At 66.9% G+C, this 57671-nt stretch carries 55 protein-coding genes, 1 tRNA gene and 1 rRNA gene (1 of these 57 running past the window's edge); 24 read left to right on the top strand and 33 right to left on the bottom strand.

Features of this window, described 5'->3' with window-relative positions:
* Window positions 1–3: 3 nt before the first annotated feature.
* Window positions 4–120: ribosomal RNA gene (gene rrf / locus IDF66_RS18200) — 5S ribosomal RNA — on the top strand.
* A 98-nt stretch (window positions 121–218) separates the two neighbouring features.
* Here rrf and IDF66_RS18205 read toward each other — a convergent pair.
* The 6 genes from IDF66_RS18205 to IDF66_RS18230 all read right to left on the bottom strand — a co-directional run bounded on the left by IDF66_RS18205 (window position 219) and on the right by IDF66_RS18230 (window position 6292).
* The gene (locus IDF66_RS18205; RefSeq protein ID WP_190268078.1) at window positions 219–1052 is read right to left on the bottom strand and encodes an alpha/beta fold hydrolase; all 834 of its coding nucleotides are present in this window, start codon (window positions 1050–1052) and stop codon (window positions 219–221) included.
* Window positions 1053–1111: 59 nt separating this feature from the next.
* Entirely contained in the window at window positions 1112–2671 is a 1560-nt protein-coding gene (locus IDF66_RS18210) for an APC family permease (RefSeq protein ID WP_190268079.1), read from the bottom strand.
* Entirely contained in the window at window positions 2668–3540 is an 873-nt protein-coding gene (locus tag IDF66_RS18215) for a universal stress protein (RefSeq protein ID WP_190268080.1), read from the bottom strand. The genes IDF66_RS18210 and IDF66_RS18215 overlap by 4 nt, the downstream gene beginning before the upstream one ends.
* Before the next feature lie 146 nt (window positions 3541–3686).
* Window positions 3687–4742, bottom strand: a complete 1056-nt coding sequence (locus tag IDF66_RS18220) for a substrate-binding domain-containing protein (RefSeq protein ID WP_190268081.1) — start codon at window positions 4740–4742, stop codon at window positions 3687–3689.
* A 67-nt stretch (window positions 4743–4809) separates the two neighbouring features.
* On the bottom strand, window positions 4810–5229 hold the full coding sequence (locus tag IDF66_RS18225; RefSeq protein ID WP_190268082.1) for a MarR family winged helix-turn-helix transcriptional regulator: 420 nt from the start codon (window positions 5227–5229) through the stop codon (window positions 4810–4812).
* Complete coding sequence (locus IDF66_RS18230; RefSeq protein WP_190268083.1) at window positions 5219–6292, bottom strand: AAA family ATPase; 1074 nt, start codon at window positions 6290–6292, stop codon at window positions 5219–5221. The genes IDF66_RS18225 and IDF66_RS18230 overlap by 11 nt, the downstream gene beginning before the upstream one ends.
* Before the next feature lie 176 nt (window positions 6293–6468).
* On the opposite strand from IDF66_RS18230, the gene IDF66_RS18235 reads away from it, so the two are divergent.
* Complete coding sequence (locus IDF66_RS18235; protein WP_190268084.1) at window positions 6469–7506, top strand: aliphatic amidase; 1038 nt, start codon at window positions 6469–6471, stop codon at window positions 7504–7506.
* 74 nt (window positions 7507–7580) lie between these two features.
* On the opposite strand, the gene IDF66_RS18240 is transcribed toward IDF66_RS18235, so the two are convergent.
* Window positions 7581–9425 carry an NAD(P)/FAD-dependent oxidoreductase gene (locus IDF66_RS18240; RefSeq protein WP_190268085.1) on the bottom strand — a complete coding sequence of 615 codons (1845 nt, stop codon included), beginning with the start codon at window positions 9423–9425 and terminating at the stop codon, window positions 7581–7583.
* Window positions 9426–9650: 225 nt separating this feature from the next.
* Here IDF66_RS18240 and IDF66_RS18245 point away from each other — a divergent pair, with 225 nt between their 5' ends.
* The gene (locus IDF66_RS18245; RefSeq protein WP_190268360.1) at window positions 9651–10847 is read left to right on the top strand and encodes a helix-turn-helix domain-containing protein; all 1197 of its coding nucleotides are present in this window, start codon (window positions 9651–9653) and stop codon (window positions 10845–10847) included.
* A 146-nt stretch (window positions 10848–10993) separates the two neighbouring features.
* Here IDF66_RS18245 and IDF66_RS18250 read toward each other — a convergent pair whose 3' ends face one another.
* The 7 genes from IDF66_RS18250 to IDF66_RS18280 all read right to left on the bottom strand — a co-directional run bounded on the left by IDF66_RS18250 (window position 10994) and on the right by IDF66_RS18280 (window position 19940).
* A complete protein-coding gene (locus tag IDF66_RS18250; RefSeq protein WP_190268086.1) occupies window positions 10994–12376 on the bottom strand; it encodes a flavin monoamine oxidase family protein in 1383 nt (460 codons plus the stop codon).
* Between the two features lie 83 nt (window positions 12377–12459).
* On the bottom strand, window positions 12460–13509 hold the full coding sequence (locus IDF66_RS18255; protein WP_190268087.1) for an agmatine deiminase family protein: 1050 nt from the start codon (window positions 13507–13509) through the stop codon (window positions 12460–12462).
* Window positions 13506–14489, bottom strand: coding sequence for a nitrilase-related carbon-nitrogen hydrolase (locus IDF66_RS18260; protein WP_190268088.1), 984 nt, complete (start codon window positions 14487–14489; stop codon window positions 13506–13508). Before IDF66_RS18260 ends, IDF66_RS18255 begins: the two co-directional genes overlap by 4 nt.
* Window positions 14490–14515: 26 nt before the next feature.
* A complete protein-coding gene (locus tag IDF66_RS18265) occupies window positions 14516–16099 on the bottom strand; it encodes an APC family permease (RefSeq protein ID WP_190268089.1) in 1584 nt (527 codons plus the stop codon).
* A gap of 11 nt (window positions 16100–16110) precedes the next feature.
* Window positions 16111–17568, bottom strand: a complete 1458-nt coding sequence (locus tag IDF66_RS18270; RefSeq protein WP_190268090.1) for an NAD-dependent succinate-semialdehyde dehydrogenase — start codon at window positions 17566–17568, stop codon at window positions 16111–16113.
* Between the two features lie 41 nt (window positions 17569–17609).
* Complete coding sequence (gene gabT, locus IDF66_RS18275) at window positions 17610–18956, bottom strand: 4-aminobutyrate--2-oxoglutarate transaminase (protein ID WP_190268091.1); 1347 nt, start codon at window positions 18954–18956, stop codon at window positions 17610–17612.
* A 135-nt stretch (window positions 18957–19091) separates the two neighbouring features.
* The gene (locus IDF66_RS18280; protein WP_190268092.1) at window positions 19092–19940 is read right to left on the bottom strand and encodes a universal stress protein; all 849 of its coding nucleotides are present in this window, start codon (window positions 19938–19940) and stop codon (window positions 19092–19094) included.
* Between the two features lie 149 nt (window positions 19941–20089).
* Here IDF66_RS18280 and IDF66_RS18285 point away from each other — a divergent pair, with 149 nt between their 5' ends.
* On the top strand, window positions 20090–21613 hold the full coding sequence (locus IDF66_RS18285; RefSeq protein WP_223309851.1) for a PucR family transcriptional regulator: 1524 nt from the start codon (window positions 20090–20092) through the stop codon (window positions 21611–21613).
* Here the strand turns inward: IDF66_RS18285 and IDF66_RS18290 are convergent.
* Complete coding sequence (locus IDF66_RS18290) at window positions 21610–24786, bottom strand: NAD-glutamate dehydrogenase domain-containing protein (protein ID WP_190268093.1); 3177 nt, start codon at window positions 24784–24786, stop codon at window positions 21610–21612. The two genes, IDF66_RS18285 and IDF66_RS18290, sit on opposite strands and share 4 nt — an antisense overlap.
* A gap of 178 nt (window positions 24787–24964) precedes the next feature.
* Here IDF66_RS18290 and glsA point away from each other — a divergent pair, with 178 nt between their 5' ends.
* Window positions 24965–26398 carry a glutaminase A gene (glsA, locus tag IDF66_RS18295; protein WP_190268094.1) on the top strand — a complete coding sequence of 478 codons (1434 nt, stop codon included), beginning with the start codon at window positions 24965–24967 and terminating at the stop codon, window positions 26396–26398.
* A 57-nt stretch (window positions 26399–26455) separates the two neighbouring features.
* Window positions 26456–27139, top strand: a complete 684-nt coding sequence (nucS, locus tag IDF66_RS18300; protein ID WP_190268095.1) for an endonuclease NucS — start codon at window positions 26456–26458, stop codon at window positions 27137–27139.
* Between the two features lie 15 nt (window positions 27140–27154).
* On the opposite strand, the gene IDF66_RS18305 is transcribed toward nucS, so the two are convergent.
* The 3 genes from IDF66_RS18305 to mce are packed head-to-tail and all read right to left on the bottom strand — an operon-like array spanning window position 27155 to window position 29240.
* Complete coding sequence (locus IDF66_RS18305; protein WP_190268096.1) at window positions 27155–27568, bottom strand: nitroreductase/quinone reductase family protein; 414 nt, start codon at window positions 27566–27568, stop codon at window positions 27155–27157.
* Between the two features lie 54 nt (window positions 27569–27622).
* Window positions 27623–28717: a coiled-coil domain-containing protein gene (locus IDF66_RS18310; RefSeq protein ID WP_190268097.1), complete on the bottom strand. Its 1095-nt coding sequence runs from the start codon at window positions 28715–28717 to the stop codon at window positions 27623–27625.
* Between the two features lie 28 nt (window positions 28718–28745).
* The gene (gene mce, locus IDF66_RS18315) at window positions 28746–29240 is read right to left on the bottom strand and encodes a methylmalonyl-CoA epimerase (RefSeq protein WP_190268098.1); all 495 of its coding nucleotides are present in this window, start codon (window positions 29238–29240) and stop codon (window positions 28746–28748) included.
* A gap of 82 nt (window positions 29241–29322) precedes the next feature.
* Here mce and IDF66_RS18320 point away from each other — a divergent pair, with 82 nt between their 5' ends.
* The 5 genes from IDF66_RS18320 to IDF66_RS18340 all read left to right on the top strand — a co-directional run bounded on the left by IDF66_RS18320 (window position 29323) and on the right by IDF66_RS18340 (window position 33564).
* A complete protein-coding gene (locus IDF66_RS18320) occupies window positions 29323–30555 on the top strand; it encodes an acetyl-CoA C-acetyltransferase (protein WP_164306557.1) in 1233 nt (410 codons plus the stop codon).
* 62 nt (window positions 30556–30617) lie between these two features.
* Window positions 30618–30977 (top strand): DUF3817 domain-containing protein, encoded by a 360-nt coding sequence (locus tag IDF66_RS18325; protein ID WP_190268099.1) that lies wholly within the window; start codon window positions 30618–30620, stop codon window positions 30975–30977.
* A gap of 13 nt (window positions 30978–30990) precedes the next feature.
* Window positions 30991–31296, top strand: coding sequence for a thiamine-binding protein (locus tag IDF66_RS18330; protein WP_190268100.1), 306 nt, complete (start codon window positions 30991–30993; stop codon window positions 31294–31296).
* A gap of 107 nt (window positions 31297–31403) precedes the next feature.
* The gene (locus tag IDF66_RS18335; RefSeq protein ID WP_190268362.1) at window positions 31404–32549 is read left to right on the top strand and encodes an MFS transporter; all 1146 of its coding nucleotides are present in this window, start codon (window positions 31404–31406) and stop codon (window positions 32547–32549) included.
* 4 nt (window positions 32550–32553) lie between these two features.
* Window positions 32554–33564 (top strand): tetratricopeptide repeat protein, encoded by a 1011-nt coding sequence (locus tag IDF66_RS18340; RefSeq protein WP_387999307.1) that lies wholly within the window; start codon window positions 32554–32556, stop codon window positions 33562–33564.
* A 54-nt stretch (window positions 33565–33618) separates the two neighbouring features.
* Here the strand turns inward: IDF66_RS18340 and glgB are convergent, their stop codons facing one another.
* The 5 genes from glgB to IDF66_RS18365 all read right to left on the bottom strand — a co-directional run bounded on the left by glgB (window position 33619) and on the right by IDF66_RS18365 (window position 41960).
* Window positions 33619–35829 carry a 1,4-alpha-glucan branching protein GlgB gene (gene glgB / locus IDF66_RS18345; RefSeq protein ID WP_190268101.1) on the bottom strand — a complete coding sequence of 737 codons (2211 nt, stop codon included), beginning with the start codon at window positions 35827–35829 and terminating at the stop codon, window positions 33619–33621.
* Window positions 35830–35836: 7 nt separating this feature from the next.
* Complete coding sequence (locus IDF66_RS18350) at window positions 35837–37837, bottom strand: maltotransferase domain-containing protein (protein ID WP_317628761.1); 2001 nt, start codon at window positions 37835–37837, stop codon at window positions 35837–35839.
* A 76-nt stretch (window positions 37838–37913) separates the two neighbouring features.
* Window positions 37914–39992 carry an ATP-dependent DNA helicase gene (locus IDF66_RS18355; protein WP_164306562.1) on the bottom strand — a complete coding sequence of 693 codons (2079 nt, stop codon included), beginning with the start codon at window positions 39990–39992 and terminating at the stop codon, window positions 37914–37916.
* Window positions 39993–40047: 55 nt separating this feature from the next.
* A complete protein-coding gene (locus IDF66_RS18360) occupies window positions 40048–40647 on the bottom strand; it encodes an isochorismatase family protein (RefSeq protein ID WP_164306563.1) in 600 nt (199 codons plus the stop codon).
* Window positions 40648–40655: 8 nt separating this feature from the next.
* Entirely contained in the window at window positions 40656–41960 is a 1305-nt protein-coding gene (locus IDF66_RS18365; protein ID WP_190268102.1) for a nicotinate phosphoribosyltransferase, read from the bottom strand.
* A gap of 134 nt (window positions 41961–42094) precedes the next feature.
* Between IDF66_RS18365 and clpS the strand changes: the two genes are divergently transcribed.
* The 11 genes from clpS (at window position 42095) to rdgB (ending at window position 49798) form a co-directional block, all read left to right on the top strand.
* Complete coding sequence (gene clpS, locus IDF66_RS18370; RefSeq protein ID WP_223309877.1) at window positions 42095–42442, top strand: ATP-dependent Clp protease adapter ClpS; 348 nt, start codon at window positions 42095–42097, stop codon at window positions 42440–42442.
* A gap of 18 nt (window positions 42443–42460) precedes the next feature.
* On the top strand, window positions 42461–43036 hold the full coding sequence (gene aosR, locus IDF66_RS18375) for an oxidative stress transcriptional regulator AosR (protein ID WP_164306565.1): 576 nt from the start codon (window positions 42461–42463) through the stop codon (window positions 43034–43036).
* On the top strand, window positions 43033–44124 hold the full coding sequence (locus IDF66_RS18380; protein ID WP_317628762.1) for a P1 family peptidase: 1092 nt from the start codon (window positions 43033–43035) through the stop codon (window positions 44122–44124). Before aosR ends, IDF66_RS18380 begins: the two co-directional genes overlap by 4 nt.
* 130 nt (window positions 44125–44254) lie before the next feature.
* Window positions 44255–44662: a M67 family metallopeptidase gene (locus IDF66_RS18385; protein WP_317628789.1), complete on the top strand. Its 408-nt coding sequence runs from the start codon at window positions 44255–44257 to the stop codon at window positions 44660–44662.
* 4 nt (window positions 44663–44666) lie between these two features.
* The gene (locus IDF66_RS18390; RefSeq protein ID WP_164306567.1) at window positions 44667–44939 is read left to right on the top strand and encodes a MoaD/ThiS family protein; all 273 of its coding nucleotides are present in this window, start codon (window positions 44667–44669) and stop codon (window positions 44937–44939) included.
* A gap of 6 nt (window positions 44940–44945) precedes the next feature.
* Window positions 44946–45917 carry a PLP-dependent cysteine synthase family protein gene (locus tag IDF66_RS18395; RefSeq protein ID WP_190268104.1) on the top strand — a complete coding sequence of 324 codons (972 nt, stop codon included), beginning with the start codon at window positions 44946–44948 and terminating at the stop codon, window positions 45915–45917.
* A 116-nt stretch (window positions 45918–46033) separates the two neighbouring features.
* Window positions 46034–46663, top strand: a complete 630-nt coding sequence (locus IDF66_RS18400; RefSeq protein WP_190268105.1) for a rhomboid family intramembrane serine protease — start codon at window positions 46034–46036, stop codon at window positions 46661–46663.
* Window positions 46660–47508: a glutamate racemase gene (gene murI, locus IDF66_RS18405; RefSeq protein ID WP_387999724.1), complete on the top strand. Its 849-nt coding sequence runs from the start codon at window positions 46660–46662 to the stop codon at window positions 47506–47508. The genes IDF66_RS18400 and murI overlap by 4 nt, the downstream gene beginning before the upstream one ends.
* Before the next feature lie 87 nt (window positions 47509–47595).
* Window positions 47596–48363: a cyclic nucleotide-degrading phosphodiesterase gene (locus tag IDF66_RS18410; RefSeq protein WP_164306570.1), complete on the top strand. Its 768-nt coding sequence runs from the start codon at window positions 47596–47598 to the stop codon at window positions 48361–48363.
* Window positions 48364–48425: 62 nt separating this feature from the next.
* Window positions 48426–49184: a ribonuclease PH gene (gene rph / locus IDF66_RS18415; protein ID WP_190268106.1), complete on the top strand. Its 759-nt coding sequence runs from the start codon at window positions 48426–48428 to the stop codon at window positions 49182–49184.
* Window positions 49181–49798, top strand: coding sequence for an RdgB/HAM1 family non-canonical purine NTP pyrophosphatase (rdgB, locus tag IDF66_RS18420; RefSeq protein ID WP_190268107.1), 618 nt, complete (start codon window positions 49181–49183; stop codon window positions 49796–49798). The genes rph and rdgB overlap by 4 nt, the downstream gene beginning before the upstream one ends.
* Before the next feature lie 14 nt (window positions 49799–49812).
* Here the strand turns inward: rdgB and IDF66_RS18425 are convergent, their stop codons facing one another.
* From IDF66_RS18425 to IDF66_RS18435, 3 genes are all read right to left on the bottom strand, one after another.
* Window positions 49813–50916, bottom strand: a complete 1104-nt coding sequence (locus tag IDF66_RS18425) for a glycosyltransferase (RefSeq protein ID WP_190268108.1) — start codon at window positions 50914–50916, stop codon at window positions 49813–49815.
* Window positions 50917–51026: 110 nt separating this feature from the next.
* On the bottom strand, window positions 51027–51371 hold the full coding sequence (locus IDF66_RS18430; RefSeq protein ID WP_164306574.1) for a DUF3817 domain-containing protein: 345 nt from the start codon (window positions 51369–51371) through the stop codon (window positions 51027–51029).
* Window positions 51368–51805 (bottom strand): transcriptional regulator, encoded by a 438-nt coding sequence (locus IDF66_RS18435; protein ID WP_164306575.1) that lies wholly within the window; start codon window positions 51803–51805, stop codon window positions 51368–51370. Before IDF66_RS18435 ends, IDF66_RS18430 begins: the two co-directional genes overlap by 4 nt.
* Before the next feature lie 78 nt (window positions 51806–51883).
* Here IDF66_RS18435 and IDF66_RS18440 point away from each other — a divergent pair.
* Window positions 51884–51968 (top strand) — tRNA-Leu (locus tag IDF66_RS18440).
* On the opposite strand, the gene IDF66_RS24150 is transcribed toward IDF66_RS18440, so the two are convergent.
* The 7 genes from IDF66_RS24150 to IDF66_RS18470 form a co-directional block, all read right to left on the bottom strand.
* Entirely contained in the window at window positions 51947–52234 is a 288-nt protein-coding gene (locus IDF66_RS24150) for an ankyrin repeat domain-containing protein (RefSeq protein WP_223309882.1), read from the bottom strand. The genes IDF66_RS18440 and IDF66_RS24150 overlap by 22 nt on opposite strands.
* Window positions 52156–52359 carry an ankyrin repeat domain-containing protein gene (locus IDF66_RS23875; RefSeq protein ID WP_223309854.1) on the bottom strand — a complete coding sequence of 68 codons (204 nt, stop codon included), beginning with the start codon at window positions 52357–52359 and terminating at the stop codon, window positions 52156–52158. The genes IDF66_RS24150 and IDF66_RS23875 overlap by 79 nt, the downstream gene beginning before the upstream one ends.
* Before the next feature lie 114 nt (window positions 52360–52473).
* The gene (locus IDF66_RS18450) at window positions 52474–52641 is read right to left on the bottom strand and encodes a hypothetical protein (protein ID WP_190268109.1); all 168 of its coding nucleotides are present in this window, start codon (window positions 52639–52641) and stop codon (window positions 52474–52476) included.
* A gap of 154 nt (window positions 52642–52795) precedes the next feature.
* A complete protein-coding gene (locus IDF66_RS18455) occupies window positions 52796–53821 on the bottom strand; it encodes a Gfo/Idh/MocA family protein (protein WP_190268110.1) in 1026 nt (341 codons plus the stop codon).
* A gap of 1 nt (window position 53822) precedes the next feature.
* Entirely contained in the window at window positions 53823–54698 is an 876-nt protein-coding gene (locus IDF66_RS18460; protein WP_190268111.1) for a sugar phosphate isomerase/epimerase family protein, read from the bottom strand.
* 31 nt (window positions 54699–54729) lie between these two features.
* Entirely contained in the window at window positions 54730–55635 is a 906-nt protein-coding gene (locus tag IDF66_RS18465) for a sugar phosphate isomerase/epimerase family protein (RefSeq protein WP_164306579.1), read from the bottom strand.
* Between the two features lie 22 nt (window positions 55636–55657).
* Window positions 55658–56665 carry a Gfo/Idh/MocA family protein gene (locus tag IDF66_RS18470; protein WP_223309855.1) on the bottom strand — a complete coding sequence of 336 codons (1008 nt, stop codon included), beginning with the start codon at window positions 56663–56665 and terminating at the stop codon, window positions 55658–55660.
* A gap of 136 nt (window positions 56666–56801) precedes the next feature.
* Here IDF66_RS18470 and IDF66_RS18475 point away from each other — a divergent pair, with 136 nt between their 5' ends.
* Window positions 56802–57671: the 5' portion of a LacI family DNA-binding transcriptional regulator gene (locus IDF66_RS18475; RefSeq protein WP_317628763.1), read on the top strand. Its footprint extends 183 nt past the window's final position; 870 of the gene's 1053 nt are visible here — the first part of the coding sequence; its start codon is at window positions 56802–56804; its stop codon lies off the right edge, out of view.

Here is a 57671-nt window from a genome sequence, read left to right on the forward strand (position 1 = left end):
AGTTACGGCGGCCATAGCGGAGGGGAAACGCCCGGTCCCATTCCGAACCCGGAAGCTAAGCCCTCCAGCGCCAATGGTACTGCACCCTAACCAGTGTGGGAGAGTAGGACACCGCCGAACACAACTCAGAACTGTGGCCCCCGGAAGCAATTCGGGGGCCACAGTCATTTCTGCATTCTTTTCATCCATCTCGGCATCTGGTCTGTCACCGACTCCCGTCATCCGGTGTTCTGCGACGACGTCCAACGGATCAGTTCGGCGGACAGTTGAGTCGGGGCATCGAGTTGGATCAGGTGGCCGGCATCGCGGATCAGTGCTGTCGAAGCATGCGGGATCAATCTGCCCAATCGTTCGGCACGGTCCTTCGGAATCCAGGTGTCCTCTGCGCCCCAGACTATATGTGTCGGTTCGTCGATGGTTCCGTACAGTGGCTGCACTTCGTCGGTGTGGTGCTCGTCCGCCTGGGCGATCTGTCGGTAGAAGGCAGGTTGTCCGTCCGAATCGATCCACGGACGGACCAGCATCTCGAGCTCGTCGTCGCGGAGTCCCCGGTGACTTGCTCCGCGGATGTAGGCCTCGATCGCGCCCCGATGGACGGCGGCCGGGAGCTGTTCGAAGATGTCGGCGTGCCGCCCGACGAGTGTGAAGAACGGCGAACCCCATGGGCTCAGAGCGACGACGTCGACCAGACACAACGATGAGTACCGTCGTCCATGCAGCAGGCGGGCCCGAAGGGCGACGGCGCCGCCGAAGTCGTGGGCGATGACATGCGGACGTTCGAGCCCCCAGACGTCGAGGAGATGGGCGAAGAGCTCACCTTGTGTGCCGAGATCGACACGATGATCGGCCAGCTTCGACGACAATCCGTACCCGGGCATGTCCCAGAGGTGGACGGTGAAGTCCGCTGAGAGGGCCTCCGCGTACGGGCGCCACAGCGCCGACGACCATGGTGTGCCGTGGAGGAACACCAGGTCGGGGCCCTCGCCGAAACGATCCCAGTGGACGGTGCGGCCGGCCCATTCGATGGTGCGTCCCAGGTGATGCGTGATCATGTGGCCAGTGTCCCAGCGGGGTCGATCGGAAATGGATCGGCATCCTGGTTGTCGGTCGGTCACTTCTGGATGAGTGAGCTCTCGTCGACCAGTGCCGGGGTATCACGGCGGAGGGTGCGCCCGGCGAAGAAGTCGGGTGAGAGCGCCCGCATGACGAACATCAGGACCAGCCCCAACGCCAGCAGGCCGAATCCCATGTAGAAGACGAGTCCGATTCCGAAGATCGAGGCTCCGCTGCCGTTGTCGGGGTCCATGCTCTCGCGGACGGAGATCACGAACACCGCGGTGAGCATGATGCCCCCCAGGAGCGGGAACAAGAACTTGAACACCACGTTGCGGGCGCTGCTGAACAACTCCTTACGGAAGAACCAGACGCATGCGAAGGCAGTGATCCCGTAATACCAGCAGATCATGATGCCGAGCGCAGCGATGGTGTCGAGAAGTGTGTGTTCGGAGAGCAGACTCACGGCTGTGTAGAAGATTCCGGTGATGGCCCCGGCGACGACGGTGCTGTAGGTCGGCACCAGGAACCGGGGATGTACGGAGGCGAGCTTCTTGGGGAAGGCGCCGTAGGCGCCCATCGCGAGCATGGTTCGAGCCGCGGGCAGGAACGTGGTCTGCAGACTCGCCGCCGATGACGCGAGGATGGCGAGAAACAGCAGGGGTCCGGCCCAGCTGCCGAGGACCGGGTAGGCGAGTGCGCCGAAGACGTTCTCGGAGATCTCCTCGTTGCCCAGGCCGATGCCCGTGGTCCCGACGCCCGCGTACATCATCACGGCTACCGCGACGAGCAGGTAGGTGAGGAGGATCGAGATCACACACAGCAGACCTGCCCGTCCCGGTACCTTCGTCGGGTCCTTCGACTCCTCGCCGAGGGTCAGGCAGGTGTCCCAGCCCCAGAACGCGAAGATCGAACCGGTGACCCCGATGACGAACGCGCCGATCGCCATGCCGGTGAACGGGTTGAACCACTCCAGGCTGAAATGCAGGCCTGCGGGCGCGTTGCCGTTCACCGACTCGACGATGGCGGCGATGGCGAAGGCGACGAGGACGATCATCTGGAACCCGACGAGAATGTATTGGACACGTTCGCTTGTGGTGATTCCCCGACCGGATATGAAGGTGGCCAGAGCGATGAACGCAAGGGTGGTCAGGATGTTGACGGCTTTGTTGTCCGCGAGGTCTGCGACGTCGGGAGCATTGAAGACGCGGGCGATGAACAAATAGAAGAATTCGACCGCGATCGCAGCCAGGTTCGACAACACGATGATGGTGGCGAGGACCATTCCCCAGCCGCACATCCAGCCGACGTAGGGACCGAATGCCTTGGTGGACCAGGTGAAGGAGGCCCCGCAGTCCGGTGCGCGTGAGTTGAGTTCTCGATACGCGTACGCGGTCAGGAACATCGGTATGAAGCCGGCGATGAAGATCGCCGGCATCTTGAGGCCCACTGCGGCGACGATCAGGCCGATACTTGCCGTGAGCGTGTACCCGGGGGCCACGCAGGAAATGCCGAGTACGGCACCGGCGAAGGTGCCGACCTTGCCGGCGGCGAGGCCTTTGTCCACCAGATCGGTCGAACCCTGTGGAGGAGTGGACGGTTCGGACGGACCGGTCATTGCGGTGCCTGTCGGGGGACGACGATCATCGGCACCGCGAGTACCCGCAGCATCTTGGCCGCCGTGGAACCCAGGAAGAGCTTCCGCGGCGCGGCGAGTCTGCTCGACCCGACCATGATCACGTCCCCGTCGTGCCAGTCGACGGTGGCGACCGCATCTTCGACACTGCGCCCCTCGGCGATGGCCGAACTCAACGGCGTGCTCTCGGGCAGGCGCTGCTGAGCCGTGTCGAGTGCTCGCTGCGCGAGTTCGACGGCATGGGCGGTGGCCTTCTCCTCGTCCTGCGGCGATCGGCGCGGCGGCATGTCGTCACGTGACACCAACGAGAGCAGTCGCAGTGGCAGATCCCCTTGCGCGCTCAGTTCGAGTGCGGTGTCCAACAGGATCTCCGCCCCCGGGCGTCGCCCGATGGCGGCGGTGATCGCCCGGACGCGGGTCGACCCGGTATGGCTGAAGCCTCTGGGAGCCAGCGCCACCGGGATCGAAGAACTGTGCAACAGATCGTTGACGACCGACCCGAGGGAATGCCTGCCGATGAGTCCGCCTCCGGAGGCGCCGACGACGAGCAGCGTCGAGTTCAGCCGGTCGACCTCCTTGAGGATTCCGTCGGCGGAGTTCTCGTCGAATGCAACGTGAGTCGCGACGGTCACGTCGTCGGGTACCAGGGCCTCGGCCCCCGCCAGCCATTCCTTCGCCGCATCGTCGAGGACGCCGGCATAGCTGCCCGTGCTCGCGAACGCCTCCGGCCGGTCGGGCGGGATCACCAGGGAGATGTCGAGTGATGCGTTGAGGGTGCGGGCCAGGCACACGCCGAGCGCGACGGCGTCTTCGCCTCCCGGCGTTGCCAGAAACGCGACGAGCAACTTCATCGTGCACTCCGATCGTGAGCTCGGGAACGACGCAGGTGAACTCACTGTGCTCCGGTGATGATGTGGATGCATCTGACAAGATGTCGCGCCATGTGCTCCGGCGATGGACACCGTGGAGCGGTGATGTCGACGTCGCGCCCAAGGGGTCAGGCCGTGGTCACCTGCGTGACGACGTCGAACTCCAGTCCCTCGGCGCGCGCCACGTAGACGTCCTGGTGGAGGTGCCTGCCGGAGAATCTCACCTCGCCACGAGGACTCGCATAGGTGAACGGCTTGTCGGCTGCACATTCCAGTACTGCCGGATTCAGCGAGCCCGCGCGGTGCACGAGCTCGCCGAGCAGCGCGAGGCCCTCGTAGCAGGATTCACCCGGAGAGGTGAGCGGTGGCGCGCAGGAGCCGAAACGCCGCACGTAGCGTCCCTCGAACTCGAGACTGTCGGAGGTCGCGAGCGACTCGAAGTAACCCGACGCGGAAAAGAGTTGCTGGGCACCATCATCGCCGCTTCCCAGGAGCATGTTCTCGTCCATGAGTGGGCTGAGGCGCACACATCTCTCATGCAAACGGCGCCGACCGAACGAGCGATTGAAAGCGACCGCGTCGCCGCCGAGTAGCAGGACGAGGATGCCGGTGGCGTCGGACCGCTCGATGTTGTCGAGGGTGCTGCTGAAGTCGGTGGTGCCCAACGGGAGGAACTCTGTGGCCACGATCCGCGCGGGCGAATCATGCGCGGTGAGGTCGTCGACGACCATCGTGACCGTGGTGCGTGGCCACACGTAGTCGCTGCCGACGATGTACCAGCGACGCACTCCGAGTTCGTCCGACATCCACGTCATCGCCGGTATCAACTGTGTCTCGGGCACCTCGCCGGTCATGAACGTGGCCGGGGCCGACTCTCCACCCTCGTATACGGCGGTGTAGATATACGGAACCCGTCCGCCGATGGTACCGACGAGGTGTCGCCGCACGGCTGAGGTGTGCCAACCGAGTACCGCGTCGATGGCACCGGCATCGATGTGTCGGGCCACCGTGGCCGCGACCCGGTCGGCACGCCCACCTCCGTCGATGGTCGTCACCCGCACCTCGTCACCGAGGACGCCGCCGGCCTCGTTCATCTCCTCGACGGCCAGTTGCGCACTCGCGGCACACGACGGCCCGAAGATCCCGGATGGGCCACTCTGCGGGATGACGAGCCCCAGATGCATGAATCAATCCCCTGCGTGCCGCGGTCTGTCGCGCCAAGTGTGCCACCGGCTGATTACCGCCCGGTTTCTACTGGGTGAGGTGGGTGAGGCCGTCGTTGAGGGCGAGAAAACGACGGACGCCGACGATTGCTGCGAGCTCGCGCTCGATCCCTTCCTGCCGGTCGCTGACCGCTGCGAGCGCACGCGCGCCGTGCGGACTGAGGAACACCATCACCCGGCGTCGATCCAGCGGATCCACGCGTCGGTAGACGAGAGCGGAGGCGATCAGCTTGTCGATCGTTCGGGTGGTGGTGGCCGGTGGCAGCACCGACAGCCGGGCCAGATCGGTCATCGTATGACCCTCGCCGTGTGCCAGCACGGCCAGTACCCGCCACTGTTCGGCGGATACTCCGAGCTCGCCGAACAGCGGTGTCATTCGTTCCTCGATGATCTGTACCGCGCGGAGCAGCTGCAGCAACAGTGGCTCTGGTCCTGGCTCATCGGTCATCGGTGAACCCTCCGCTCGGCCGGGCCTCGACCGACACGCGTCCAGCTGTGTGGTCGACCTGGATGACCAAGGGCGAATCAGGATGCGGTGGTCGACGGACCAGGTGGTCGGCCACCGGCGCCAGTACGGCCTGCCGGAGCACGCGGTGTACCTGCCTCGCCCCGTAGCGGTCGTCGAAACCGGTCTCCACGAGTGAGGATCGCGCGGCCTCAGTGACCTCGCAGATGACATCGCGGGCCGCGAGAGTCGCGACGAGCCGCTCGATCTCGAGATCGACGATCCGGCGCGCCGTGCCGGGGCCGAGGGAGGCGAAGGTGACGACCTCGTCGAACCGATTGAACAACTCGGGGTCGAAGAATCCGCGGACCGCGTCGAGCACGACGTCGTGCTCATTGCGAGGCCGCCCGCTCAGGCGAGCCAAGGCGGCGTGCGCAAGGTCCGCTGGTGTGCGGATCGGCCGTCGCATGTCGTGGATCTCGCGCGAACCCAGATTGGAGGTGAGCAGGACGATCGAATTGCGGAAGTCGATCGATGCGGTCCCGGCCGCCAGTCGGAGGCGCCCGGTGTCCATGATCTGAAGCAGCGAGCGCAGGACCGTGGTGTGCGCCTTCTCGATCTCATCGAACAGGACGATGCCCGGCCGGGAGACGCTACCCTCGATCTTGTCGCGTTCGAACAGGGTGAATTGCTCCTTGGAGCCTGCGTAGCCCGGCGGCGATCCCGACAAGGACGCCGCATAGTGTTCGAGCGCAAGCGAATTCATGTCGATCCGACACAGGTTGTCGGCATCACCGCGGATCTGACGCGCCACTTGTCTCGCGAGCTCGGTCTTTCCGACACCGGTGGGCCCGACGAGTAACAGGGATGCAATGGGACGGTGGGGATTCCGTATTCCCGCGGCGGCGATCGTCAGTGCTCGCACCACGGCGTCCACGGCGTGGTCCTGACCGACGATCGCGGCGCGGAGTTCGAGTGCGAACGCATCCGGTGACCGGAGATCGCCGAGGCGAAACCCGTTCACCGTATCGAGATCGTTGACCTTGGCGGCGAGGTAGCCGGACACGATGTACCTCCTTCGCTTCCGTGTGAAAGTAGATCATGTCACGGTCTGCAGCGCGGAGCAGCAGAGTATGGCAGGTCGCTTGGCCCGATCGTCGAACTGCGCTGGGGCGTCTCCCGACGTATGCTTCCATTCGGTAGTAATTCGATGGGTCGCAGTTCAGTAGAGAGGGAGCCGACATGCGTCACGGCGATATCGCATCCAGCCCGGACACGGTGGGCGTCGCGGTGGTGAACTACAAGATGCCCCGCCTGCACACACGCGAACAGGTCATCGACAACGCCAAGGCCATCGCGGACATGGTTGTCGGGATGAAGAGCGGTCTGCCCGGTATGGACCTCGTGGTGTTTCCCGAGTACTCCACGCAGGGGATCATGTATGACAACGAGGAGATGTATGCCACCGCCGCGACGGTGCCGGGTGACGAGACCGACATCTTCTCCGCGGCCTGCCGTGAGGCGAAGACCTGGGGCGTCTTCTCGATCACCGGGGAACGTCACGAGGATCATCCGCACAAGCCGCCGTACAACACCCTGGTCCTCATCGACGACCAGGGTGAGATCGTGCAGAAGTATCGAAAGATCTTGCCATGGACGCCGATCGAGGGCTGGTATCCAGGTGGGCAGACGTACGTGACCGACGGGCCGAAGGGTCTGAAGATCTCTCTGATCATCTGCGACGACGGCAACTATCCCGAGATCTGGCGTGACTGCGCGATGAAGGGCGCCGAACTCATCGTGCGTCCGCAGGGATACATGTACCCGGCCAAGGAGCAGCAGGTGTTGATGGCCAAGGCGATGGCCTGGGCGAACAATTGCTATGTCGCCGTGGCGAATGCCACCGGATGGGATGGCGTGTACTCATATTTCGGCCACAGCGCGATCATCGGCTTCGACGGTCGAACACTCGGCGAGTGCGGGGAGGAAGAATACGGCGTTCAGTACGCGCAACTCTCGATCTCGACGATCCGAGACGCCCGACGGTATGACCAGTCGCAGAACCACCTGTTCAAGTTGCTTCACCGGGGCTATACGGGAGTTCTCGCCGGCGGTGACGGAGACAAGGGACTGGCCGAGTGCCCCTTCGACTTCTACCGCAACTGGGTGAACGACGCCGAGGCCACCCGCAAGCAGGTCGAGGCGATCACCCGGGAGACGATCGGTGTCGCGGAATGTCCGGTCGGAGATCTGCCCGCGGAGAAGGTCATGGAGGCCTGACCGCGGTTCCCGCTGACCGGACGACGTTGCCGGCCAGGGGTTTTCCTGACCGGCCGCGCGCGTACACAGCTGGCTCAGCTGAGGTGATGGACGTCCTGCAATCCGTACACCGGGGTCGGGATGCCTTCGTACCGGGCCTTGAGTTGGAGTGCGAGATAGAGCGAATAGTGGCGGGACTGATGGAGATTCCCGCCGTGGAACCACAGCCCGGGTTGCTGGGTGGGCTTCCACATGTTGCGTTGCTCGCCTTCCCAAGGGCCGGGATCCTTGGTGGTCTCCGAGCCGAGCCCCCACACCTTGCCGACCCGGTCGGCCACGTCCTGACCCATCAGGTCGGCCGCCCAACCGTTCATCGAACCGTATCCGGTCGCATAGACCACGACGTCCGCGTCGAGTTCCGTGCCGTCGGCCAGGACCACGGAGTGTTCGGTGAGGTGATCGATGTCGCCGTGGGCGAGTTTGATGGTGCCGTCGGCGACGAGATCACATGCACCGACGTCGATGTAGTAGCCGGAACCGCGTCGTAGGTACTTCATGAAGAGCCCGGAGTCATCGTCGCCGAAGTCGAGATCGAATCCGGCCGCCTCGAGGCGATCGTAGAAGTCCTTGTCGCGCTCGCGGATCTGGTCATACAGCGGGATCTGGAACTCGTGCATGATCCGGTAGGGCAACGAGGCGAAGGTGAGATCGGCCTTCTTGGTGGTCATCCCCGACTCGACGGCCTGCTCACTGTAGAGGGCGCCGAGCCCGATCTCCATGAGTGAGTCGGACCGCACGATGTGGGTGGACGACCGCTGCACCATCGTCGTGTCGATCCCATTCTCCACCAATGCCTTACAGATGTCGTGCGCGGAGTTGTTGGCGCCGATCACGACGACCCTCTGGCCGGCGTAGCCATCCGGACCCGGATGCTGACTCGAATGATGCTGGTCGCCGGTGAACACATCCTGGCCGGGGAAGGACGGCACGTTCGCCTTGCCCGACATCCCGGTCGCCAGCACCAGTTGCGTGGGATGGAGGGTCATCGGATCACCGTCGCGCTCGATCTCGACGGTCCACTGCTGTGCCTGCTCGTCGTAGTCGGCCGACAGGCACGTCGTCTTGCTCCAGTACGGCACCTCCATGACCTTGGTGTAGAACTCCAGCCAGTCGCCGATCTTGTCCTTGGGGGCGAACACCGGCCAGTTGGCCGGGAAGGGCAGGTACGGCAGGTGGTCGTACCAGACCGGATCGTGCAGACAGAGCGACTTGTAGCGTTGACGCCACTGGTCGCCCGGTCGGTCATGACGGTCGACGACGATCGACGGCACGCCGAGCTGTCGTAGCCGGGCGCCGAGCGCGATCCCGCCCTGACCGCCGCCGATCACCAGCACGTACGGCGCTCGCGTGCTGCTCAGAGCAGCGTCCTCGTCCTCGCGCTTCTCCGCCCACGAACGCCGGTCGGGGTCGGACCCGTGTACGGCGCCCCTCACGCGGGTGGCGCCGCTCGGCTCTTCGTGTCCCGTGAGTTCCTGCAACGTGGTGAGCAGCGTCCAGGCGACATCGGTGCCGGATACCGCGTCCGGCCGGAGTCGGAGGTGGCCGACGCCGCGACCGGTCGCGGTCTCGAACTCGATGAAAGCCGCGGCGACGTCACCCTCCACGGTGGCCGGTTCGGCGGTACGGAATGCCCGCGGATCGGTGTCGGCGAGTCGGGTCGTCAGCATGTCGGCGATCTGTTCGCGACCCTCGACGGTCTTGAGGTTCCAGGTGAACGAGACGAGGTCGCGCCAGAAGCTGTCGGTGGCGAACATGCCGGTGACCTGGTCGATGTCGCGGGCGGCCAGGGCGCTCTCGAAGGCGGTGAGCCAGGTGTCGATGCGCTGTTGCGGATCGGTCGGCCCCGCTCCGGCGGTGGTGGGCTCCAATGTCTGCGTCATGATGTGCCTTCCTCGGTGCTGCGATCATCGCTGTCTGTGATCCACGGCACACCGACGGGCCGGTCGCCGACAAGGGTTGCAGTGGGTTGCGGTCCGGTTTGCGGACGAACGTCGGCGTGCCTGCAACCCGCTGCAACCCCCGGCCATCCTTTGCGGTCGGAGTGTGATGGGGAGCACAATCGGGGTGTGTCGGACCCAGATGCGCAGATCGGCCCCGAACCCGCGATGTCTGCGGGGGATGACCCACGGCACTACGCTCAGCTGCTGTCCGCCGTGTACGACGCCGCGATGGCGGGCGACAAGATGCCTGCTCGTCCTCGTTCGCTGATCAGCGAGTCCTGGGACCGCGTCCTGACTGCCGGAGTCGATCCGGAGGTCGGGCGGACCGATGTCGGTCTCGACGTGAGCGAGCTCGAGGAACGTCGGGCTGTGTCCGGGCTGACCGCGGTGCTCGACGACCTGACGCGGGGGCTTGATTCGGTGATCGCAGACGGGGACAACATCCTCGTCGTCGCGGACGCCGAAGGCCGAGTGCTCTGGCGCAGCGGCGCGTCGCGCGTTCTGCAACGGGCCGATCGACTCGGTTTCGTCGAGGGTGCGGGATGGGCGGAGAATGCTGTCGGGACCAACGCGATCGGTACTGCATTGATGTCCGGTCGTGCCGTCCAGGTGTTCTCGGCGGAGCACTTTGTGCGCAGCCATCATTCCTGGACCTGTGCGGGGGCGCCGATCCGGGATCCGCGGACCGGCACACTGCTCGGCGTGGTCGATGTGAGTGGACCGGCCGCCACGATCCATCCGACTACGGTGGCGCTTGTCGACGTCGTCGCGAAGCTCGCGGAGTCGCAACTGCGTGATCATCATCGGCGCTCGCTTGACCAACTGCGGTCGGTCGCCGCGCCGATGCTCGCCAGATCCGGCGGGCCCGCATTGGCCGTGGACAACGACGGATGGGTGGCCGCGCTCGACGCCGTCGCCCCTCGCGCCCGCCTGACCCTGCCGCGCCATGCCGGACCAGGGCGGGTGTGGTTGCGGAGCCTGGGGGACTGCGACCTCGAGCCGCTACCGGGCGGCTGGTTGGTACGGGTCGCCGAGCGCGGCTCGTCGTCGGACACGACAGTCGATCTCGATCTGCGGGATCCGCGCAAGCCATCGCTGACGGTGTCCGGCGGGACGGGCCAGTGGACCATGCGGCCCTCGCCCCGGCACGCGGAGATCCTGACGCTGCTCGCCCAGCACCGGGGTGGCCGCAGCGCAGCGCAGATGTCACGGCATCTGTTCGGGACAGATGACCGGACGATCACCGTGCGAGCCGAGATGTCGCGCCTGCGGAAACATCTCGGTGGGCTGCTCGCCGCACATCCCTATCGCTTCGCCGACGGCGTGACGGTGCGGGTGGATCGCGTGGGTGCGGCGTCCTGACCCGTCGGACGAGCCACGCGCCTGGGCCTTGTTGTGGGAGTGGCGATCTCGATACGCCGCGAGCTCGCTGCGCTCGCTCGCGGCTACTCGATCGGCGGGGACATGGCGGCTACTCGATCGGCGGGGACACGGCGGGGAGACGGTGGCTAGCCGACTGGCGGGGAGGTGACGGCGAGGTCGTCGAGGATGGCCGTCGCGGTGCGCCTGCCCATCCGGATCGCGCCGTCGACATGCTGGTAGCCCTCGGCGGCGATATCGGAGCAGGAGAAGTGGATAGGGCCGACCGGCGTCCGCTGGTCCTTGCCGTAGCGATGCAGACCGCCGAGATCGAAGCTCGCGGCATACGCGCCGCGCGTCCACTCCTCCGAGCCCCAATCGGACTCGTAGTAGACAACCGGCTCGGTCGCCTTCGGCCCGAGGAACCGGGCGATCGACGCCAGAATCGCGGCGCGCCGTTCGTCGGCGGGCAGCGCGAACATCGCATCCGCCTTCTGATCCGACACGAATCCGACCAGGGTGCCACGTTCGTCGCCGTGATTGGTGTTGTCGTACACCTCCTGCACGAGCTCGGAGCCGCTGAAACCGGTGCCCGACAGACCGTCCTCGCGCCAGAACGGCGTCTCGTAGACGGCATGGACCTTGATCACCAAGCCCAACGACATGTGCTGATGCATCTGATGCTGCCGTCGTGGGAGGGGCGGGTCGAAGGAGATACGGGGATACAGGTTCGGGGGTACGGCCAGGACGACCCGCCGCGCGTGACATTCCAGGCCGCCGTCGGCATGGACGGTGACGCCACCGTCGGGGTGGCGACGGACCGAACGTGCGGGTGCGTTCAGGAAGACGTGGTCGCCCAGACGCTCCGCCAGCCGCTCGGACACCTGTTGCATCCCGCCGACGACACGTCGGTCGAGGATGAAGTCCTCGTCGACGAGATTGCTGAACGACCCTGCCGATGCCGCCATCAGCACCGCCTGCAGAGTGGAGAACGCGTGCGCGGGCTTGGTGAGCATGCCACCTGCCACGAAGAGGCTGATGTTGTCGATGGCCTCGACGTCGTCGGTCAGGTCCTCCAGCCAGCGACGGAACGATATCGTGTCGAGTTCGGCCGCGCGCGGATGGGCCCACGGCTCCTCGGCACCGATCTCCGCGACCAGGTCATCGATGATGCCGACAAGCCGGTTCATCTCGGCGACGGTCCGACCCGATGCCGGGAAATCGTTGCCGTCGTAGATGATTCGTTCACCCGTCGGTGTCACGTACACCGAGCTGCCGTCGCGATGGCGCGGATAGGTCTGCAGGCCGAGGACATCGAGCATCTCGTACAGGGCAGATTGATCCGGCGACACCCACTGCCCGCCGATCTCGAGCATGGCGCCGTCGATGGTGTCGGTCCACGTGCGACCGCCGACGCGGTCCCGGGCCTCGAAGACTGCCACGCTGAGTCCGGCCTCGGTCAGATGATGCGCCGCACTCAAGCCGGAGGGGCCGGCGCCGATGACGATCACGTCGCGGTTGATGCTGGTCATGATGACTCCTGTTCCATGGTGAGACCACCGGGCGGCATGGCCGTCCGGCCAGTGGCCGAGTGGATGTCAGATGGGACGGGTTGCTACCGGCTCACGGCCGACGGTTCGTTCTGGGTGATGCAGTGGATTCCACCGCCCCGTTCGAAGATGGGGCGCGCATCGACCGTGACGACCTGCCGACCCGGGTAGGCGGCACCGAGGATCTCGGCGGCCTCCGCGTCGTGCGGATCGGCGAAGGAGCAGGCGATCACCGCACCGTTCGCGACATAGTGGTTGAGATAGCTGTAGTCCACGAAACCCCCGGTGTCGGTCAGGGTCTTCGGTGCGGGCACCTCGATGATGTCGAGCTGTCGGCCTCCGGCGTCGTGGGCATCCCGAAGCGTCGACAGGAGTTGCTGAGAGACAGCGTGATCGGGATGGCCGGGATCGCGTTGGACGTGGACGAGAGCGGTACCCGGCGACGGCAGGGCCGCGCAGATGTCGACGTGGCCGCGCGTCCCGTAGAGATCGGAGTCGCGGGTCAATCCCCGTGGCAGCCAGATCACCCTGTCGACGCCGATGGTGCGTCGCAGCTCGGCCTCGACAGCCTCCTTGGTGAGATCCGGATTCCGTCCCGGATCCAGCTGGACGGTCTCGGTGACGAGCACGGTTCCGGCCCCGTCGACCTGGATTCCGCCGCCCTCGTTGACCATCGAGGAATCGATGACGGTGACATCGGTCCCGTCACCCGCCGACCCGCTGTGCGCGAGCACGAAACGGCCGATCTCCTGGTCGTGCTCCCAGTTCGCCCATTCCTGGGCGCCCCAGCCGTTGAACACCCAGTCGACACCTCCGACGTGCCCATCGTCGTCGAGGACGAAGGTGGGGCCCATGTCGCGCATCCAGGCGTCGTCGAGCGGGGCCTCGAGGACGTCGACCGCGCGTCCGAGGTAGCGCTTGGCCGCGGCGACCTCTGCCGGGTCGACGACCACCACGACGGGTTCGAACTCGCTGACGGCATTCGCGACCGCCGCCCACGCCGAGCGCGCTTCGTGGTGCTCTTCCGCGGTGTCGCCGAGGGAGTAGCCCTGGCTGGGGAAGGCCATCCAGGTCCGTCGGTGCGGTTCGCGCTCGGCCGGCATCCGCCAGGTCATCGGGCCCGCCCGATCGGATGGTCGGGGTCGACCGGTGCGCTCAACGCGGCGTAGGTGTCGGGCCTCCTGGTGGCCAGGAACGGGAACAGCGTCAGCCAGTCACGGCGTTGTTCGAGGTCGAGATCGGCGACCAGCACCGCGGACTCGTCGCGCGGGGCCTGTACCAGGATGCGGCCGTACGGATCCGAGATGAACGACGACCCGTAGAAGGTGATGACTCCCTCGTTGCCGTGCCGGTTGGGTGCGATCATGAAGGTGCCGTTGGCGATTCCGTTGCCGACGATCACCTGTTGCCACAGCGGCTGCGTATCGAAGTCCGGGTGATCGGGTTCCGATCCGATGGCTGTCGGATAGACGATGATCTCGGCACCCGCCAGCGAGTACATCCGCGCGACCTCGGGAAACCATTCGTCCCAGCAGGTGGGCATGCCGATCTTCGCGCCTCCCAGCGCGTCCGCGGTGTGCACGGTGTAGGCCTCGTCGGAGGCCGGCCCGCCACGGAAGTAGGTGTCCTCGTAATAGCCTGCGGTCACCGGAATGTGGAGTTTACGTGTGCGCCCGATGAGCCCGTCGGGGCCGACGAGAATAGCGGTGTTGAACCCGAGACCGTCGTCGTAGGCGACACCGGCCTCCGCGGTGGCGTGCTCGTACAGCGACGCATGCACGAGGATGTCGTGCCGCTTGGCGGCATCGGCCGCGAAGCGGAAGGTGGGCCCCGACAACAGATCCTCGGCCCCGGCTCCGGGGTCGTCACCGCCACGGACAAAGGCCGGGTATCTGCTCAGGGTGAGTTCGGGCAGGAAGACGACCTGCGCGCCCTGCTCGGCAGCGGCCGCGATGGCGTCGGTGAGCTCGGCCTCCAGAGCGGTAGCGTCCTCGTGCCAGCGGTGCTGGACCAGCGCGACACGTACCGGCTCCCTGGTCGGGGCGTCGACGCGAGCGAGGGACGCCGGTGGGGTGAGGGCGGTGAGAACCTTCATGGAACCATTCTTTCTCGTATGGCGTGTCAGGGCAGGGGAGTCGGTGCTTCGGTTGTGATCGAGGCGGATTCGGTTCCCGGCGTCGACCGGGGAAGAGTCCGGCCACGGAAGAAGTCCGGATGGGACGCGCGCAGGACGAGCATGACGACCGCGCCCAGCAGCAGGAGTCCGAATCCGATGTAGAAGACCAGACCGATCCCGAAGATTGACGCGCCGCTGCCGTTGTCGGGATTCATGCTCTCGCCGACCGAGATCACGAACACGGCGATCAGGGCGGCACCGCCGAGGAACGGGAACACCAACCGGAACACGAAGTTGTGCACACTCGCGAACAGGGTCCGTCGGAAGTACCACACGCAGGCGAATGCCGTGATCCCGTAGTACCAGCAGATCATGATGCCCAATGCCGCGATGGTGTCCAGCAGCGTGCGGTCGGACAGGACGGTCACCACGGTGTAGAAGACGCCGGTCACCACGCCCGCCGTGAGGGCTGCGAACGACGGCGCGAGGAAACGAGGATGGATCTCGGCGAACTTCTTCGGGAAGGCGCCGTAGGTGCCCATTGCCAGCATTGTCCGTGCGACCGGCAGGAACGTCGTCTGCAGGCTGGCGATCGAGGACACGAGGATGGCCAGGAAGAGCAGGATGCCGCCCCACCGGCCGAGGATCGGTTCCGCGAGCGAGCCGAAGACGTTGTCGGCGTTGTCGGGGTTGCCCAGGCCCAGCCCCGCCTCTCCGACGCCGGCGTACATCATCGTCGCGACGGCGATGAGCAGGTAGGTGATCAGGATCGAGATGACACACAGCAGACCCGAACGACCCGGCGTGCGCTTCGGGTCCTTGCACTCCTCGCCGAGGGTCAGACACGTGTCCCATCCCCAGAAGGCGAAGATCGACCCGGTGAGGCCGACTGCGAAGGCCGCGATGGTCAAGCCGGTGAACGGGTTGAACCAGTCGAGGTCGAAATGCAGGTGTGCCGGGGCCTGACCATCGCCGACCTTCACGAACGCCACGACGGCGAAGGCGATCAGCACGATCATCTGGAATGCCACCAGCACGTACTGGATGCGTTCGCTCGTGGTGATGCCGCGCATGGACACCCACGTGGCGATGGCGAGGAACAGGAGCGTGGTGACGATGTTGACGACCTTGTTGCCGCCGAGGTCCCCGAGCCACACCGAGTCGAACAGACGCCCGAGGATGAGATAGAAGAACTGGACACCGACCGCCGCCAGATTCGACAGGACGATGATGGTCGCGATCACCATCCCCCAACCGCACATCCACCCGACGTAGGGGCCGAATGCCTTGGTGGACCAGGTGAACGATGCCCCGCAGTCGGGGTTGTCGGAGTTGAGTTCGCGGTAGCCGTAGGCGGTGAGGAACATCGGGATGAAGCCGGCGATCAGGATGGCGGGCATCTTGAGCCCGACCGCTGCGACGATCAGACCGATGGACGCGGTGAGCGTGTAACCCGGTGCGACCGTCGAGATGCCGAGCACGGCTCCAGAGATCACACCGATCTTGTTGGTGGCCAGCCCCTTGGTGGAGACGGAGTCCCGGCCGCCATCCGGCGGTGGGGTGTTGGTGGTGGTCAGCTCGGCGGTCATGGTGGCTCCCCTCAGGCCTCGAGCGCGATGTATTTGGTGTTGAGGTACTCGGCGATCCCCTCGCTGCCGCCCTCGCTGCCGAGTCCGGACTGCTTCACGCCGCCGAAAGGTGCGGCTGCATCAGAGATGACACCGCGGTTGACGCCGACCATGCCGACCTCGAGGGCGGCGGCGACCCTCATCGCCCGGGCGAGATCGCGGGTGAAGAAATAGCCTGCGAGCCCGTAGTGCGTGTCGTTTGCCGCGGCGATCGCCTGTTCTTCGGTGTCGAAGCCGGTGATCGCGGCGACGGGACCGAAGATCTCCTCGGTGGCGATGGCGGAGTCGGCCGGGATGTCGTCGAGCACCGTTGGCGCATAGAAGAATCCATCCCCGTCGAACGTCTTGCCACCTGTTCGTACGGTGGCCCCGGCAGCGACCGCGTCGTCGACGAGTGTGGCGATCCGGTCGCGCTGGCGACGGTTGATGATCGGTCCGAGGTCGACGTCGTCCTGCCACCCGGCACCGACGCGCAGCGCGCCGATCCGCTCGGCGAGCGCCGAGGTGAAGCGCGCGCGGACGGAGTTGTGGACGAGGAAGCGGTTGGCAGCCGTACAGGCCTCTCCGCCGTTGCGCATCTTCGCCGCGAGGGCACCGTCGACCGCGGCGTCGAGGTCCGCGTCGTCGAAGACGATGAACGGCGCGTTGCCGCCCAGCTCCATCGACGTCCGCAACACCTGGTCGGCGGCCTGCCCGAGCAATGCACGGCCGACCTGGGTTGACCCGGTGAACGAGATCTTGCGCAGCCGCGGGTCCGACATCAGTGCGCCGACCACGCCGACCGCGTCGGTGGTCGGCAGCACGGACAGCACACCGTCGGGAAGGCCGGCCTCTGTGAGGATCCGGGCGAGCAACAGCATCGTGAGGGGAGTGTCCTCGGCAGGCTTGACGATCATCGTGCAGCCCGCGGCGAGTGCAGGCCCGATCTTGCGGGTGCCCATCGCGAGGGGGAAGTTCCACGGCGTGACCGCCAGGCACGGGCCGACGGGCTCCCGCGTCACGAGGATCCGCCCGTTGCCCGCGGGTGCGTCCGCCGTGCGCCCGCCGATGCGCACCGCCTCCTCGGAGAACCAGCGGAGGAACTCGGCACCGTAGGCCACCTCGCCGCGGGCCTCGGCGAGCGGTTTGCCCATCTCGAGCGTCATCAGCAGAGCGAGGTCGTCGGTACGGGCGATGACGAGTTCCCATGCGCGCCGCAGGATCTCCGACCGTTGCCGCGCGGGTGTGGCCGCCCAGTCGTCCTGCACGGCCACGGCGGAGTCGAGTGCCGCGCGCGCGTCGTCGACCCGTGCGTCGGCGACCCGGGTCAGCAACGTGCCGGTCGCCGGGTTGATGACGTCGAACTCCGCGGCACCACGTGCGTCGGCGCGGCCGCCGTTGACCCAGAGGCCGGCCGGCACGCCTTCGGGCAGGTCGGGGAGGTGGGACATGCTCGAACTCCTCGGTCGGGGTGGTCGGATCTCGGTGGGCATCAGTTGTCCGCGGCGGTGCGGATCGCTTGCGCGAGGACATCGAGTCCGTCGGCCAGCAGGTCGTCATCGATGACCAGCGGCGGCAACAGGCGGATGACGTTGCCGTGGGTACCGCAGGTCAAGATGACGACCCCGTCGTCGAGGCACTGGGCGGCGATGCGCTTGGCCAGGTCTGCGTCGGGATCGGTGGAGCCGGGGCGCACCAATTCGATGGCGATCATGGCGCCACGCCCGCGCACGTCGCCGATGACATCGACCTCCGCCGCCAACGCACGCAACCGCCGCGTCGCGGTGTCACCGATGGCGCGAGCCCTGGCCGGCAGATCATGCGTGCGCATCGTGTCCAGCGCCGCGAGCGCCGCTGCGCAGGCGACCGGGTTGCCGCCGTACGTGCCGCCCAGGCCGCCGGCGTGCACTTTGTCGAGGAGGTCACTTCGCCCGGTGATGGCTGCCAGGGGCATCCCGCCGGCGATCCCCTTGGCCATCGTGATGATGTCGGGTACGACGTTCTCGTCATCGCAGGCGAACCATGAGCCCGTGCGGGCGAATCCCGTCTGCACCTCGTCGGCGATGAACACGACGCCGTGCTCGCGCGCCCAGGCCGCGAGGGTAGGGAGGAAACCGGGGGCGGGCACGATGAACCCACCCTCTCCCTGGATCGGCTCGATGATGACCGCCGCGAGCGCGTCGGCGCCGATCTGCTTCTCGATCTGCGAGATCGTGCGGCGCGCAGCCTGCTCGCCGGTCAAGCCCTCGGCGTCGCGGTAGGGGTAGCTCATCGGCATGCGGTAGATCTCGGGTGCGAACGGCCCGAAATTGTGCTTGTACGGCAGGGTTTTGGCGGTCAGGGCCATCGTGAGGTTGGTGCGACCGTGGTAGGCGTGGTCGAAGGCGACCACGGCGTTGCGTCCTGTTGCGAGGCGAGCGACCTTGATCGCGTTCTCCACTGCCTCGGCCCCGGAGTTGAACAGCACGGTCCGCTTCTCGTGGTCCCCGGGGGTGAGCTCGGCGAGCTCCTCGGCGACGCGGATGTAACCCTCGTAGGGCGTGACCATGAAGCACGTGTGGGTGAAGTGTCCTGCTTGCTCTCGGACGGCTTCGACGACACCGGGGTCGGAAGCGCCGACGCTGGTGACCGCGATGCCCGAGCCGAGGTCGATCAACGAGTTGCCGTCGACATCGACGATCACGCCGCCGTCCGCATCGGCTGCGTACACCGGCACCGACGATCCGACGCCTGCGGGAACGGCCTGTCGCCGCCGTGCGGTGAGCTCTGCCGATCTCGGGCCCGGCAAGGGGGTGATCAGGTGACGCTTCTGCGCGAGGCGGTAAGTGATGGCGGTCATGGTTTCTCCCCACATGTTGTCTGCATCGCTGCAATGAGTGTTTCGTCTGGACAGGTCGCGCGACAGCTCCATTTCGGCGAAGCCTGCCGCCACTGGATCGACATTTCGTCGTATTGACAGATGTCGGATGTGCGGTCAGTCGTCGTGTCGTGGGACGACGACCATGGGCACGGCGAGGACGCGCAGCATCTTGGCGGCGGTCGAACCGAGGAACAGTCGACGCGGCTGGGCCAACCGACTCGACCCGACCATGATCAGGTCGCCATCGCGCCAGTCGAGCGAATCGACCGCACTCTCGACCGATGTGCCCTCCGCGACGCAGGCGGTCACCGACGTTGCCGGGGGAAGTGCAGCGACCGCCTTGTCGAGCGTCTCCTCTGCGTGCGCGGTCGCCCGGCGGAGCCGGGAGGCGTCGCCGGACTTGTCGAGTCCGACCAGGGAGACCAATCGCAACGGCAGAGAGCCCTCGGCGCTGACGCGGACCGCGGCGTCGAGGAGTTCGGTGGAACCGGGCAGAGTGCCGATGGCGCAGGTGATCTCGCGCACCCGGTCTGCGGTGGAATGGCGTGCTCCGCGAGGGGCCAGCACCACCGGCACCGACGACGCATGCAGGAGCTCGTTGACAACCGAACCCAGAGAATGGCTGCCTGCCATTCCGCCGCCCGATCCACCGACCACCAGTGCGGCCGCGCCGAGCCGTTCGGTCTCGTCGAGCAGGCCTTGAGCCGCCGAATCATGGAGAACGACGTGTGTGGTGACCGCGACGTCGGTCGGTACCAGGTCGACTGCCTCGGTCAGCCACTGTTCCGACTGCTCGACGAGTACCTCGTCGTAGTTGGCTGCGGGCAGCAGGGGAGCGGTGCGGTCGCGTGGCACCACCATGCAGACGTCGAGGCGAGCGCCCAGGGTGCGGGCCAGTCGGACCCCCACCGAGATGGCATCGGCGCCACCGGTGGTGGCGAGGTAGGCGACGAGCAACCGCATGTCGAATCTCCATCCGTCCGAAGTGCCCGGCACCGATGCGGGCAAGAGTCGGCAGCTTGCCTGCCGCGTCTCACTGTGCTCTTCTGCACAGAGGCGCGCATGCGCCGAAACGTCGGAGATCGACGGTCGATCTTCGACAGAATGGAGTGATGACTGTGGGAGTGCCGGTGCGCTGGCTGCTCGGCCGCCGTGAACTCGGGCTGCAGCGGATCGCCGGTGGCGCAGGCGACGACGCCGAGATCACCTTTGTGGTGACCTCGGAACTTCAGCGACCCGGTGAATGGTTGTCCGGCGGAGAAGCGGTGCTGACCACGGGGATCGCGCTACCACCTGACCCCGATGATCGGCGGCGATATGTCGCCGAGCTCGCCGAATGTGGTGCGGCAGCATTGGGATTCGGACTCGGACTGAAACACGACGACGTGCCCGCCGAATTGATCGAAGCGTCCGACGAGCACAACCTGACACTCTTTGCGGTACCGCTGCCCACACCATTCGTCGCCGTCGCCAAGACCGTCACCGATCGGCTCGCCGAACTGCAGTACGAGGCGGTGCTCCTGGCATCCCGCGCGCAGCCTCGGATGACGAGGGCAGCCGTCAGCGGCGGCGCGTCTGCACTGATCAAGGAATTGTCGGTGGCGTGCGCGGGGGCGGTGGTGCTGCTCGACACTCAGATCAGGGTCGTGGACACCTATCCGGCAGACCTCGCGGACGATGTCGTGGGTTCCGTGATCGATCTCGTGACGCGGGATGCGTCGAGTGCGGTGAGCAGCGTGTCGGCGGGGCCGTTCGGGATGGTTGTCACACAGTCGATCCGGGTCGACAAACGTGGCCACGGTCATCTCGGGGTGGTCTTCGCCCACGAGCCACGGCCGACCGATCAGGTCCTGATCGGCCACGCGAACTCCCTGCTGGCCCTCGATTTCGAGAAACCGCGCCGACTTCACGTCCAGCAGAACCGGATCCACTCCGCAGCGTTGCGGATCCTGTTGTCGGGGGAGGCCGACCTCGGGATGGCCCGCGACGTGGTGATCGCTGCGGGTGATCAGCGAGACGAGATCCGCGTGCTCACCGTTCTGGATCTGCCATCTGCTTCCGGCGCGATCGTGCGGATCGTCGACGATGCGCTGGCCGCCGCAACCCGACCTGTCTTCCTCGTCGAGGACGACGACAGGCTACTGGTCCTGCTGCGCGGCAGTGACACGGTGGAGTTCGCCGATCGCCTGTTCGAGGGAGTGAGCCCGCCGCAGCGCAGGGGGCTTCGGATCGGGCTCAGCGCGGCACATCGCGTCGATGATCTCGCCATCGCCGTCGAACAATCCCGGATGGCCGCTGCGTCTGCGGAACGTCGCGGCCGCTGCGAGGAATCCACCGCGCTGGCGGGCCGGGCATTGCTGTCGTTCCCGGAATCGCGACGAGTCCTCGACGGACTGGCCGAGATCCTGGTGGCTCCGGTCGTCGACCATGATGCCCGCAACGGCACCGAACTCCTGGCCTCGGTCCGCGCCTACCTCGAGGCGAACGGCCAGTGGGAGGCCGCGGCCGCCTCCCTGGGCGTGCATCGGCACACGCTGCGCGGCCGGATCGCACGAGCCGAGGAGATCCTCGGCTGCGACCTCTCGATCGCCAGGGTGCGGGCCGAACTCCTGCTCGCGATCATCGCCCGCAGCTAGGCGCGCGCGATCAGCAGCCGTACCTCGTCGACGGCCACGAGGGCGCGGGTGCCGGTGATCGGTCCGTCGCGATGCAGTCGCGCAAGGGTGTCCGCCAGTCGGGCCACCGTGACCGGATGTCGGCGGGCCCACCCACCGACCACATCGGTCATCGGTTGATCGGCCGGTGCACCTGCCAGGAGCAGTCGCACCAGCGTGTGGCGGTGTTCGGCGAGCTGATCGGTCACGATGGCCGACGCGATCGCGTCCCAGTGGTCCTGGGCGGGCCCCTCCGACAGCGACCGATCAGACAGCGACCGATCAGACAGCGAGTGCGCGAGGCGGTCGAGTTCGAAGCTTTCACCGACGCAGCGCCATGCCTGCGCCACCCGTGCCACCGGGACGGCCGAGCGAATGGCCTCGTCGGCGATCGCCAACGATTGGCCCAGCAGGTCGACGGTGCTGCGGTCGTCGGCCGCGTCGCCGGTCAGCGGCGGTAACCCGGATCGCAGTTCGCCGACGGTCGGTGCCAGTCGGGCGATCTCGTCGGCGAGTGCGTGCCCGGCAGGCATCCCGTCGACTCCCGCGGTCTGTGCGGTGCGTTGTCGAAGGACCCAACCGGTGGCCTCCTCGATCACCGACTGGAGGGCCGTGAGCATGGACATCCGGACGTCGGGGGCCAGATCGTCGCGATCGATGACCTCGCGCCACAACGCGGATACGTCGAGTGTTTCCGCCACCAGCACATAGGCGCGCACGATGTCGGGCGTGTGCACGCCGAACCGCTCTTCGGCCCGGAAGACGAAACCCGGCCCGACATGGTCGATGAGGTCGTTGGCCACGCTCACTGCCACGATCTCACGCGCGAGCCGGTGGCCGGCCAGATCGCCTTGGAGAATTGCCCGGATGGCGGCGGGGAAGTAGCCGGCCAGTACGCCCGCCATCGCGGGATCGTCGGGTAACGAGGAGGCCAGCAGATCATCGCGCACCAGGTTCTTCGACATCGCCAGCAATACCGCGATCTCCGGGCGGACCAGTCCGCCACCATCACGTATGCGGGCGGCGAGTTGGCCTGCGGTGGGCAGGACCTCGGCGGTGCGATCGATCCCGACCGTCTCCTCGAGGTTGTCGATGAGCCGTGCGTGGCGGCCGAGCAGGAAGGATGAACTGTTCTCTGCCAACGACAGCGCGAGGGTCTGACGGTCGCAGTCGGCGAGCACGGCCGCGGCGACCTCGTCGGTGACCCCGGCCAGTACCGCATCGCGATCGGCCGGCTTCACGGAGCCGCTGCGGACGGCGTCCTCGAGCGCGATCTTGAGGTTCACCTCCCGGTCCGAGGTGGCCACACCGGCGGCGTTGTCGATGAAGTCGCCGTTGATCCGACCGCCCGCCAGCGCATACTCCACCCGTGCACGCGCCGTGAGCCCCAGGTTGCCGCCCTCACCGATCACGCGGGTGCGCAATGTGTCCGCATCCACACGCAGCGCATCGTTTGCGGTGTCGGTTGCCTGGGCGTGTGACTCCGTCGACGCCTTGACATAGGTTCCGACGCCGCCGTTGAAGAGCAGGTCGACACGTGCCCGCAAGATGGCGGCGATCAGTTCGTGTGGTGACAATTCGTCGGCCTCGACGTCGAGGGCGCGTCGTGCCGGGTCGGAGAGCGGGATCGATTTCGCGGCCCGCGACCAGACCCCACCGCCCGGCGAGATGCGGGTGCGGTCGTAGTCGTCCCAGGTGCTCGTCGGGAGGTGGAACAGGCGTTGCCGTTCGAAGTACGACGACGTGGCGTCGGGCGTCGGGTCGAGGAATATGTGCCGATGGTCGAAGGCGGCGATCAGCCTGATGGTGGTCGAGGCGAGCATGCCGTTCCCGAAGACGTCACCGGACATGTCACCGATGCCCGCAGCGGTGAACTCATCGGTGTCCGCATCGATCCCGATCTCGGACAGGTGTCGTCGGACCGCCACCCAGGTTCCCCGGGCGGTGATGCCCATCTTCTTGTGGTCGTACCCGGCCGATCCGCCGGAGGCGAATGCATCGCCGAGCCAGAAGCCACGTCGCACCGCGATCGCGTTGGCGAGATCGGAGAAACGGGCTGTGCCCTTGTCGGCGGCGACCACCAGGTAGGGGTCTGGGCCGTCGGTCACCACAGTGTCATCGGGGTGGACCACGGTGTTGTCGACGAGGTTGTCGGTGACGTCGAGCATCGCCGCGACGAACTCGGCGTAGGCACTGCGCACTCGGTCGGGGCTCGGATCGGTGCCGCCGCGAACCACGAAGGCGCCCTTCGCGCCGACCGGCACGATGAGCGAGTTCTTGACGATCTGCGTGCGCAGCAGGCCGAGCACCTCGGTCCGGAAGTCACTCGGCCGCTCCGAATGCCGCAGTCCGCCCCGAGCGATGGTCCCACCCCGGACGTGACTGCCCTCCACCGTCGCCGAGTGGACGAAGAGTTCGCGGTGAGGGATGACCCCGCCGGACAATTCCACTTGTGCGGGATCGAGTTTGAGGACCAACGCCCGTGTACAGGGAACGCCGGGCCGAAAATAGTTGGTCCGCAGCGTCGCCCGGACCACGGACCGCAGGGCGCGGAACAGGCGATCCTCGTCGAGGGTCGTCGCCATGGCGATCGAGCTGTCGAGTCGGCGCTCGGCGTCGTCGATCACCTGTTCCCGGTCGTCACGTCCCGGTTCCAGGCGTGCCCTGAACAGGTCGACGAGTTCGCTTGTCACGCAGGGATGGTCGGTGAGCATGTCCACCACGGCGTCGGCCCCCACCGCCAGGCCGCACTGGGCCGTGTACCGCGACAGCGCCCGGATCAGCACGACCTCGGGCATGCGCAGCCCGACGGATGTGACCAGACGGAGGAAGCCGTCGACCTCCACGCGATCGGAGCGCAGCATGGCGAACACCTCGGCGATCCGGCTGCCTGTCTCGGCATCCCAGACACCGTTGACGGGCGGGGCCAGCAAGAGACGGTGCGTCGGTGCGGCGTCGTCGGACTCCTCGAGCTCGTGAGCGACCACGGTGAGGCCGAAGTGCGCGAAGGTCTCGACGAGGCCCGTCATGGTCGGCGAGTCGTTCGGCCAGAAGAGTCGTGCACGCAACCGAGTGGCGGTGGCAGGCGCGGGTTCGAAGGCGAGCGATGGCGTGTCGACGTCGGGCGATGAGATCGAGGGCGCGGAGGTGGTCACCGGAGGACTCCTTTGTCGTCGGCGGGGATCTCGACCAACTGTGCCGAGCCGGGCGGAGAGCGACCACCGACGAAATGGTGCACGAGCAGCAGGCGGGCTCACCACTTCGGAGGTTGTCGCGAGTGTGGCGCGCGGCCGACTGATGCCCCGTCCACCGTTTCTGGCCTACATTCGCAGTGTGACCTCCCTTGTCGACGGGTATCTCAGCCACATCACGTCCGCCTGCGCCGCCGATCTCTCCGGTGCGGTGGCCGACTACATCCCCGAACTCGCGCAGGTGGACCCGGAGGGTTATGGGCTGTCGTTGTGCGTGCACGACGGCCACATCTATTCCCGCGGGGACAGCTCCGTCGAGTTCACGATCCAGTCCATCTCCAAGCCACTCACGTACGCGCTGGCGCTCTCCCGACTGGGTTACGTGCAGGTCGACACCAAGATCGGTGTGGAGCCTTCAGGTGAGGCGTTCAACGAGATCAGTGTCGATGACCGTCTGCGCCCCAAGAACCCGATGATCAACGCCGGCGCGATCCTGACCGCGTCGATGCTGCTGCCACCGGTTCGCGACGTCGCCCCGCAGACCGTCGACGAGATCTTCGACGAGTTGGTGGCGTTCTACTCGGCATGCGCCGGACGTCAGCTGTCCCTCGACCCCGCGGTCTACGGCTCCGAGGCGGCCACCGGTGCCCGTAACCGGGCGATCGCCTACATGCTCGACAGCTTCGGGGTCATCGACACCGATCCGGAGGCGGCGCTCGACCTCTACTACCGGCAGTGCTCCCTGCGGGTGACCACCGACGACCTGGCGGTGATCGGCTGCACCATCGCCAACGGTGGGGTCAACCCGCGTACCGGTCGCCAGGTGCTGAACCAAGAGGTGGCCCAACGGGTGCTGTCGGTGATGACGACCTGTGGAATGTACGACGGTGCAGGCGACTGGGTGTCGTCGGTCGGGTTGCCGGCCAAGAGCGGGGTGGGCGGCGGAATCCTCGCGATCCTGCCGGGACAGCTGGGTATCGGGGTGTACTCACCACGGCTCGATCGGCACGGCAACAGTGTGCGGGGCATCGACACGTGCCGGCATCTGTCGACCGACCTCGGTCTGCACATGTTCAACCTGACACGCGAGAGTCGGGTGACCATCCGGTCCATTCACGACATCGCCGATTTCGAGATCGCGGAGGACTGGGGTGACATCGAGCGTCTGTATCTGCGAACCTGCCGTGACCGGGTGAGGATCTACGAACTCCAAGGCGACCTGACCTTCTCGGGGGCCGAGAGTGCGATGCGGCGGTTCGAGGGGGATCTCGACGACGTCGATGTCCTGATCGTGGACATCTCCCGGATCGGGGTCATCGACCCGGTGGCCCGGACCATGATCCTCAACTTCAAACACGCCCTCGACGACCGCGGCCAACGCGCCATGCTGGTCGACCCCGACGGTGTGGTGCGGGCCAGCGTGGACCGCCACCGAAACGACAGCACGCTCCCAGATCTTGCTGCACCGCAAGCACTTCGGGGATTCGATCCGACGTTGCCGCACGTCCACGGCACCATCGCGGATGCGGTCATCGACGCGGAGGCGTTCCAGCTGAAGCAACGGTACCCGGCGTGAGCGTGCGTTCGGTGGGGAGTGCGCCGGCACGCAGGGGCGGTCGCTAAGCTGGCCACCGTGCGTCTGGTTATCGCGAACTGCCAAGTGGACTATGTCGGGCGATTGACAGCACATCTGCCGATGGCCAAACGTCTCCTGCTGATCAAGTCGGACGGCTCGGTCAGCGTGCACGCCGACGACCGTGCCTACAAGCCGCTGAACTGGATGAGTCCGCCCTGCTGGATGGCCGAGCTGCCGGTTCCCGACGGTGCCGACGGCGAAGCGTATTGGGTCGTGACCAACAAGACCGGCGAGGAACTGCGGATCACCATCGCGTCGATCGAACACGATTCGGCCCATGAGCTCGGCGTCGATCCGGGTCTGGTCAAGGACGGCGTGGAAGCGCACCTTCAGGAGTTGCTGGCCGAACACGTCGAGACGCTGGGCACCGGTCACACGCTGGTCCGGCGCGAGTACATGACCGCGATCGGTCCGGTCGATCTGCTGTGTCGTGACGCCGCCGGTGCGACGGTGGCCGTGGAGATCAAGCGACGCGGCGAGATCGACGGTGTGGAACAGCTCACGCGGTACCTCGAACTGCTCAACCGCGATCCGATCCTGTCGCCGGTGTCCGGGGTCTTTGCCGCCCAACAGATCAAGCCGCAGGCGCGAACCCTCGCTGAGGATCGTGGAATCCGTTGTCTGATACTCGATTACGATGCACTCCGAGGCGCGGAGAGCACGGAGTTCCGGTTGTTCTGAACGCTTCCGCGCGGGTCAGCTCACAGGGGTCAACGCGACCACCGCGATCGTGCGGCTGACCTGGTCCTGATAGCCCTGGAAGTCGAACACGTTCTCGTTGAGAGTCGTCCACATCTGCTCTCGTTCGGCACCGGTGATCTCCGCGCCCCGAACAGGCGTCACCGCGTCGCCGATCGCGATCTCCGCCGGGCTGCCCGCCTTCAGGTTGAGCCACCAGCCGGGCTCCCAGTCGCCCCCGCCGTTCGAGGCGACGACGATCCAACGATCGCCGTCGGGCATGTAGATCAGCGGCGTCGTACGCCGCGTCCCGGTCTTGCGGCCCGTCGTGGTCAGGATCAGCAGATCGGCCCCACGGAAGCGCCGAGGACGAATCCGCCCGATCACAGCGTTCATGGCACGGTTGACCAGGACGAAGGCACGCCTCTTCATGGCGAGATCGTAAACAGTCCGGCGGAGATCCGCCGGGTATCGGTCGAGGTGGGGCTATTTGTTCGCAGTCTGGTTGTTCGCGGTCTGATTGTTCGTCGTCTGGTTCTTGGACTGGCCGCCCGCGACATTCGGCGCCGCCGACGATCCGTTGGTGCCCCCGGAGTTCGTCGCGCCGGACCGCTTGATCTGCGACTGCGTGGAGAGTGCGCGATTGAGGAGTTCGAGATCGTCGGAATCGGTGAGTTCGGCGAGATCCTTGTGGCGTTCGGCCAGTTGCTCGGGCACCTTGGCCAACTGCTCGCGGACCCGGTCGAGCTGCTCGACGACCTGCTTACGGGCGAGGTCTGCCTTGTTGGCGAGTTCACGGGAGCGGGCGAGGCGCTCGGTGGCGATCTCTTGTGCCGTGTCCTTCGTCCGCTGGGCCTCGTGCCGCGCGCGGTCACGCTGGGCGGCCAGTTCGGCGTCGTGGCGTTCGCGTTCGGCCTGGCGCGCACGCGTGCTCTGCAGTTCGAGTTCGGCGGCCTCGCCCTTGGCCTTGGTGACGATCCGGCGCGCCTCGTCGCGTGCCGCGCTCATGGTCTCCTTGTGCTCGGCCTCCATCGCCGCCGTGCGCTCGGTGATCAGGGTGCTGGCCTCTTCGGCCTCTTCGGCGGCCTGAGCGGCAAGGGCGTCTGCCTTCTCCCGTGCCTGACGTGCGCGGTCCTCGGCTTCGTCGATCAGCTTCTTCGCTTTGTCCTCCGCGTCCTCGCGGATGCGCTCGGCGTCGGCGTGGGCATCGTCACGCAGGCCTGCGGCCTCCTGCCGGGCGATCGAGGTCGTCTCGGCCGCCTCGGCCGCGGCATCGGCACGGATCTCCGACGCCTCGTCGGAGGCGAGCTGGAGCATCCGGCCGAGCCGCTCGCTCATCCCTTGGGCGGTGGTCGGGGGCACCGAGAGTTTGTCGACCTCGCGACGCAACTCCTCGATCTCGTCGCGTGCTTCTTCCAGATGTGCGGCGAGTTCGTGGGCGTTGGCGGTGGCCGCATCCCGGTCCGCGGCGAGCACACGCAGCTCGGCGTCCATTCGCTGCAGATGCTCGGCAACCTGCTCGCGGTCGAAGCCGCGCATGACGATCGCGAACGGGAGTTGCCGCGGTGCGGGAGCTGACATGCGGCACAGTCTATCTCAGTGGGAAATGTCAGTGACCTGTGGAATCCGTCGCAGGTTCGACCAGCTCGAGGAGTACGCCGCCCGCATCCTTGGGGTGCACGAAGTTGATCCGCGAGTCGGCCGTGCCACGCCGTGGCTCGGGGTACAGGACACGCACTCCGGCGTCGGTCAGGCGTGCGCTCACCGCGTCGACATCGGTGACCCGCACGGCCAGCTGCTGCAGGCCCGGCCCGTTGCGGTCGAGGAACTTCGCGATGGTGGAGTCGTCGTTGAGCGGGGCCAGCAACTGGATCACGGCACCGCCGGTCTCGGCGGCGCTGCGTGGGCCGACCATCGCCTCGATGACGCCTTGGTCGGTGTTCGTCTCCTGGTGGAGGGTCTCGAATCCGAGGTGGGTCAGGTACCACTCCTTCGCGGCGTCGAGATCGGGGACCGCGATGCCGACGTGATCGATCGCGACGACGAGGTCGGAGATGAGCTCGGTGGCCGAGACGGTTGCGGGGTCTGTTGCAGAGGTGGTCATGCACCAACGGTAGCGTTGGATGTACAAGCGCACAGAGCGGGCGCTCGGTCTGCCCGCTGTCACCGGAGATCCTGGAGGTCCCATGTCCACGAACACCGAACAGTCGTCGACGGTCATCGTCGCCGGAGCGCGGACGCCGTTCGGCCGCCTGATGGGGTCGTTGAAGGACTTCAGCGGGGTGGACCTGGGCGCCATCGCCATCGAGGGCGCCCTGGCGAAGTCGGGCGTATCGGCCTCGGAGGTCGAGTACGTGATCATGGGGCAGGTGCTCACCGCGGGCGCCGGTCAGATGCCTGCACGCCAAGCCGCGATCAAGGCGGGTATCGGCTGGGATGTCCCGACGCTGACCATCAACAAGATGTGTCTTTCCGGGATCGACGCGATCGCGCTCGCCGACCAGATGATCCGCGCAGGCGAATTCGACGTCGTGGTCGCCGGTGGCCAGGAGTCCATGACACAGGCACCGCACCTGCTGCCGGGTAGCCGCGGTGGCTTCAAGTACGGCAACACGGAGTTGGTCGACCACATGGCCTTCGACGGCCTGTGGGACGCCTTCACCGATCAGCCGATGGGTGCCCTGACCGAGCAGGGTAACGATGTCGCAGCCGATGCGGCCGCCGACGTGACCCGCGGATTCTCGCGGGAGCAGCAGGACGGGTTCGCCGCGCAGAGCCACCAGCGTGCCGCGATCGCGTGGAAGAACGGCGTGTTCGCCGATGAGGTGGTGCCGGTCAGCATCCCGCAGCGCAAGGGCGACCCGATCTCGTTCGCCGAGGACGAGGGCGTGCGCGCGGACACCACGGCCGACTCGCTCGCCGGTCTGCGCCCCGCATTCCGCAAGGACGGCACCATCACCGCGGGCAACTCGTCGCAGATCTCCGACGGTGCGGCCGCCGTTGTCGTCATGAGCAAGGCCAAGGCGACCGAGCTCGGCGTCACGTGGCTCGCCGAGATCGGTCCGCACGGCGTGGTGGCGGGTCCCGACTCGTCGCTGCAGGCGCAACCCGCCAATGCCATCGAGAAGGCGTGTGCGCGCGCCGGGATCACGCCGGCCGACCTCGACCTCGTCGAGATCAACGAGGCCTTCGCAGCGGTCGGGCTCGCCTCGACCGCGCAACTGGGGATCGATCCGTCGATCATCAACGTCAACGGCGGCGCGATCGCCGTCGGGCACCCGATCGGGACATCCGGCGCTCGGATCACGCTGCATCTCGCTCTGGAGCTGCAGCGCCGTGGCGGTGGGATCGGCGCGGCCGCGCTGTGTGGTGCCGGCGGACAGGGCGATGCCCTGATCGTGCGGGTCCCGAAGAGCTGAGTGGAGCCGCACGGGGAGACTTCTACTACACCTGGTCGTAGAATCCTGTCCGATTCGGCACAATGGTGACCATGTCGCACTTCTTCGATCTCAGCACCCCGGCCAAGCGCTTCCGATTCGTCGCGGTCCTCGAGGCGATCACCTGGTTGGCGCTGTTGATCGCGATGTTCTTCAAATGGGTGCTTGGGCACACCGAAGCGGTTGCGGTCCCGGGCATGGTGCACGGCATCGTCTTCGTTCTCTTCGTCATCGTCTCGGTGATCACCGCAGTGCAGTTGCGATGGAGTGTTGGGGTCACCGTCCTGGCGCTCGTGTCCAGCATCCCGCCGTTCGGCACGTTGGTGTTCGAATGGTGGGCGCAGCGCAACGGCCACCTCGCGGAGCTCTCCGACGAGCAGGCCTCCGGGCAGCTGGCCGCCTGAGTACGGTGCTGTCATGATCGTCGCGTTCAGCCTGACGCCCTCGGGGGGTGACGCCGTCGACGACGACGGCGGGATGAGCAGGGCTGTCGCGGCGGCGGTGCGGGTCGTCCGTGAGTCTGGTCTGCCCCATCAGACGACGGCGATGTTCACCTACCTCGAGGGCGACTGGGACGACGTGATGGCCGTGGTCAAACGTGCCACCGAGGCCGTCGCCGAACACGCCCCGCGCGTTGGCCTGGTCCTCAAGGCAGATATCCGGCCGGGCCACACCGGCGAACTGACCGGCAAGGTCGAGCGGGTCGACCGGCATCTCGCGTGACTGCTCCTCGTCGGGGGGCGCAGCGCGAGATCGAGGTCGCGGCCACCGAGCGACGGGCGCGCGGGTCCGTCGTCGCCGTCTTCGCGCTGAACGGTTTTCTCGCCGCGATGTGGGTTGCCCACATCCCGGTGATCACCGAACGCACCGGCGTCTCGCACGATCAGCTCGGCGGCCTGCTTTTGCTCCTGGGTGCATCGGCGTTCGTCGGGATGCAGGTCTGCGGACCGCTCATCGACAGATGGGGTTCGCGTCCGAGCACCGTCGTCGCGGCCGTTGTGCTGTCGGTCGTGATCCTCGCACCGGTGAGTGCAGTCAACGGCGCAACCCTGGCTGTGGCACTCGCCGGATTCGGCTTCGCCAACGGTGCTCTCGACGTCTCGATGAATGCCCAGGCGGTCCAGGTCGAGCGCCGGTACGGCCGTCCGATCATGTCGTCCTTCCACGGTTTCTTCTCCGTCGGGAGCCTGATCGGTTCCGGCGTCGTCGCGGCGACCCTGTGGCTCGACGCAGGAGTCCTCGTCACCGTCGCCGCCGCGGGCGCGGTCGGCCTGGTGGTCGTCGCGTGTGCGGCCCCCGGACTGCTGCCGCGGGAGCACCACGAGCCCGAACCCGTGCGGCATGCCGGAGTATCGGACGACGCCGATCGGCGGCGCTGGTGGACGGGCGTCGACCTGCGACGCCTGGCGTTGCTGGCCGCGGTGGCGTTCGCACTGATGCTCGCCGAGGGCACGGCCTACGACTGGAGTGCGCTGCACGTCGTCGAGACGTTCGATACCCGCGATTCGATCGGTGCGATCGCTTTCGGCGCGTTCAGTGCGGCGATGACGGTGTCCCGATTCGGTGTCGACGGGGTCGCGTCCCGGGTCGGGCCGGTTGCGGTGATCCGCTGGGGTGCCCTGATCGGGATGACCGGCATGCTGCTCGCGATCCTCGCGCCGTCGGCGGGCTGGGCGATCGCAGGGTGGACCGTCTTCGGCGTCGGCCTGGCCGGATTGATCCCACAGATCTTCACCGCCGCCGGAAACCTCACGACGGCTTCGAGTGGACGGGCGATCTCCGTGGTCGTCGGCTGCGGCTATCTCGGCATGCTGGCGGGACCGGCGGTCGTCGGTTTCATCAGTAGCCGGAGCAGCCTGTCCGTCGGATTGATCGTCGCGATCGCAGCGCTCGTCTTCGCCGCCGCGGCGGCCGGGGTGGTACGTGCGCCGGCGGGTGACAGCGGCGGTCGGCGGTCGGGCGGCATGACACACTAGAGGGGTGAGCAGACCAACGAATCGGCAGCAGGCGGCCGCTGCGGCCGCACGGCAACAAGCTGCCGCGGTAGCGATGTCGGGTGCGGTCGACCTGTCGGCCCTCAAGGAACGCGCCGACGCGCAGCGGCAGCAGTCGGGGCGGCCCTCACCGGCCTCCCGAACACCGGAAACCCCGCAGGACGCCCCGAACGGTGACTCTCCGGGCGGGAGCGGTCCCGATCACTCCGGCGGCGCAGTCATCGACGTCACCGACGAGAATTTCGAGACCGAGGTACTCGGACGGTCACAGCACCAGCTGGTTCTCGTCGATCTGTGGGCCGAGTGGTGCGGACCCTGCAAACAGCTCTCGCCCGTGCTCGAGTCGCTGGCGGCGCGCGCAGGGGGTTCCTGGGTACTCGCCAAGATCGACGTCGACGCCAGCCCGCGCGTCGCCCAGGCGTTCCGGGTGCAATCGATCCCGATGGTCGTGGCGATCGCCCAGGGACAGCCGGTGGCCGCGTTCAACGGAGTGCGATCCGAGGCGGAGATCTCGCAGTGGGTGAGGGAGATCCTCGATCAGGTCGGCGACGCACTGCCGGGCGGTGAGGCCGGTGAGGTCGAGCCGGAGGCCGACGACCCCCGCATGGTGGCGGCGGAGGACAAATTGAACGCCGGTGATTTCGAGGGCGCCCTCGCTGATTATCGGGCGATCACCGACGCCGAGCCCGACAACATCGAGGCGGCGTCGGCTGCCCGCAATCTCGAGTTCGTTCTCCGCGCACAGGCACACGATCCGGCGATCGTCGACACGGCTGCACCGGCCGACGTCGACGCCCAGCTGGCCGCCGCCGATGTGTTGCTGCTCGCGCAGCGGCCCGAGGATGCCTTCGACCGGATCGTCGGTGTCATCAGGGTGACGTCGGGTGACGAGCGCACGCGCGCACGGACACGACTTCTCGAATTGTTCGAGCTCTTCGATCCCGCGGAACCGTTCGTGGTGGCCGCGCGCCGCAAGCTGGCCAGCGCGCTCTTCTGATCGTCCGCCGGGCGGGTGTGCCCGCCCGGCGGACGATCGTGTGCCTGGTCGTCGTCAGGTCGACGACGTGGCGGGAGCGAGGAAGATGGCGGAGTTGGCCGGGAGCATCACGGTCGCGGAGCTCTCGCGGCCGTGCCAGCCGGGCCCGTCGGCGACGACCTGCCCGAGATTGCCCTTGCCCGCGCCGCTGTAGGCTGCCGAGTCGGTGTTGAGGACCTCGTCCCAGGTCCCTTGCCGGGGCAGGCCGACGCGGTAGCTCTCTCGATCGGAGCCGGAGAAGTTGAACAGGCAGGCCATGACCGAGCCGTCGGCGCCGTAGCGCAGGAAGCTGATGACATTGTTCGCGGTGTCGTTGGCATCGATCCACGAGTAACCGTCCGGAGTGGCATCCTGGCTGTAGAGCGCCGGGCTCTCCCGATACACGCGATTGAGATCGGACACCAATGCCGATATCCCGGAATGTAATTCGCCCTCCCAGCCCTGGAGCTGGTGCCAGTCCAGACTCCGGTTGTCGGCCCACTCCCCGGTCTGCCCGAACTCCTGACCCATGAACAGCAGCTGCTTGCCGGGATGTGACCACATGTAGGCGAGCAGCACGCGGACTCCGCATGCCTTGGTGAACGAGTCGCCGGGCATCCGACTCCACAACGTGCCCTTCCCGTGGACGACCTCGTCGTGCGAGATCGGCAGCACGAAGTTCTCACTCCACGCATACATCAACGAGAAGGTGATCTCGTGATGGTGGAAACTGCGGTGGATCTGATCGCGGGACAAGTAGCCGAGCGTGTCGTGCATCCAGCCCATGTTCCATTTGAAGGTGAATCCGAGACCGCCGAGCGTGGTCATCTGCGTCACACCAGGCCAGGCCGTGGACTCCTCGGCGATGGTGACGACGCCGGGGAAGTGTTTGTGCACAGTTGCGTTCGTCTCCTGGAGGAACTGCACGGCCTCCAGGTTCTCGCGGCCGCCGTAGACGTTCGGGCGCCATTGCCCGGCGGGACGCGAGTAGTCCAGGTACAGCATGGATGCGACCGCATCGACGCGAAGTCCATCGATGTGGAACTCCGCGAACCAGTACAGCGCGTTCGCCACCAGGAAGTTACGGACCTCGCGGCGTCCGAAGTCGAAGACCAGAGTGCCCCAGTCCAATTGCTCGCCGCGCATCGGATCGGCGTGTTCGTAGAGGGGCGTGCCGTCGAAGCGGGCCAGGGCCCAATCGTCTTTGGGGAAGTGGGCGGGGACCCAGTCGACGATGACGCCGATGCCCAACGAGTGCAGATGGTCGACGAGGTATCGGAAGTCGTCGGGCGAACCGAATCGTGCAGTGGGTGCGTAGTACGACGTGACCTGATAACCCCACGACCCGCCGAACGGATGCTCGGCAACCGGAAGGAACTCGACGTGGGTGAACCCCTTCTCGACGAGGTAGTCGCCGAGCTCGGAGGCGAGTTCGCGATAGGAGAGCTCCACTCGCCACGAGGCGATGTGTACCTCGTAGACGCTCATCGGCTCGTCGATGGGTGACCCCTCGGCGCGACGGGCGATCCAGTCGCCGTCGGTCCACGAGTAGGTTGATTCGCTGACCACCGACACCGTCGACGGCGCCGTATGTGTCCGCCTGGCCATCGGGTCGGCCTTGTCGCGCACCACGCCGTCGGCACCGTGGACCCGGAACTTGTACCGTTCGCCATCCGTGACGTCGGGGACGAACACCTCCCAGATCCCGCTGCTGCCGATCTGCCGCATCGGAGTCCGGCGACCGGTCCAGTTGTCGAAGTCGCCGATGACGGCCACGCCATGGGCGTTGGGGGCCCACACCGAGAACGCCGTCCCCCGGACCTCGCCGTCCGGTGTCGTGTACGAGACCACCCGGGCGCCGAGCACGTCCCACAGGGATTCGTGTCTGCCCTCGGAGAACAGGTGGACGTCGACCTCACCGAGGCTGGGCAGGAAGCGATATCCATCGGCCACCAGATACTCGCTGCCACCCGGGTACGAGACTCGATAGCGATAATCGATCAGTCCCGTGATCGGCACCGCGACCACCCAGAGGTCGTCGCTCTGGCGCTGCATCGGGTGGTCGGCCTCGCCGATCACCGCGACGACGGCGGTGGCGTCCGGTCTCAGTGTGCGCAGGATGGTCCAGCCGTCATCGGTCTCGTGTGCGCCCAGGAAAGAGTGCGGGTCCGGGTGCGTCAGGCTGAACAGCCGGCGCAGATCATGGTCGGAGGCATAGGGTTCGGGGCTCTTGGTCGTCTTGGTCACGGCAACCTCACTGCATCCGGTAGGCGAGTCGTCGGGCGGCGGACGGGTCGAGCGGGGGCAACGCGAGGATGTGCGCCACCGCCCGCCACGGCTCGAGCTGGATGTAATTGGCCTGTCCCCAATGGAATTCGTGGCCGGACACCTCGTCGAGGACGGTGAAACGGTCCTGCCAGTCGTAACCGAGGGCGGGGAGGTCGAGCCACAGCGTGGAGGTCTCGGTGCCGAACGGATTGAGATTGATGACGACGATCACGCGGTCGCCGGACACCGCATCGAACTTCGAATAGGCGATCAGTGCAGGATTGTCGAGATGGTGGAAGGTGATGTTGCGCAACTGCTGCAGGGCCGGGTGGCGCCGACGGATCTCGTTCAGGGTGGTGATCCAGGGCTCGAGTGATTCGCCCCGGCTGGAGGCGGCCTTGTAGTCGCGCGGCCTCAACTCGTACTTCTCCGAGTGGAGGTACTCCTCGCTGCCGTCGGCCACCGCGATGTGTTCGTACAGCTCGTATCCGCTGTACACACCCCATGTCGGAGCCAGCGTGGCCGCCAGCGCCGCACGCAGGGCGAACATCCCGGGGCCGCCGTGCTGCAGGCTCGCGTGCAAGATGTCGGGGGTGTTGACGAACAGGTTCGGGCGGGCCTCGTCGGCGTGGGCGGCGATCTCCCGGCCGAACTCCTCGAGCTCCCACTTCGCCGTCTTCCAGGTGAAGTAGGTGTAGGACTGGGTGAACCCGATGCGGGCGAGGCCGTACAGCCGGGCCGGGCGGGTGAACGCCTCTGCCAGGAACAGGACATCGGGATCCCGCTTCTTCACCTCGTTGATCAGCCACTCCCAGAAGTTCGGTGGCTTGGTGTGCGGGTTGTCGACCCGAAAGATCTTGACGCCCAGTCCGACCCACTTCAAGGTCATCTTGAGGACCGCGCGATAGAGGCCGTTGCGGTCGTTGTCGAAGTTCAGCGGATAGATGTCCTGGTACTTCTTCGGTGGATTCTCCGCGTAGGCGATGGTGCCGTCGGGCAGGGTGGTGAACCACTCGGGATGTTCGGCGGCCCACGGATGATCCGGAGCGCATTGCAGAGCGAGATCGATGGCGACCTCGAGATCGAGTTCGCGGGCACGCGCCAGGAAGTAGGCGAAATCCTCCTCGGTGCCGAGCGCAGGATTGATCGCATCGTGACCACCCTCGACGGAGCCGATCGCCCACGGTGAGCCCACGTCTTCGGGTCCCGCCACCAATGTGTTGTTGCGGCCCTTGCGATTGACCGTGCCGACCGGGTGGATCGGTGGGAGGTAGACGACGTCGAAACCCATTCCGGCGATCCGGGGCAGGTCGTCGACGGCCGTCAGAAAGGTGCCGTGGACGGGGTTGCCGTCGCTGTCCCATCCGCCGGTGGATCGAGGGAAGAACTCGTACCACGAGCCGAAGAGGGCGCGGCGACGATCGACCCAGACACGATAGGACCGTGATTTGGTGACCAGTTCGCGGATCGGGTGTTCGGTGAGCAGTTCATCGACCTCGTCGGAGATGGCGAGGATCACCCTGTTCTCGATGCGCCGTCGCCGCGCTTTCAGGAGCCGGATGGCGTCGTCGAGGGTGTCGTGGGCCTCGATCGGGACCACGTCATGTGCCCGGGTGAGCAACTGCACACCGCTCTCGAGATCGTTTGCCAGATCGGCGGCGCCCTGGCCTGCGTCGATCTTCTTGATGATGGCCGAGCGCCACGTGGTGTACGGGTCGCTCCAGGCCTCGATGCGAAACACCCAGTACCCGACGGCGTCGGGGACGAACGCGGCGTTGAACACGTCGGGTTCGCCTGCCGGTTGCATCCGGATGTCGAGGCCGGTCCGCTCCGGGCCGTCGACCCGCAATGTCACGCCGAGCGCGTCGTGTCCTTCGCGCCACGCGGTCGTGCTGACCGGGATGAGCTCACCGACAACCGCTTTCGCCGGCAGCTGCCCTGCCGACACCAGGGGTTGGATATCGTCGATCCCCATCCGCCCGATCACCAGCGGCCTCCTCTCGTCAGACCCCGCGATCTCTGGCGCACGCTCGGGTACGGCGACGCCGGCATCGCTGCCGTTCTCAACCGTAGGGGATCGCGGCCAGTCTGCCCAACGCAGAACGCACCAGATCACCATCGGTCGTACGCCAGAACGGCGGCAACGACGCAAGCAGATACCCACCGTATCCGGCCGTCGCCAAACGGGAGTCCAGAACGGCGACGACACCGCGATCATCCGTGGAGCGCAGCAGTCGCCCGGCGCCCTGGGCGAGCAGCAGAGCGGCGTGATTGGCCGCGACCGTGAGGAATCCGTTGCCTCCCCGAGCCTCCACGGCGCGTTGGCGCGCGGTGAGCAGGGGATCGTCGGGCCGGGGGAACGGGACACGGTCGATGACCACCAGGCTGCACGACGGCCCGGGGACGTCGACACCCTGCCAGAGCGACAGGGTCCCGAACAGGCACGTCTCGGGATCGTCGGCGAACCTGCGGACCAAGGCGGAGGTGGTGTCCTCGCCCTGGCAGAGCACCGGGTGATGGGTGCGTCCCCGGATGGCTTCCGCGGCCTCCCGCGCCGCGCGCATCGAGGAGAACAGCCCGAGGGTGCGTCCACCTGCCGCGTCGACGAGACCGGCGAGCTCGTCGAGCGTCACATCGGCGATCGCGTCCCGGCCCGGTCGCGGCAGGTGGCGCGCGACGTAGAGGATGGCCGCCTTTCGGTAGTCGAACGGTGAGCCCGCGTCGAGGCCGGTCCAGCGTGGCGGCGCGTCGTCGGCGGGTGCGGTCTTTCCGATCGCCATGGCGTCGATGTCGCCGGTCGGCACCTCGGTCGACGGGTCGGCGCCGTCGGTGTCACGGCGGCCGGCGGCGGGCAGACCCCAGGTCGCGGCGAGCGCATCGAAATTGCCACCGACGGTCAGCGTGGCAGACGTCAGGATGACCGTCGCCTTGGCGAACAGCGACGCCCGCAGCAGACCACCGACCGACAGGGGCGCGATACGGAGCACTGCACGGGTGTCCTGTCCGACCTTGTCGTGTGCCACCCACACCACGTCGCGCCGCTTCGCCTCGTCGGGCGAGTCGAACGCGCCGAGGAGGCGTACCACGGTGTCGTGGGTGTCCTCGAGTGATGTGAGGGCCGCCGAGCGGGCGGCGGCCGAATCGTCGCCTGCGCCGGGCATCCGGACCGGCCCGATCGCATTGCGGGCCTGCCACAGACGATCACGCAACCCGGCAAGGGCCTCTGCCATGCCGGACGGCAACCGGATCCACTCGCGGGCAGGCGATTCGGCGAGCAGGCCGTCGAGGTTCTCGCCTGCACCCAGCAATGCATCAGTGGTCTCGTCGTCGATGAGCTTGCCGCAGCGTCGCGCGACCAGGGTGATCCCGGCGCCGGAGATCTCGGCGGTGGACACCGAGGTGATGCGATCGACGAGCTCGTGTGCCTCGTCGATCACCACCACGTCGTGTTCGGGCAGAATGCTGGCCGGGCTCATCGCGTCGATCGCGAGCAGCGCGTGATTGGTGACGATGACGTCGACCTGCCCGGCTGCGCGGCGGGATCGTTCTGCGAAACAGTCCTCGGCGTAGCTGCAGTTGGCAGCGCCGAGACATTCGCGTGCCGTCACACTCACCTGACGCCACGAGCGATCGGACACACCGGGGGAGAGGTCGTCGCGGTCGCCCGTCTCGGTGTCCGACGTCCACTCGCGGAGGCGGGTGACCTCCCGGCCGGTGCGCGACAGTTCGAACGCGTCGAAGAGTTCGGTGGCCGGCTCCTCTGCGGTCCCACTGTGGATCTTGTTGAGGCACAGATAGTTTCCTCGACCCTTGAGGATCGCGAAGGTCGGCTCCCGGTGTAGGGAGCCGGTGAGTGCCGGTGCCAGGCGGGGCAGGTCGCGCTCGATGAGCTGGCGTTGCAGTGCGATCGTCGCGGTCGACACCACCACCGTTCGACCGGATTCGACGGCGTGTCGGATCGCCGGGACGAGGTAGGCGAGCGACTTGCCCGTACCGGTGCCCGCCTGGACCGCCAGATGTTCCCCGGTGTCGATGGCGTGGGCGACTGCCGAGGCCATCCGGACCTGACCGTCACGGCGGCTGCCGCCGAGGGCGGTGACCGCGGTGTCGAGCAGGGCGGTGACCGATGGGATGGCGCTCATCCGGTCGGGGCCGTTGCGCTCGACGCCGTGTGGTGCGCAGTGATGCGGGACCGCGTCATTCGATGTGTGCGGAACCGTCGTACAGCAGATCGCCCGTGAGATCGATTCCTGCCGAGCTCATCTCGGAAAGCGCTTTCGACGCCGTGGCGGCGGCGACGGCTGCGGTGAAGTTCAACAGGACACGAGTCTCGAACCCCTCTTTCACGGCATCGAGCGCCGTCGCGCGTACGCAGTGATCGGTCGCGATCCCGACGATGTCGACGTGTGTGATCCCGTGATCGCGCAGCCAATCCGCCAGGGAGGTGCCGTCGTCGGCGGACCCCTCGAATCCGGAGTACGCGGCGCTGTAGTGCCCCTTCGAGAAGACCTCCTGGGCGACCGATGCGTCGAACGAGGGGTGGAACCAGACGCCGTCCGTGCCGACCCGGCAGTGCGGCGGCCACGAGTCGACGAAGTCGGGTTCATCGGAGAAATGATCGCCAGGGTCGATGTGATAGTCGCGTGTCGCGACGACGGTGCGGTAGTCGTGCATGATCGTCTCGAGTGCTGCGGCGACCGCTGCACCACCGTTGACTCCGAGCGCGCCACCCTCGCAGAAGTCGTTCTGCACGTCGACGACGATCAGCGCATGGTCCTTGGGTTCGTGATCGGACATCGCGACTCCTAATCGAGCAGGTAGCGGGTGGGCACTGCCGGGTCGCCGTGCGACAGGCCGAGGCCCTCCCACGGGAGACTCACCAGTGCGTCGCCGAGATGGGTGCGGCCGTCGCCGAGCGAGGGCAGACCGTCCAACCGATCGCCTCCCCGCACCAGCGGGATCTGTAGTGGCCGAACGGACAGGCCGTCGGTCGGCGGCGGATCGTCGGTCGCGCGATAGACGATCTCCTCGACGATGGTGCCGCTGGGACGAGCCGCTCGCATCGCGGATTTGGCCCCGCCCTTGGACTCCTTGTGGCTCGAGCGCTTGGCGACCGGAATCCCGTCGACCTCCACGAGCTTGTAGATCATGCCTGCGGTGGGGGCCCCGCTGCCGGTGACCAGCGCGGTGCCGACGCCGTAGGTGTCCACCGGCTCGGCGCGCAGCGACGCGATGGCGTACTCGTCGAGGTCGCCCGAGACGACGATCTTGGTGTCGGTCGCACCGAGGTCGTCGAGTTGTTCGCGGACCTGGCGGGCGAGAACACCGAGATCGCCGGAGTCGATCCGGACGCCGCCGAGTTCGGGGCCTGCGACCTCGATCGCATTCCGGACGCCCTGGGTGATGTCGTAGGTGTCGACCAAGAGGGTGGTGCCGGTCCCGAGGACCGCGATCTGGGCCGCGAATGCCGCCTTCTCATCGGGTCCGTCCGCTCCGGCGAAGCCGAGGGTGAAGGCATGTGCGGCGGTGCCGGCACTCGGCACCCCGTAGGTGCGGGCCGCCTCGAGATTGGAGGTCGCGGCGACACCGGCCAGATAGGCGGCGCGGGCGCTCGACACCGCGGCCCGCTCATGCGTACGGCGGGATCCCATCTCGATGATCGGGCGTGACGCTGCGGCGCTGACCATCCGGGCCGCTGCGGAGGCGATCGCGCTGTCATGGTTGAGGATCGAGAGGACCAGCGTCTCGAGCAGGACGCCCTCGGCGAAGCTCGCGCGGACGGTCAGGATCGGAGACCCCGGGAAATAGAGTTCGCCCTCGCGGTAACCGTCGATGTCCCCGGAGAACCGGTAATCGCGTAGCCAGTCGACGGTGTCGGCATCGAGGAACCGGCTCACCACCGCGAGCTCGTCGCCGCCGAAGCGGAATCCGGCGAGCTCGTCCAAGAGCCGCCCCGTACCTGCCACCACGCCGTAGCGGCGGCCGTCGGGCAGCCGCCTCGCGAACACCTCGAACACGCACGGACGGTGCGCGACAGGGTGGTGCAACGCGGCCGAGACCATGGTCAGTTCGTACTGATCGGTCAGCAGCGCGGTGTTGTCGATGGTCACAATCGCTTACCCTTGGTCCTATGGCGCCTGACGAAACTCGTGCGCACGAGGCTACCCCGGGCGGGCGAAGCGACGGGAGAAGGCTCGGCGAGCGTAGCGACGGGAAATTCCTCGGCGAGCGTAGCGACGGGAGATTGCTCGGCGAGCGTAGCGACGGGAAATTCCTCGGCGAGCGAAGCGACGGGGAATCCACCCCCGGTGGTACCGCAGTTGCCGAACCCGGTGTCGCCGACGGCGCGACCGCTCTCGACCGGCCCTGGGTGACGATCGTCTGGGACGATCCGGTCAACCTCATGAGGTATGTCACCTTTGTGTTCCAGAAGATCTTCGGATACTCCGAGTCCCGGGCCAACCAGCTCATGATGCAGGTCCACAACGAGGGCAAGGCCGTGGTGTCGGCGGGTGCCCGCGACAAGGTGGAGTCCGACGTCCGGAAGCTGCATGCGGCGGGTCTGTGGGCGACCATGCAGCGGGATGCCTGAGCGGGGACCTGGCAACACGTGCGTACCTGGAAGCGCAAGGGCCGTGGCCCCTCGATGCGTATCTGCTCCAACCTCGACGTGCACGAGGTCGAACTGCTGGTGTCGATGGTGACGTCGCTGAGGGAGTTGCTCTCGGAACGCGAATCCACCGCGCCCCGCGACGAGCTCTCCGACCTCACCGGTATCCGTACCGGACACTCCGCCGCACCCGGCGACGCCACCCTCGGACGTCTGCTGCCCGACTTCCACCGGCCGGATCAAGATCAGGAACTGACCGCCGACGTCGTCAACGGTGACGTCAACGGTGCGCTCCGAAGTGTTCACGAGCCCCACATCATCGACGCGAAGATGGCGGCCGCACAGGTGGTGCTCGACACGCTGCCGCCCGGCGGCGGCGACCTGGCCCTCACCGAGGATCAGGCGATGGAGTGGCTGACGGCACTGAACGACGTCCGGCTCGCGCTCGGCGCGATGCTCGGCATCTCCGAGGACACCCCGGACCAGCTGCCCCCGGACCATCCACACGCGGCCCATCTCGATGTCTACCACTGGCTCACGGTGATGCAGGAACTCCTCGTGGAATCGTTGCCGTGATCGCCCCGTCGGGTGACCGGATCACCGACGTCGCAGGTATCGAGGTCGGTCATCACCACCGGATCGATCCGGATGCGGTGCTCGCCGACCCCGACGCCGGCCGCGAGGGCAGCGGCTGGGCGACGGGCGTCACGGTCATTCGGATATCCCGCCCGAACGCGGTCTGTGCGGTGGACGTGCGCGGCGGCGGACCGGGTACTCGGGAGACCGATCTGCTCGATCCCGTGAACAGCGTCCAGACCGCGAACGCCATCGTGCTCGCCGGTGGCAGTGCGTACGGACTGGCGGCCGCCGACGGGGTGATGTCGGGTCTGGAGTCCGCGGGGGTCGGCCTGCGAATGGACGACCTGGGTCACGTGGTGCCGATCGTGCCGGGCGCGGTGATCTTCGACCTCCCGGTGGGTTCGTGGGAGAACCGACCGGACGCCGCGTTCGGTCGGGCCGCGTTGTCCTCGGCGACGGTCGATCTCGAGGTGGGCAGCGTCGGTGCGGGTGCGGGGGCGCGGGCCGGGGCCCTCAAGGGCGGTGTGGGGACGGCGTCGATCCTGATCGAGAACGGGCCGGCCGCCGGGGTGACGGTCGGTGCTCTCATGGTGGTCAACCCGGTCGGTTCGGTGATCGACAAGGCGACAGGATTGCCTTGGGCGGCAACAGATACCGATCTTCAGCGGCTGGGTCTACGGCGACCGTCGGAGCGTGATGTCGCCGACCATGCCGACCTGGTCGCCAAGCAGACGGTGCTCAACACGACCATCGGGGTGGTGGCCACCGACGCGGTCCTGGACCCGGCGTCGACCCGTCGGGTCGCGATGGTCGGTCACGACGGCATCGCGCGATCGATTGTGCCTGCACATTCCCCGCTGGACGGGGACACCGTCTTCGCGGTGTCGACGGGCGCGGTTCTTCCCGATCAGCCGGACGTTCCGGTTGGCATGAACCCTGGCGTGGCGTTGCTGGCCGAGGTCTGCCGGGCCGCGGCGGACGTGGTGGCGCGGGCGATCGTCGGTGCGGTGCTGGCCGCGACCCCGGTGGCGGGGCTGCCGACCTTCCGCGACGTGTTGCCATCCGCATGTCGAGCGACCGACTGAGATCGATGCAGCTCCGCACACCGACATTTGCGTTGGGCCGCACGGTTCGTGTGACCTGGGTCGGGTGCGGGCCCGGAATAGCGACGGCCGGGCCGACGTTGTCGCCGAGCGTGACGAGAGGTGGGACGAAGTGCTGACGATCGGTCAGGGGTTGGTCGATGCGATGGTGGCGCACGCTCGGGCCGATCATCCGGACGAGGCGTGCGGGATCATCGCCGGGCCCGAGGGGTCCGATCGACCCGAACGGTTTGTCGCGATGGTCAACGCCGAGCGTTCCCCGACCTTCTACCGTTTCGATTCGGGTGAGCAGCTGAAGGTGTGGCGGGAGATGGATCGCCTCGACGAGGAGCCGGTGGTGATCTATCACTCGCACACCGCGACCGAGGCCTACCCGAGCCGCACCGACATCTCGTATGCGAGCGAACCGAACGCCCATTACGTGCTGGTGTCCACCCGGGACGCCGACAACGCGGAGATCCGCAGCTATCGCATCGTCGATGGTGTGGTGACCGAAGAGCCGATAGAGATCAGGAGCTGACCCCATGGCGGTAACCGTGTCCATCCCGACCATCCTGCGTACGCACACGGGTGGTGAGAAGCGTGTGGAGGCGTCCGGGGCGACCCTCTCCGAGGTCATCGACAATCTCGAGTCGGCCAACCCCGGGATCAAGGAACGCCTCGTCGCCGACGGCAAGTTGCACCGTTTCGTCAACATCTATGTCAACGACGAGGACGTGCGGTTCTCCGGCGGCCTCGACACGACGATCGGCGACGGCGACGATGTGACGATCCTTCCCGCCGTCGCGGGCGGATAGGTCTCGGTGGCCCGCTACACGTCGCTCATCGACTCGGTGGGGCACACGCCCCTGATCGGTCTGCAGCGACTCTCGCCGCGCTGGGACGGGACAGCCGACGGTCCGCATGTGCGCCTGTGGGCCAAACTCGAGGACCGTAATCCGACCGGTTCCATCAAGGACCGTCCCGCGTTGCGGATGATCGAGCAGGCCGAGCGTGACGGGTTGTTGGCGCCCGGATCGATCATCCTCGAACCGACCAGCGGCAACACCGGGATCAGTTTGGCGATGGCTGCCAAGCTGAAGGGTTATCAGCTGATCTGCGTCATGCCCGAGAACACCTCGGAGGAACGCCGGTCGCTGTTGAAGATGTTTGGCGCGCAGGTGATCTCGTCGCCTGCGGCCGGCGGTTCCAATACCGCGGTCGCGATGGCGAAAGATCTCGCGGCCGAGCATCCCGACTGGGTGATGCTCTACCAGTACGGCAACGAGGCCAACATGCTCGCCCACTACGAGGGAACCGGGCCGGAGCTGTTCGAGGATCTGCCGGAGATCACCCACTTCGTGGCGGGGCTCGGCACCACGGGCACCCTCATGGGTGTCGGCCGCTATCTGCGTGAGCAGAACCCCGACATCGAGATCGTCGCCGCCGAGCCGCGTTACGGCGACGAGGTCTACGGCCTGCGCAACATCGACGAGGGCTTTGTGCCCGAGCTCTATGACGACTCGGTGCTGACCCGGCGGTTCTCCGTCCAGGGCGTCGACGCCGTCGCCCGGGTACGCGAGCTCATCGACGCCGAGGGGATCTTCGCCGGGATCTCCACCGGAGCGATCCTGCAGGCCGCACGCGGAGTCGGCCGGGGTGCGATGAAGAACGGCCAACGCGCCGACATCGGCCTGGTCATCCCCGACGCGGGGTGGAAGTATCTGAGCACCGGAGCCTACGAAGGTAGCCTGGAGCAGGCAGAGCAGGCGCTCGAAGGTCAGCTCTGGGCATGACCCCGCCGGTCTGGACTCGACTGGCCCCACCGCAGGCCGACGGGCCCCAACCGTTGGCCGAGTAGTCGGCGAGGGTGCGAGTCGACGTATCGAGACCACCACCGACGAGGACGTAGATGACAGCCAATCCGGCACCCGCACGGCCCACGCCGCGCCCCCTCTGGCAGCGTTCGGCGCTGATCATGGCCGCGATCGCCGTGCTGCTGTTCGTGATCGAGGCGATCGATGCGGCGACCGATTATCGGCTCGACGACGCCGGTATCGTGCCCCGTCAGGTCGACGGCCTCGACGGCATCGTCTGGGCGCCGTTTCTGCATGTCGACTGGGCGCATCTCATCGGGAATCTCATCCCCGGGCTCATCCTCGGATTCCTGCTGTTGCTGACGAGGCGTTTCGTCCTCGTCACGCTGATCGTCTGGGTGGTCTCCGGGGTGGGCGTGTGGCTGTTCGGGCCGGCGTACACGCCGACGGTGGGCGCATCCGGGATCATCTTCGGCTGGCTGACGTACCTGCTCATCCGTGGACTGTTCAACAGGGATCTGTGGCAGATACTCGCCGGAGCCGTCCTTTTCCTGGTCTACGGGTCGATCCTGTGGGGCGTGCTGCCTGGTAATCCGGGCGTCTCCTGGCAGGGGCACCTGTTCGGTGCTCTCGGAGGGGTGCTCGCCGCCTGGTTCCTCGCCGACCGGGACCGCCGTCGCAAGGTCAAGGCCGGCACGCCGCAGTTCCCGGGGGTGTCGTCATAACGGCGAACAACAACGGCGACGGGCGCGCCCACGCCGTAGCCGGGCCGGCTGATCCGACGGCTCCCATCGGCATCTTCGACTCCGGCGTCGGCGGATTGACGGTGGCGCGCGCGATCATCGATCTCCTGCCCGACGAGGACGTCATCTACATCGGTGACACCGCCAACGGCCCGTATGGCCCGCTCGCGATCCCCGACATCCGGCGACACGCCCTCACCATCGGCGACGACCTCGCCGAACGAGGCGTGAAAGCAATTGTGATCGCCTGCAATACGGCCTCGGCGGCGTGTCTGCGCGATGCCCGTGAGCGATATGCGCCGATCCCGGTCGTCGAGGTGATCCTCCCCGCGGTCCGCCGTGCGGTGGTGGCGACCAAGACCGGACGTATCGGAGTGATCGGCACCGAGGCGACCATCGCCTCACGCGCCTACCAGGATTCGTTCGCCGCGGCCCGGGACGCGGAGATCACCGCGGTGGCCTGCCCGCGGTTCGTCGACTTCGTCGAACGGGGCATCACCAGCGGCAGGCAGATCCTCGGTCTCGCGCAGGGCTACCTCGAACCCCTTCAGGAGGCCGACGTCGACACGGTCGTGCTGGGATGTACGCACTATCCGTTGCTGTCCGGCGTCATCCAGTTGGCGATGGGCGATCAGGTCACCCTGGTGTCCAGCGCGGAGGAGACGGCGAAGGATCTGTTCCGGGTGCTGACGGAGCGCGATCATCTGCACCCGCACTCCGACCGTGAGGCCGTCCGGGAGTTCCGGTCCACCGGCGATCCCGAGTTCTTCGCCCGCCTGTCCAGCCGTTTCCTCGGTCCGGCGATCGGTCAGGTACAGCATCTCTGATCGCCGCATCGCTCTTCTGAACAGTCGTTGGCCAGTTGTGACCCGTACCTGGTCACTATCCGACGACAGCGTGGCACAGTAGGGCATATGCGTCTGACGGTCCTCGGATGTTCCGGAAGTGTGGGCGGCCCTGGCGCCGCATGCTCCGGATATCTGCTGTCGACCGAAGGCCGCCGTCCGGTGCTGATCGACTGCGGTCCCGGCGTCCTCGGCGAGCTGCAGAAGGTGGTCGATCCCGTCGATGTCGACGTCGTCCTCAGCCATCTGCATGCCGACCACTGCCTCGACCTACCCGCGATGCTGGTGTGGCGGCGGTATGCGCCGTGCCCGGCGCCGTGCCGCGCCCGGCTGTACGGACCGCCCGGTACCGCGTTGCGGGTGGGCGCGGCGTCCGCGGAGATCCCTGGTGACATCGACGACATCTCGGACACCTTCGACATCGTCGAGTGGCAGGACGGTGTCCCGGAGTTGTTGGACGGTGTGGAGATCGTCCCGACGAAGGTCAACCATCCGCCCGAGACCTTCGGAATGCGCCTCACCGGACCCGACGGGCAGGTGATCGCCTACAGCGGCGACACCGCGATGTGCGACGAGGTCGTCGACGTGGCCGCCGGTGCCGACATCTTCCTGTGCGAGGCGACCTGGACCCATGCACCGGACGAGCGACCGCCCAACCTGCATCTCTCCGGGTATGAGGCCGGTCAGATCGCCACCAAGGCCGGCGTGCGGTCACTGGCATTGACCCATCTCGCGCCGTGGTTCGACGCGGAGGCCATCCTGAGCGAGGCACGCTCGACGTTCTCCGGACCGGTCGACCTGGTACGGCCCGGACAGGTTTTCGATCTCGTCCCCTGAGGACCTCCTCCGCCCGGCAGGCCGATCGATCGCCCGTCAGACGGATAGTTACAGTTGGGATCGTGACGACACGAGCTGACGGCAGGACCGACGACGAACTGCGACCGATCACCTTCACCCGCGGGTTCACGAGCCATCCGGCGGGCTCCGTGCTCGTCGAGTTCGGCCAGACCCGCGTGATGTGCACGGCCAGCGTGACCGAAGGCGTGCCGCCCTGGCGTCGTGGTTCGGGGCTGGGCTGGCTCACCGCCGAGTACGCGATGCTCCCGTCATCGACGCACGAGCGTTCTCGTCGCGAATCGGTGAAGGGCAAGATCGGCGGGCGGACCCACGAGATCAGCCGGCTCGTCGGGCGCTCGTTGCGCGCCTGCATCGACCTGGCGGCGCTGGGCGAGAACACCATCGCCATCGACTGCGACGTCCTGCAGGCCGACGGGGGGACCCGCACAGCGGCGATCACCGGCGCCTACGTGGCACTCGCCGACGCCGTCACTTGGCTGGGTGCCGCCGAGCGACTCAAGGATCCCCAGCCGTTGTCGTGCATGATCGCGGCAGTGAGCGTGGGTGTCGTCGACGGTCGCGTCCGGCTCGACCTTCCCTACGAAGAGGATTCGCGCGCGGAGGTCGACATGAATGTGGTCGCCACCGACGCGGGCACCCTCGTGGAGGTGCAGGGGACGGGTGAGGGCGCGACGTTCCCGCGCGCCACCCTGGACAAACTGCTCGACGTGGCGATGCTCGGGACGGAGCAGCTCTTCGCGGCGCAGCGCGAGGTCTTGGCGCAGCCGTACCCTGGCGAGCTGCCCGGTTCGAAGCAATGACGACCGTCCTCGTCGCCAGCCGTAACGCCAAGAAACTGGCCGAACTCCGGCGCGTGTTGGATGCCGCGGGGATCACCGGAATCGACATTGTCGGCCTCGATGCCGTGCCCGAGTACCCGGAAGAGCCCGAAACCGGTGCGACCTTCGAGGAGAATGCGCTCATCAAGGCAGTGGCTGGTGCACGAGCAACCGGATTTACCTGTCTTGCAGACGATTCCGGTCTGGCAGTGGATGCGTTGAACGGAATGCCGGGTGTCTTGTCGGCACGCTGGTGTGGCCGCCACGGCGACGACCAGGCCAACAACGATCTTCTTCTGGCGCAGATCCACGACGTTCCCGACGATCGTCGTGGGGCGGCATTCGTGTCGGCATGCGCACTGGTCGAGCCGTCGGGGGAGCAGACTGTCACGCGCGGTGAATGGCGGGGCACGATGTTGCGGGCGCCGCGCGGGGACAACGGCTTCGGCTACGACCCGTTGTTCGTGCCGGACGACGAACTCGCACAGGGGCGTTCATCGGGTGAGTTGTCGGGCGCGGACAAAGACGCGCTCAGCCATCGCGGGAAGGCCCTGGCGCAGCTGGTTCCGGCGCTCCGGGAGCTCGCCGCGCGCTGACAGAACGTCGGCCGTCAGCCTCGGTGGACGGCCAACATGCGGGCGATCGAGTCGGGCCAGCGGTATCCGGAGGCCCGCTGCCGGGCAGCCGATTCGCGCTCGGGCCGTGGCAGGGCCAGCACCTGCTCGATGGCGTCGGCAAATGCTTCGGGCGAATTGGCCGCCAGCGCACCACAACTCGCGTCGACCATGCCCGCCACCGCCGACGACGTCGAAGCGACCACCGGTGTCCCCGATGCCAGGGACTCGAGTGCCGACAGGCAGAAGGTCTCGTGGGGGCCGGGTGCCAGGGAGATCTCGGTGGTGGCGAGCAGGGCGGCGATCTGACCGCGGTCGGCGACATGCCCCAGGAACGTGACCGGTAGGTCGCGCGCCGCTCGCTGCAATGCGGGTCGTCGAGGCCCGTCGCCCGCGACGACGAGATGCACCTTGCGGCGTGCCTCGTGCAACCGCGCGATCGCCGCGATGCTGCGATCGGCCCGCTTCTCCGGAGACAGGCGCCCGCAATGGGTGATCAATGTGGTCGTGTGGTCGGCGAACCGGGCGCCGACGGCGGGATCGGCGTGGCGTGGGTCGAAGACGTCGAGGTCGACGCCGAGGGGAGCGTGCTCGACGTTGGTGGCGCCGATGCGATCGAACTCGGCGGCCGCGAAACCCGTGGTGCACACCACGGTGTCGAAGGAGGCGGCGGTCCGTCGGTTGGCCTCGTCGGCGAGTGCGCGCGCCACCGCGTGAGGCATGGTCATCGCGAGCAGTCGGTCGAGCCGCTCGTGCGACACCATGGTCGAGTGAATGTCGCGCCTGCGCGCCCATCGGCCGAAACCGCGAAGGGTGAGGCGATCGGACACCTCGAGCGCGTCGGGTCCGAGATGACCGAGGATGTCGGCCACCCGCCTGGCCGGTGCGACACGGTAACCGCCCGAGAACGGGAGTCGGGGCGCGCTCACCGAGATACGCCGGACCCCACTGGGGAGGGTCTCGGCGTGGTCGTCGACGCCGGGGACCACCAGGATCACTTCATGACCGTCGGCCACGTACCCGGCACCCCACCGGTCGATCGCGGTGCGCAGTCCACCCGACCGGGCCCCATAGAAGTTGGCGAGCTGCACGATGCGCACCCGCTCAATGTGGTCGGACCGGGGTGAACCCGTGCCGACGACCGCACCACGAGCTGTCGATCAGCCCGTGAACACCTCGCCGATCGGGTACACCGTGCCCGTCGTGAGCGTCAGAGGCGGTACTGCGCCTTCACTTCCTTCGTGCGGATGTGCTCGAAGTAGAAGGACAGGAACGGGATGGTGCCCGCGATCGCTGTGACGACGATCTTGCCGAGCGGCCAGCGCACCTTGATCGCCAGATCGATGGTGACGATGAGGTAGACGAAGTAGACCCAGCCGTGCACGATCGGCACGAAGTCGAGCGCGTCGACACCGAATCCGTACTTGAGGATCAGCTCGGCGACCAGCAAGAGCAACCACAGGCCCGTGATCCAGGCGAGGACGCGGTAGCGCAGCAACGCCGGTCGGACCTTCTCCACGGGGGTGCCGGTGGTTGTGCTGGTTGTTTCGGTCACCTGCGATGTTCCTCACTGCTCGACAGAGATTCGTCTGACCGACCGAGTTCGGTCAGATATGCGTTGTATTCGGCCAGCGCGGAATCGTCGTGCTCCGACGGAGCCGACGACAGCGACGACGCGCTCGGGGTGGTGGGCCGCTCGGGCAGGAGGCCCGCGGGGATCTCGGTGGCCCCCTTGGCTCCGGGTGCGATCTTGGCCTTCTCCTCCGGATCACTTTCCAGGACGACGAAGCGACGATAGGCCCAGATGACGGCGACGGCGAACGCCGGCCACTGCAGGGCGTATCCGAGATTCTGGGCGGTGCCCGACGCGGACTCGTACCGGTCCCACTGCCACCACGCCAGCGCGAGACACGCCAGTGCCGCGACGATCACCAGGACGATGAGTGCCGGACGGTGCCGGCGCCTGGGGGTGGAGGAACCCGATTCCATACCGTCGACGGTACCTGGCCAGCGATGATCGGTTCGCGGGCGGTACTCTGACGCAGGCGCCGGTGTGGCCGGCGACACGCGCGAGTGGCGGAATTGGCAGACGCGCTGGATTTAGGTTCCAGTGTCTCAGGACGTGCGGGTTCAAGTCCCGCCTCGCGCACCAGCAGGTCGACAGGGGTAGAGGTCGAGTTTTGCGCAGGAAAGTCGGCCCGCATCACGGTGTTGGGTTGTTTCGGGTCCGGTACCTGACGCCAACAGGAACGTGATGATTGGGAAACACCGATCCGTACCAGCCGGGTTGTTGAGGACAGCGTTACTTAGCGGGTCGTTGCCGTGCTCATCCTTGGCATTCACGTCGGCACCTGCTTCGACAAGCACTCTCGCGGCATCCAGAGCGTCATCTTGCGCCGCGAAGTGGAGGGCGTCCAGTCCGCCTTGTCGCGGACATCCGGTGATACCCCGAGAGCGAGCAGCGACTTGACTTGGTCGACTTCGTTCTCGAGCGCGGCGTAGTGCAGATCGTCGCGGTCCATCGGGTCACCAGTCGGTGCCATGTGACGTTCCCTTCGTGGCGTAGGTTGTTCGGCTACTTGGGCTTGCGTCATTGTTCGCTCGAGCTGCTGAGCTGCGGATACGTGATTCAAGAACGTCTGCAGGACCCGCACCACTCATCCACGGTCCTGGCGCCTCGTGTCGTCGGACGTCGTCTCCTTCTGCTCGTCGCGCTTCTCGTTGACGTCTCGCAGACGGAGCATGCGGCCCACGACGAGTGCGACGACGACGGCAATCGTCACCCAGACGGTGACCAGGATCGCGACGATCAACCACGTGGACATACCCCACGGTACGCACAGGGGGTGCCCGATCGACAAGTCCTCCTGCATACAGCGCTGCGGCGGATGGCGATGTCGGCGGGTTCACGCACGATGGGCGGGAAGTGCACGCACGATGGGCAGGGCGTGTGCCCGGTCGGCGACGGCGGCATGGCCCTCACTCGCCCGGGAACACGATCCCTGTCTCCGCGCGGATGCGGTCCATCACCTCGAGGGTCGCGACCACGTCCGCAGCCGGATGGATGGCGGAGTCGACGGCGCCGTCGGCGATCCGTCGCGCCGCATCGGCGGCCGAGAAGTGCAGCCCGTCCTCATGGGATGCCGGCTCCTCCTCATGGATCAGCGGTTCACCGGTCCGCGGCACCAGCCGGAATGGCCCCGGCTGGTAGAACGGCCCGGCCAGCTCCAGGTACCCGTCCTCACCCGCGACGGATGCGGTGGTCGGGGTGTCGGCCAGGATCGTCGTCGAGACGAGGGACTGGCCGCCGTCGCGGTGTCCCAGGGCCGCCGCGATCTGGCCGTTGAGTTCGTGATTCGCGCCGACACCGATCGCGGACACGGTATGGACCTCACCGAGGGCCCACTGGGCGAAAGCAACCGGGTAGGTGCCCAGGTCCAGCATCGGGCCGCCCGCGAGTGCCGGATCGTAGATCCGGTGGGCGGCGGTGAAGTACTCGCCGTGATCGGCGGCCACGGTGCGCAGTGTCCCGAGTGCCCCGTCGTCCAGGAGTTGGCGGATCACATCGAATTTCGGCAGGAACCTCGTCCACATCGCCTCGCCCGCGAACACCTCGGCTGCGCGGGCCGCCGCGAAGACCTCGCGCGCCTGTGCGGCGTTGATCCCGGCAGGCTTCTCGATGAGGACGTGCTTGCCGGCCGCGATCGCGTCCAGCGCACACCGGTGATGCTGCGGATGTGGCGTGCTGACGTAGACGATGTCGACATCCGGATCGTCGAGGAGCGCAGCGTAACCGGCGCGTGCGCTGGGAATGCCCATGCGCCTGGCGAACTCGTCGGCGCGATCGGCCGAACGTGACCCGACCGCGACGACCCGCTGACCGGTGTGCTTGTGCAGCGCCCCGACGAAGCGCTGCGCGATCCAGCCCGGGCCCATGATTCCCCAGCCGAGTGAGGGCGCCGTCGACGGGTCGAGCGTTCGGGGTGCCGGCAGGTGCCCTGGCACGTCAGCTCCGGTACTTGTCGACGTAGTCGGTCATGGTTGCCAGCTGATACCGCGAGACGTCACTCGCGTTCTCGTTCTCCGCGAAGACACTGGACACCATGACCGTGTCGTCACGGTCGTAGAAGCCGATCGCCCCGAGTGTGCCGAAGAACTCCTCCCAGTTCACGTCACCGTCACCGATCTTCAGGTGCTGGTGCACCCGGACCGCGTTGCCGGGCGGATTGGTGATGTACCGAAGACCATGTGACGCATGGTGATCCATGGTGTCGGCGACGTGGACCAATCGCAGCATGTCGCCGGCGGCGGTCATGATCTCGGCCATGTTGCCACCCATGTGAAAGGAGTGGCATGCCACATAGACGAGGCCGAAATTCTTCGAGTTGATCCCGCGGATCATCCGGATGGCGGCCAAACCGTCCTCGACGAAATCGTCGGGATGCGGATCGATCCGGACATCGATGCCCTCACGCTCGATGATCGGTACCAGTTCCTCCATCGAGCGGAAGAAGGCTCGCTCGGATTCCTCCGGCTTCTCCGGGCGCCCGGAGAACTCGGTGTTCATCACGTTGACGCCCAGGTCGATGGTGATCTGGATGGCGCGCTTCCAGTACCGGACGGCGGCTTCGCGAGCGTCCTCATCCGGACCGGACCACCGCAAGACCGGTAGTACCGACGCGATCCCGACACCTGCATCCGCGCAGGCCGTGCGGAACTTCGCGACCAGGTCGTCGTCGGCCTTGGGGTGGTTGAAGAACGGGATCATGTCCGCGTGCGGCGTCAGCTGGAGGTGGTCGTAGCCGAGATCGGCCACGACGCCGGGCAATTCGAGCAGCGAGTGGCTGTGGTGGAACGGGGTGGGGTCGAGCGCGACCTTCATGGCGGGACCTTCCTCGGTGAGGCGTCGGGTGTCAGCTGAAACGGACGGCAGGCACGCCACAGGAACCGAGGTAGCGCGCGGTGCGCTGGGCGATCGGCAGCGGGGCGTCGGGGGCGCACGGGTACATGTCCTGTTCGACGATCGCGAAGATGTCGACGTCGAGGTCGGCGACGGCGTCGAGCAGCGGTGGCATCTCCGGGATGCCGCGCGGCGGTTCGGTCATCGCGCCGAGACGGACCGCCTCACCGAACGGCAGGTCGTCGGCGGCGACCTTGGCCCGCACGGCCTCGTCGACCTGCTTGAGATGTAGATAGCCGAGGCGCTCGGGGTGCTTGCGGATGATGGCGAGATTGTCGCCGCCGCAGTAGCTCACGTGCCCGGTGTCCAGGCACAAGTTGACGAACTCGCCGTCGGTGTTCTCGAGGAACCGATAGATGTTCGGCTCGGTGTCCACGTGGCTGTCCGCGTGCGGGTGGTACTGGGCGCGCACACCGTACTTCTCGAACATGGCCTTGCCGAGTTCGTTCATGCCCCGGGTCTTGGCGAGCCATTGGTCGTCGGTGAGGTGGCGATCCTCGAGGACAACACCGGTCGCCGGGTCGCGCCACATCTCCGGGATCACCACCACATGCTTTCCGCCTACGGCTGCGGTGAGCTCGGCGACGTCCTCGATCTGAGACCACACGGCATCCCAGGAATCGTCTTGGTGGAGGTGCTCGAAGACGGTGCCCGCAGACAACTTCAGGCCGCGCTCGCCGAGTTCGTCGCGGAGCTGTTGCGGGTCGGTCGGCAGATAGCCGAAGGGGCCGAGTTCGATCCATTCGTAGCCGGATGCGGCGACCTCGTCGAGGAATCGGGTGTAGGGGGTCTGCTGGGGATCCTCGGGGAACCAGACGCCCCAGGAATCGGGCGCAGAACCGACGATGATGTTGCTCACTTGTGTTGTCCCTTCAGATGTTTCAGATGGTGGCGGTAGACAGTGCCGGATATGTGATGGTCTCGGGGCCGCCCGAGCGCAGAGACCTGGTGGCGGCCTCGGCGATCGCCTGGGCCGCGAGGGCCTCGGGCAGGGTCGGGCCGATGGGGGTGCCGGAATCGAGCGCGGAGACGAAGTGGTCGAGCGCGCTGCGATAGGTCGGGGCGACGCGCTCGAACCAGCCGGGATGCATGCCGTCGGTGACGAGGCTCCCTGCCCGATAACGGGTGACCGACCCGACTCGCTGCCGTCCGGCCTCGATCATCCCGGTGGAGCCGAGGACCTCGATGCGTTCGTCGTATCCGTAGCCGATGCGGCGCGTGCTGTCGATCTGCACCAGTGTCCCGGTGGGCATGCGCAGGATCACCGCCGACGTGTCGACGTCGCCGAGCTCGGTCATCCGGGGGTCGGTGAACACCGATCCTGCCGCGAACACCGACACGGGGTCCTCTCCGGTGATCCAGCGCGCGAGGTCGAAGAAGTGCACGGTCTGATCCCTCATCTGACCGCCGGAGACGGCGACGTAGTCCAACGGTGGCAGGACCGGACCTCGGGTGGTCATCTGGACGAGTTCGACGGTGCCGATCTCGCCGGCGCGTACCGCGTGATGGAGTTCCGCGTAGTCACGGTCGAAGCGCCGGTTGAAGTCGACCATCATCGGGCGTCCGGTGGTCCCCACCTCGCCGACGACGTCGATCGCATGGTGCAGATCGAGATCGATCGGCTTCTCGCAGAGAACGGCCAGTCCGGACGTCGCGGCGCGTCGGAGGTGATCGGCATGTGTGTCGGTCGATGAGGCGATCAACACCGCGTCGACTTCTGATGGGGCGAAGGCAGCATCGAGATCGATTGCCCGAGTGAGGTTCCGGGTGGCGAGGTCGGTGGAGCGAGCGGCGTCGACGTCGTAGACGCCGACGAACTCGACACCCGGATGCGCGGCGAGGTTCTCGGCATGGACCGAGCCGATGAACCCTGCGCCGATCAACGCCATGCGGACCATTCGAGTGCGCTCCTTCTGTCGGAAACCGGCGAACTGTGGGAGAGTGGGACCAGCGATTGGGACAAGTATGGGACCGGTCCCAGTCACCATACGTGGTGCAGATCACCAGGGCAATAGGATGACGATTGTGAGTGTTGACGAAGTGAATCCCGATGGCGGTGCTGCCGCCGTCGGCGGTCGACGAGCGGCGACGATCCGCGACGTTGCCGCTCACGCGGGCGTGTCGAAGTCCGTGGTGTCGAGGGTGGTGCGCGACGAACCGAATGTCAGCGAGGAACGTCGGGAGCGGGTGCGCGCGGCGATGGCCGAACTCGGCTACCGGCCGAACTCCATCGCGCGAGGACTGTCCGAGGCCCGTAGCGGCACCGTCGGTGTGGTGATCAACGACCTGCGGAACCCGTGGTACGTCAGTCTGATCGAAGGCCTGGCGACGACACTGGACGCGGTCGATCTCGCGCCGATCCTGGTGGACAGTCGACTCGACCACCAGGTCGGCCGCGACACCGTGGAGACATTGCTGTCCCGGCAGGTGGATGGTCTGGTGGTGGTCGGTACGACCGACGCACGTGTCGATGTCGAGCGGGCGGCGCAGTCGATGCCGGTGGTGCTCGCCGGCACCCTCGAGCCGGATCTCCCAACCGTGGACGTCGCGGTCGATGACGATCTCGTCGGCGCGAGGCTGGCCACCGAACACCTTCTTGCGCTGGGGCATCGCCGACTTGCGCACATCCAGGGGCCGGGCTTGGTCGGGTCGCTCCGTCGGCAGGGATTCGAGGAGACCATCGCCGCGTCGGGTGCGGCGGTCGAGTCCGTGATGGTGGACTACGGCGGCATGACCGAGGACGGGGGACATGCGGCGGCCGCGCGACTACTCGACTCCGCTGCACCACCCACCGCGATCTTCGGCTTCAACGACATGACCTGCCTGGGTGCGATGTCGGCGGCCGACGACCGAGGCATCTCGGTGCCGGGTGACCTGGCGCTCCTGGGCTACGAC

Source organism: Gordonia hankookensis (genome assembly GCF_014673215.1).
Lineage (GTDB): Bacteria > Actinomycetota > Actinomycetes > Mycobacteriales > Mycobacteriaceae > Gordonia > Gordonia hankookensis.

Bases quoted from the DNA above. Each gene is read 5' to 3' on its own strand.
- IDF66_RS18280 (WP_190268092.1), bottom strand. From the start codon at position 19,940: ATGCGGTTGCTCGTCGCCTACCTCGCCACCACCGGTGGCGCCGATGCC.
- IDF66_RS18435 (WP_164306575.1), bottom strand. From the start codon at position 51,805: ATGGAATCGGGTTCCTCCACCCCCAGGCGCCGGCACCGTCCGGCACTC.
- IDF66_RS18310 (WP_190268097.1), bottom strand. From the start codon at position 28,717: ATGTCAGCTCCCGCACCGCGGCAACTCCCGTTCGCGATCGTCATGCGC.
- IDF66_RS18400 (WP_190268105.1), top strand. From the start codon at position 46,034: ATGACAGCCAATCCGGCACCCGCACGGCCCACGCCGCGCCCCCTCTGG.
- IDF66_RS18390 (WP_164306567.1), top strand. From the start codon at position 44,667: ATGGCGGTAACCGTGTCCATCCCGACCATCCTGCGTACGCACACGGGT.
- IDF66_RS18330 (WP_190268100.1), top strand. From the start codon at position 30,991: ATGATCGTCGCGTTCAGCCTGACGCCCTCGGGGGGTGACGCCGTCGAC.
- IDF66_RS18260 (WP_190268088.1), bottom strand. From the start codon at position 14,489: ATGAAGGTTCTCACCGCCCTCACCCCACCGGCGTCCCTCGCTCGCGTC.
- IDF66_RS18355 (WP_164306562.1), bottom strand. From the start codon at position 39,992: ATGAGCGCCATCCCATCGGTCACCGCCCTGCTCGACACCGCGGTCACC.
- IDF66_RS18360 (WP_164306563.1), bottom strand. From the start codon at position 40,647: ATGTCCGATCACGAACCCAAGGACCATGCGCTGATCGTCGTCGACGTG.
- IDF66_RS23875 (WP_223309854.1), bottom strand. From the start codon at position 52,359: ATGGCACCGACTGGTGACCCGATGGACCGCGACGATCTGCACTACGCC.
- IDF66_RS18250 (WP_190268086.1), bottom strand. From the start codon at position 12,376: ATGACCAGCATCAACCGCGACGTGATCGTCATCGGCGCCGGCCCCTCC.
- IDF66_RS18240 (WP_190268085.1), bottom strand. From the start codon at position 9,425: ATGACGCAGACATTGGAGCCCACCACCGCCGGAGCGGGGCCGACCGAT.
- IDF66_RS18205 (WP_190268078.1), bottom strand. From the start codon at position 1,052: ATGATCACGCATCACCTGGGACGCACCATCGAATGGGCCGGCCGCACC.
- IDF66_RS18325 (WP_190268099.1), top strand. From the start codon at position 30,618: ATGGTGACCATGTCGCACTTCTTCGATCTCAGCACCCCGGCCAAGCGC.
- IDF66_RS18245 (WP_190268360.1), top strand. From the start codon at position 9,651: ATGTCTGCGGGGGATGACCCACGGCACTACGCTCAGCTGCTGTCCGCC.
- IDF66_RS18410 (WP_164306570.1), top strand. From the start codon at position 47,596: ATGCGTCTGACGGTCCTCGGATGTTCCGGAAGTGTGGGCGGCCCTGGC.
- IDF66_RS18220 (WP_190268081.1), bottom strand. From the start codon at position 4,742: ATGCATCTGGGGCTCGTCATCCCGCAGAGTGGCCCATCCGGGATCTTC.
- IDF66_RS18450 (WP_190268109.1), bottom strand. From the start codon at position 52,641: ATGTCCACGTGGTTGATCGTCGCGATCCTGGTCACCGTCTGGGTGACG.
- IDF66_RS18265 (WP_190268089.1), bottom strand. From the start codon at position 16,099: ATGACCGCCGAGCTGACCACCACCAACACCCCACCGCCGGATGGCGGC.
- IDF66_RS18235 (WP_190268084.1), top strand. From the start codon at position 6,469: ATGCGTCACGGCGATATCGCATCCAGCCCGGACACGGTGGGCGTCGCG.
- mce (WP_190268098.1), bottom strand. From the start codon at position 29,240: ATGACCACCTCTGCAACAGACCCCGCAACCGTCTCGGCCACCGAGCTC.
- IDF66_RS18285 (WP_223309851.1), top strand. From the start codon at position 20,090: ATGACTGTGGGAGTGCCGGTGCGCTGGCTGCTCGGCCGCCGTGAACTC.
- IDF66_RS18305 (WP_190268096.1), bottom strand. From the start codon at position 27,568: ATGAAGAGGCGTGCCTTCGTCCTGGTCAACCGTGCCATGAACGCTGTG.
- IDF66_RS18225 (WP_190268082.1), bottom strand. From the start codon at position 5,229: ATGACCGATGAGCCAGGACCAGAGCCACTGTTGCTGCAGCTGCTCCGC.
- rdgB (WP_190268107.1), top strand. From the start codon at position 49,181: ATGACGACCGTCCTCGTCGCCAGCCGTAACGCCAAGAAACTGGCCGAA.
- IDF66_RS18470 (WP_223309855.1), bottom strand. From the start codon at position 56,665: ATGGCGTTGATCGGCGCAGGGTTCATCGGCTCGGTCCATGCCGAGAAC.
- IDF66_RS18210 (WP_190268079.1), bottom strand. From the start codon at position 2,671: ATGACCGGTCCGTCCGAACCGTCCACTCCTCCACAGGGTTCGACCGAT.
- IDF66_RS18270 (WP_190268090.1), bottom strand. From the start codon at position 17,568: ATGTCCCACCTCCCCGACCTGCCCGAAGGCGTGCCGGCCGGCCTCTGG.
- IDF66_RS18215 (WP_190268080.1), bottom strand. From the start codon at position 3,540: ATGAAGTTGCTCGTCGCGTTTCTGGCAACGCCGGGAGGCGAAGACGCC.
- IDF66_RS18255 (WP_190268087.1), bottom strand. From the start codon at position 13,509: ATGACCTGGCGGATGCCGGCCGAGCGCGAACCGCACCGACGGACCTGG.
- IDF66_RS18335 (WP_190268362.1), top strand. From the start codon at position 31,404: ATGTGGGTTGCCCACATCCCGGTGATCACCGAACGCACCGGCGTCTCG.
- gabT (WP_190268091.1), bottom strand. From the start codon at position 18,956: ATGACCGCCATCACTTACCGCCTCGCGCAGAAGCGTCACCTGATCACC.
- IDF66_RS18320 (WP_164306557.1), top strand. From the start codon at position 29,323: ATGTCCACGAACACCGAACAGTCGTCGACGGTCATCGTCGCCGGAGCG.
- IDF66_RS18460 (WP_190268111.1), bottom strand. From the start codon at position 54,698: ATGAAGGTCGCGCTCGACCCCACCCCGTTCCACCACAGCCACTCGCTG.